Source organism: Streptomyces sp. NPDC043878, assembly GCF_056435735.1.
The window spans coordinates 49,545-106,011 of record NZ_JBWKDW010000030.1 but is presented as its reverse complement, the minus strand read 5'-3'; the positions used below and the strand labels follow the sequence as shown (position 1 = coordinate 106,011).

The 56,467-nt window shown below is 72.8% G+C and carries 52 protein-coding genes and 1 pseudogene (1 of these 53 running past the window's edge); 34 read left to right on the top strand and 19 right to left on the bottom strand.

Features of this window, described 5'->3' with window-relative positions; translation table 11 throughout:
- Nucleotides 1-88: the 5' end (the start) of an EI24 domain-containing protein gene (locus AC07AZ_RS32675; protein ID WP_478854213.1), read on the bottom strand. 728 nt of this gene lie to the left of the window's left edge; 88 of the gene's 816 nt are visible here — the first part of the coding sequence; the start codon lies at nt 86-88; the stop codon falls past the left edge of the window.
- Nucleotides 89-607: 519 nt separating this feature from the next.
- Between AC07AZ_RS32675 and AC07AZ_RS32670 the strand changes: the two genes are divergently transcribed.
- The gene (locus AC07AZ_RS32670) at nt 608-1,759 is read left to right on the top strand and encodes a serine hydrolase domain-containing protein (RefSeq protein ID WP_478854211.1); all 1,152 of its coding nucleotides are present in this window, start codon (nt 608-610) and stop codon (nt 1,757-1,759) included.
- Between the two features lie 130 nt (nt 1,760-1,889).
- Here AC07AZ_RS32670 and AC07AZ_RS32665 read toward each other — a convergent pair whose 3' ends face one another.
- The gene (locus AC07AZ_RS32665) at nt 1,890-2,912 is read right to left on the bottom strand and encodes an NADP-dependent oxidoreductase (protein WP_478854209.1); all 1,023 of its coding nucleotides are present in this window, start codon (nt 2,910-2,912) and stop codon (nt 1,890-1,892) included.
- 112 nt (nt 2,913-3,024) lie between these two features.
- On the opposite strand from AC07AZ_RS32665, the gene AC07AZ_RS32660 reads away from it, so the two are divergent.
- Nucleotides 3,025-3,462, top strand: a complete 438-nt coding sequence (locus AC07AZ_RS32660) for a MarR family winged helix-turn-helix transcriptional regulator (protein ID WP_478854207.1) — start codon at nt 3,025-3,027, stop codon at nt 3,460-3,462.
- A 554-nt stretch (nt 3,463-4,016) separates the two neighbouring features.
- Here the strand turns inward: AC07AZ_RS32660 and AC07AZ_RS32655 are convergent.
- The gene (locus tag AC07AZ_RS32655) at nt 4,017-4,796 is read right to left on the bottom strand and encodes an SCO2400 family protein (RefSeq protein ID WP_478854205.1); all 780 of its coding nucleotides are present in this window, start codon (nt 4,794-4,796) and stop codon (nt 4,017-4,019) included.
- A gap of 688 nt (nt 4,797-5,484) precedes the next feature.
- Between AC07AZ_RS32655 and AC07AZ_RS32650 the strand changes: the two genes are divergently transcribed.
- From AC07AZ_RS32650 to AC07AZ_RS32615, 8 genes are all read left to right on the top strand, one after another.
- Nucleotides 5,485-6,651, top strand: a complete 1,167-nt coding sequence (locus AC07AZ_RS32650) for a mandelate racemase/muconate lactonizing enzyme family protein (RefSeq protein WP_478854203.1) — start codon at nt 5,485-5,487, stop codon at nt 6,649-6,651.
- Nucleotides 6,648-7,652, top strand: a complete 1,005-nt coding sequence (locus tag AC07AZ_RS32645) for a zinc-dependent alcohol dehydrogenase (protein WP_478854200.1) — start codon at nt 6,648-6,650, stop codon at nt 7,650-7,652. The genes AC07AZ_RS32650 and AC07AZ_RS32645 overlap by 4 nt, the downstream gene beginning before the upstream one ends.
- A 122-nt stretch (nt 7,653-7,774) precedes the next feature.
- Nucleotides 7,775-8,743, top strand: a complete 969-nt coding sequence (locus tag AC07AZ_RS32640) for a hypothetical protein (protein WP_478854198.1) — start codon at nt 7,775-7,777, stop codon at nt 8,741-8,743.
- A 141-nt stretch (nt 8,744-8,884) separates the two neighbouring features.
- Nucleotides 8,885-9,991 carry a multiple monosaccharide ABC transporter substrate-binding protein gene (gene chvE, locus AC07AZ_RS32635; protein ID WP_478854196.1) on the top strand — a complete coding sequence of 369 codons (1,107 nt, stop codon included), beginning with the start codon at nt 8,885-8,887 and terminating at the stop codon, nt 9,989-9,991.
- A gap of 32 nt (nt 9,992-10,023) precedes the next feature.
- Nucleotides 10,024-11,574, top strand: coding sequence for a multiple monosaccharide ABC transporter ATP-binding protein (gene mmsA / locus AC07AZ_RS32630; protein ID WP_478854194.1), 1,551 nt, complete (start codon nt 10,024-10,026; stop codon nt 11,572-11,574).
- Entirely contained in the window at nt 11,571-12,815 is a 1,245-nt protein-coding gene (mmsB, locus tag AC07AZ_RS32625) for a multiple monosaccharide ABC transporter permease (RefSeq protein ID WP_478854192.1), read from the top strand. Before mmsA ends, mmsB begins: the two co-directional genes overlap by 4 nt.
- 117 nt (nt 12,816-12,932) lie before the next feature.
- The gene (locus tag AC07AZ_RS32620) at nt 12,933-14,081 is read left to right on the top strand and encodes an aldose epimerase family protein (RefSeq protein WP_478854190.1); all 1,149 of its coding nucleotides are present in this window, start codon (nt 12,933-12,935) and stop codon (nt 14,079-14,081) included.
- A 356-nt stretch (nt 14,082-14,437) separates the two neighbouring features.
- Nucleotides 14,438-16,237, top strand: a complete 1,800-nt coding sequence (locus tag AC07AZ_RS32615) for a pyridoxal phosphate-dependent aminotransferase (RefSeq protein WP_478854188.1) — start codon at nt 14,438-14,440, stop codon at nt 16,235-16,237.
- A 488-nt stretch (nt 16,238-16,725) separates the two neighbouring features.
- Here the strand turns inward: AC07AZ_RS32615 and AC07AZ_RS32610 are convergent, their stop codons facing one another.
- A complete protein-coding gene (locus tag AC07AZ_RS32610; protein WP_356039651.1) occupies nt 16,726-17,037 on the bottom strand; it encodes a hypothetical protein in 312 nt (103 codons plus the stop codon).
- A 200-nt stretch (nt 17,038-17,237) separates the two neighbouring features.
- Between AC07AZ_RS32610 and AC07AZ_RS32605 the strand changes: the two genes are divergently transcribed.
- Nucleotides 17,238-17,993: an intradiol ring-cleavage dioxygenase gene (locus tag AC07AZ_RS32605; protein ID WP_478854186.1), complete on the top strand. Its 756-nt coding sequence runs from the start codon at nt 17,238-17,240 to the stop codon at nt 17,991-17,993.
- A 54-nt stretch (nt 17,994-18,047) separates the two neighbouring features.
- Here the strand turns inward: AC07AZ_RS32605 and AC07AZ_RS32600 are convergent, their stop codons facing one another.
- Both AC07AZ_RS32600 and AC07AZ_RS32595 read right to left on the bottom strand, forming a co-directional pair.
- The gene (locus AC07AZ_RS32600) at nt 18,048-18,698 is read right to left on the bottom strand and encodes a DUF4360 domain-containing protein (RefSeq protein WP_478854184.1); all 651 of its coding nucleotides are present in this window, start codon (nt 18,696-18,698) and stop codon (nt 18,048-18,050) included.
- A 320-nt stretch (nt 18,699-19,018) separates the two neighbouring features.
- On the bottom strand, nt 19,019-19,477 hold the full coding sequence (locus tag AC07AZ_RS32595; RefSeq protein WP_478854182.1) for an RrF2 family transcriptional regulator: 459 nt from the start codon (nt 19,475-19,477) through the stop codon (nt 19,019-19,021).
- Nucleotides 19,478-19,583: 106 nt separating this feature from the next.
- On the opposite strand from AC07AZ_RS32595, the gene AC07AZ_RS32590 reads away from it, so the two are divergent.
- Nucleotides 19,584-22,577 carry a beta-galactosidase gene (locus AC07AZ_RS32590; protein WP_478854180.1) on the top strand — a complete coding sequence of 998 codons (2,994 nt, stop codon included), beginning with the start codon at nt 19,584-19,586 and terminating at the stop codon, nt 22,575-22,577.
- Nucleotides 22,578-22,595: 18 nt separating this feature from the next.
- Here the strand turns inward: AC07AZ_RS32590 and arfA are convergent, their stop codons facing one another.
- Complete coding sequence (gene arfA, locus AC07AZ_RS32585; RefSeq protein WP_478854178.1) at nt 22,596-24,110, bottom strand: arabinosylfuranosidase ArfA; 1,515 nt, start codon at nt 24,108-24,110, stop codon at nt 22,596-22,598.
- Nucleotides 24,111-24,440: 330 nt separating this feature from the next.
- On the opposite strand from arfA, the gene AC07AZ_RS32580 reads away from it, so the two are divergent.
- Genes AC07AZ_RS32580 through AC07AZ_RS32570 form a run of 3 tightly spaced genes read left to right on the top strand, consistent with a single transcriptional unit; the run spans nt 24,441 to nt 27,674 of the window.
- The gene (locus AC07AZ_RS32580) at nt 24,441-25,046 is read left to right on the top strand and encodes a toxin-antitoxin system, toxin component family protein (RefSeq protein WP_478854176.1); all 606 of its coding nucleotides are present in this window, start codon (nt 24,441-24,443) and stop codon (nt 25,044-25,046) included.
- Nucleotides 25,043-26,287, top strand: coding sequence for an MAB_1171c family putative transporter (locus tag AC07AZ_RS32575; protein ID WP_478854174.1), 1,245 nt, complete (start codon nt 25,043-25,045; stop codon nt 26,285-26,287). Before AC07AZ_RS32580 ends, AC07AZ_RS32575 begins: the two co-directional genes overlap by 4 nt.
- Nucleotides 26,280-27,674 carry an FAD-dependent monooxygenase gene (locus AC07AZ_RS32570; protein ID WP_478854172.1) on the top strand — a complete coding sequence of 465 codons (1,395 nt, stop codon included), beginning with the start codon at nt 26,280-26,282 and terminating at the stop codon, nt 27,672-27,674. The genes AC07AZ_RS32575 and AC07AZ_RS32570 overlap by 8 nt, the downstream gene beginning before the upstream one ends.
- A gap of 217 nt (nt 27,675-27,891) precedes the next feature.
- Here AC07AZ_RS32570 and AC07AZ_RS32565 read toward each other — a convergent pair whose 3' ends face one another.
- Nucleotides 27,892-28,737, bottom strand: coding sequence for an SMP-30/gluconolactonase/LRE family protein (locus tag AC07AZ_RS32565; protein WP_478854170.1), 846 nt, complete (start codon nt 28,735-28,737; stop codon nt 27,892-27,894).
- Complete coding sequence (locus AC07AZ_RS32560) at nt 28,734-29,507, bottom strand: IclR family transcriptional regulator (protein WP_478854168.1); 774 nt, start codon at nt 29,505-29,507, stop codon at nt 28,734-28,736. The genes AC07AZ_RS32565 and AC07AZ_RS32560 overlap by 4 nt, the downstream gene beginning before the upstream one ends.
- A 328-nt stretch (nt 29,508-29,835) precedes the next feature.
- On the opposite strand from AC07AZ_RS32560, the gene AC07AZ_RS32555 reads away from it, so the two are divergent.
- Nucleotides 29,836-30,447 carry a hypothetical protein gene (locus tag AC07AZ_RS32555; RefSeq protein WP_478854166.1) on the top strand — a complete coding sequence of 204 codons (612 nt, stop codon included), beginning with the start codon at nt 29,836-29,838 and terminating at the stop codon, nt 30,445-30,447.
- 51 nt (nt 30,448-30,498) lie between these two features.
- Here the strand turns inward: AC07AZ_RS32555 and AC07AZ_RS32550 are convergent, their stop codons facing one another.
- Nucleotides 30,499-31,371 carry an ATP-grasp domain-containing protein gene (locus tag AC07AZ_RS32550; protein ID WP_478854164.1) on the bottom strand — a complete coding sequence of 291 codons (873 nt, stop codon included), beginning with the start codon at nt 31,369-31,371 and terminating at the stop codon, nt 30,499-30,501.
- Nucleotides 31,372-31,531: 160 nt separating this feature from the next.
- Here AC07AZ_RS32550 and AC07AZ_RS32545 point away from each other — a divergent pair, with 160 nt between their 5' ends.
- From AC07AZ_RS32545 to AC07AZ_RS32525, 5 genes are all read left to right on the top strand, one after another.
- Nucleotides 31,532-32,599, top strand: coding sequence for a MerR family transcriptional regulator (locus tag AC07AZ_RS32545; RefSeq protein ID WP_478854162.1), 1,068 nt, complete (start codon nt 31,532-31,534; stop codon nt 32,597-32,599).
- A gap of 289 nt (nt 32,600-32,888) precedes the next feature.
- Entirely contained in the window at nt 32,889-33,506 is a 618-nt protein-coding gene (locus AC07AZ_RS32540) for an O-methyltransferase (protein ID WP_478854160.1), read from the top strand.
- Between the two features lie 143 nt (nt 33,507-33,649).
- Nucleotides 33,650-35,134: an acyl-CoA synthetase gene (locus AC07AZ_RS32535; protein ID WP_478854158.1), complete on the top strand. Its 1,485-nt coding sequence runs from the start codon at nt 33,650-33,652 to the stop codon at nt 35,132-35,134.
- Nucleotides 35,127-36,674: a carboxyl transferase domain-containing protein gene (locus AC07AZ_RS32530; protein WP_478854156.1), complete on the top strand. Its 1,548-nt coding sequence runs from the start codon at nt 35,127-35,129 to the stop codon at nt 36,672-36,674. The genes AC07AZ_RS32535 and AC07AZ_RS32530 overlap by 8 nt, the downstream gene beginning before the upstream one ends.
- Before the next feature lie 286 nt (nt 36,675-36,960).
- A complete protein-coding gene (locus AC07AZ_RS32525; RefSeq protein WP_478854154.1) occupies nt 36,961-37,998 on the top strand; it encodes a rod shape-determining protein in 1,038 nt (345 codons plus the stop codon).
- 187 nt (nt 37,999-38,185) lie between these two features.
- Here the strand turns inward: AC07AZ_RS32525 and AC07AZ_RS32520 are convergent, their stop codons facing one another.
- Both AC07AZ_RS32520 and AC07AZ_RS32515 read right to left on the bottom strand, forming a co-directional pair.
- On the bottom strand, nt 38,186-39,217 hold the full coding sequence (locus AC07AZ_RS32520; protein ID WP_478854152.1) for an anti-sigma factor RsbA family regulatory protein: 1,032 nt from the start codon (nt 39,215-39,217) through the stop codon (nt 38,186-38,188).
- On the bottom strand, nt 39,214-39,528 hold the full coding sequence (locus AC07AZ_RS32515) for an STAS domain-containing protein (protein WP_478854150.1): 315 nt from the start codon (nt 39,526-39,528) through the stop codon (nt 39,214-39,216). The genes AC07AZ_RS32520 and AC07AZ_RS32515 overlap by 4 nt, the downstream gene beginning before the upstream one ends.
- Nucleotides 39,529-39,733: 205 nt before the next feature.
- Between AC07AZ_RS32515 and AC07AZ_RS32510 the strand changes: the two genes are divergently transcribed.
- From AC07AZ_RS32510 to AC07AZ_RS32500, 3 genes are all read left to right on the top strand, one after another.
- The gene (locus AC07AZ_RS32510) at nt 39,734-40,315 is read left to right on the top strand and encodes a hypothetical protein (protein WP_478854148.1); all 582 of its coding nucleotides are present in this window, start codon (nt 39,734-39,736) and stop codon (nt 40,313-40,315) included.
- A 135-nt stretch (nt 40,316-40,450) separates the two neighbouring features.
- On the top strand, nt 40,451-41,044 hold the full coding sequence (locus AC07AZ_RS32505; protein ID WP_478854146.1) for a hypothetical protein: 594 nt from the start codon (nt 40,451-40,453) through the stop codon (nt 41,042-41,044).
- The gene (locus AC07AZ_RS32500; RefSeq protein WP_478854144.1) at nt 41,041-41,202 is read left to right on the top strand and encodes a hypothetical protein; all 162 of its coding nucleotides are present in this window, start codon (nt 41,041-41,043) and stop codon (nt 41,200-41,202) included. Before AC07AZ_RS32505 ends, AC07AZ_RS32500 begins: the two co-directional genes overlap by 4 nt.
- Before the next feature lie 242 nt (nt 41,203-41,444).
- On the opposite strand, the gene AC07AZ_RS32495 is transcribed toward AC07AZ_RS32500, so the two are convergent.
- The gene (locus tag AC07AZ_RS32495) at nt 41,445-42,101 is read right to left on the bottom strand and encodes a TetR/AcrR family transcriptional regulator (protein ID WP_478854142.1); all 657 of its coding nucleotides are present in this window, start codon (nt 42,099-42,101) and stop codon (nt 41,445-41,447) included.
- 325 nt (nt 42,102-42,426) lie between these two features.
- On the opposite strand from AC07AZ_RS32495, the gene AC07AZ_RS32490 reads away from it, so the two are divergent.
- The 7 genes from AC07AZ_RS32490 (at nt 42,427) to AC07AZ_RS32460 (ending at nt 50,691) form a co-directional block, all read left to right on the top strand.
- Entirely contained in the window at nt 42,427-42,960 is a 534-nt protein-coding gene (locus tag AC07AZ_RS32490; RefSeq protein ID WP_478854140.1) for a GNAT family N-acetyltransferase, read from the top strand.
- Nucleotides 42,961-43,096: 136 nt separating this feature from the next.
- Complete coding sequence (locus AC07AZ_RS32485; protein WP_478854225.1) at nt 43,097-43,834, top strand: response regulator transcription factor; 738 nt, start codon at nt 43,097-43,099, stop codon at nt 43,832-43,834.
- A complete protein-coding gene (locus tag AC07AZ_RS32480) occupies nt 43,821-45,911 on the top strand; it encodes a sensor histidine kinase (protein ID WP_478854138.1) in 2,091 nt (696 codons plus the stop codon). Before AC07AZ_RS32485 ends, AC07AZ_RS32480 begins: the two co-directional genes overlap by 14 nt.
- 155 nt (nt 45,912-46,066) lie before the next feature.
- Nucleotides 46,067-46,471, top strand: coding sequence for a sortase-dependent protein (locus AC07AZ_RS32475; protein ID WP_478854136.1), 405 nt, complete (start codon nt 46,067-46,069; stop codon nt 46,469-46,471).
- Between the two features lie 263 nt (nt 46,472-46,734).
- Complete coding sequence (locus tag AC07AZ_RS32470; RefSeq protein ID WP_478854134.1) at nt 46,735-47,361, top strand: class F sortase; 627 nt, start codon at nt 46,735-46,737, stop codon at nt 47,359-47,361.
- Nucleotides 47,362-47,501: 140 nt separating this feature from the next.
- Nucleotides 47,502-49,223, top strand: coding sequence for a protein kinase domain-containing protein (locus AC07AZ_RS32465; protein WP_478854132.1), 1,722 nt, complete (start codon nt 47,502-47,504; stop codon nt 49,221-49,223).
- A gap of 358 nt (nt 49,224-49,581) precedes the next feature.
- Entirely contained in the window at nt 49,582-50,691 is a 1,110-nt protein-coding gene (locus tag AC07AZ_RS32460; protein WP_478854130.1) for a helix-turn-helix domain-containing protein, read from the top strand.
- Between the two features lie 63 nt (nt 50,692-50,754).
- Here the strand turns inward: AC07AZ_RS32460 and AC07AZ_RS32455 are convergent, their stop codons facing one another.
- The 4 genes from AC07AZ_RS32455 to AC07AZ_RS32440 are packed head-to-tail and all read right to left on the bottom strand — an operon-like array spanning nt 50,755 to nt 53,759.
- Nucleotides 50,755-51,507 carry a D-Ala-D-Ala carboxypeptidase family metallohydrolase gene (locus AC07AZ_RS32455; RefSeq protein WP_478854128.1) on the bottom strand — a complete coding sequence of 251 codons (753 nt, stop codon included), beginning with the start codon at nt 51,505-51,507 and terminating at the stop codon, nt 50,755-50,757.
- Between the two features lie 35 nt (nt 51,508-51,542).
- On the bottom strand, nt 51,543-51,965 hold the full coding sequence (locus tag AC07AZ_RS32450) for a hypothetical protein (RefSeq protein ID WP_478854126.1): 423 nt from the start codon (nt 51,963-51,965) through the stop codon (nt 51,543-51,545).
- Between the two features lie 26 nt (nt 51,966-51,991).
- Nucleotides 51,992-52,387, bottom strand: coding sequence for a hypothetical protein (locus AC07AZ_RS32445; protein ID WP_478854124.1), 396 nt, complete (start codon nt 52,385-52,387; stop codon nt 51,992-51,994).
- Nucleotides 52,388-52,412: 25 nt separating this feature from the next.
- Nucleotides 52,413-53,759, bottom strand: a complete 1,347-nt coding sequence (locus tag AC07AZ_RS32440) for a GH25 family lysozyme (RefSeq protein WP_478854122.1) — start codon at nt 53,757-53,759, stop codon at nt 52,413-52,415.
- 222 nt (nt 53,760-53,981) lie between these two features.
- On the opposite strand from AC07AZ_RS32440, the gene AC07AZ_RS32435 reads away from it, so the two are divergent.
- On the top strand, nt 53,982-54,296 hold the full coding sequence (locus tag AC07AZ_RS32435; RefSeq protein WP_478854120.1) for a hypothetical protein: 315 nt from the start codon (nt 53,982-53,984) through the stop codon (nt 54,294-54,296).
- A 325-nt stretch (nt 54,297-54,621) separates the two neighbouring features.
- Here the strand turns inward: AC07AZ_RS32435 and AC07AZ_RS32430 are convergent, their stop codons facing one another.
- Nucleotides 54,622-54,978 (bottom strand): PRC-barrel domain-containing protein, encoded by a 357-nt coding sequence (locus AC07AZ_RS32430; RefSeq protein ID WP_478854118.1) that lies wholly within the window; start codon nt 54,976-54,978, stop codon nt 54,622-54,624.
- A gap of 273 nt (nt 54,979-55,251) precedes the next feature.
- On the bottom strand, nt 55,252-55,530 hold the full coding sequence (locus tag AC07AZ_RS32425) for a hypothetical protein (protein WP_478854116.1): 279 nt from the start codon (nt 55,528-55,530) through the stop codon (nt 55,252-55,254).
- 158 nt (nt 55,531-55,688) lie between these two features.
- Between AC07AZ_RS32425 and AC07AZ_RS32420 the strand changes: the two are divergent.
- Together AC07AZ_RS32420 and AC07AZ_RS32415 are read left to right on the top strand one after the other, a co-directional pair.
- Nucleotides 55,689-55,916 (top strand): annotated as a pseudogene (locus AC07AZ_RS32420) (NmrA family NAD(P)-binding protein); the annotation flags it as partial.
- A 68-nt stretch (nt 55,917-55,984) separates the two neighbouring features.
- Entirely contained in the window at nt 55,985-56,206 is a 222-nt protein-coding gene (locus tag AC07AZ_RS32415; protein ID WP_478854227.1) for a cupin domain-containing protein, read from the top strand.
- The last annotated feature ends 261 nt before the right edge of the window (nt 56,207-56,467 follow it).

The window sequence follows — 56,467 nt, the reverse complement described above, 5'->3', positions numbered from 1 at the left end:
GCAGCCCGAACCCGTACTGCCTGCCGTGCCGTGCCACCCATCGCTGGCCCTGCAGAAGGTAAGCGAAGCCCGCCCCGAGATCACGCATGGGGCAACTCTATCGGGGACGCCGCGGCCGCCGCGGAGGGGCCGTGCGAGGGGGCTCCGAAGGGTGGGCCGCGCTCCGGCGGCCGGCCACCCGGGTCGGCGTCACCGCGACCACGACCGGCGCGTCCGGCACCGGGGACACCGCCCCCGACACCCCTGCCGCCGCCTCCCCGGCCACGCGTCCGGCCCGGGATGCGCCCGCCGCCGGGTGCGGCCGGAGCCGTTCGAGGCCGGTGACGAGGGGTTCCCCGTCCGCGATCAGCAGAGGGAGGGAAGGGATCGCTCGCACTGACAGGGATGGGGGCGCCGTCGGTTCACGCCGGGTCCCGGGATGCCCCGTCCGGACCGTTCGGACTGCGCCATCCGGGTTTCCGTGACGCGAACTCTCCCCGCGTGCTGTTGAGTCGAACCGGTACGCCTCGCCGTACCGATCAAAGGACGCCGAAAGGGGAGTTCACAGCCTCGGACGGGCAGGGTCCGCAGGGGGACACGCACGGGGCGGTTCAGGTGAGGAGAGCGGATGACGCAGGAGATCCACGGCAGCGTCGCGGACGGCTTCGAGGAGGTGCGGGAGGAGTTCGCCGCGCTGGTGGCCTCGGAACGCCCCGACTACGAGGGGCAGTTGTGCGCGCACGTGCACGGGCGCAGAGTGGTCGACCTGTGGGCGGGGGACGGCACCGACGCCGGGTCGCTGTACGGCGTGTTCTCGTCGACCAAGGGTGCCGCCCACCTCGTGGTCGCCCTTCTCATGCAGGACGGCACGCTGGAGCCGGACCGCAAGGTGACGTACTACTGGCCCGAGTTCGGGGCGGAGGGCAAGGGCACGCTGACCCTGCGTGACCTGGTCGCGCACCGCGCGGGAGTGGTCGGCCTCGACAGCGGGTTCACGGCGCAGGAGCTGACCGACGACCGGGTGGTCGCCGAACGGCTCGCGGACCAGCGCCCGTTCTGGCGCCCGGGCACGGCCTTCGGCTACCACGCCCTGGTCATCGGCGCGCTGACCGGCGAGGTCGTCCGCCGCGCGACCGGCCGCACGCTCCAGGAGGTCTACGAGGAACGGGTGCGCGCCCCGTACGGGCTGGACTTCTTCCTGGGGCTGCCGGCCGCCCTGGAGCCGCGTTTCCGCAGTGCGCAGCCGATGGCGCCGACGCCGACGCAGCAGGCCCTGCTCGACCTGCTGCCGACCGGGCCGCACACACTGGCCTCCATCGCCTTCAACCGGCACGTGCCGGACACGGTCGACCTGGAGGACTACGTCAACTCCCGTGCCGTACGCGCCAAGGGACCGGCGTCGGCGGGCGGGGTGGCCGCCGCCCGCGGGCTCGCCGGGATGTACGCGGCGGCGATCAGCGAGGTGGACGGGCGGCCGCCGCTGCTGAAGCCGGACACGGTCGCCGAGGTGGGGCAGATCCACTCCGTCGGCTACGACCTGGTGGCCCGGGCGCACAAGTCGTACGGCCTCGGTTTCCAGGCCACGGCGGACACCTGGCACCCGTTCCTCGGGGCGGGTGCCTTCGGGCACAGCGGGGCGGGCGGTTCACAGGCGTTCGCCGATCCGCGCAGCGGCCTCGCGTACGGGTACACGCGGCGCCGGCTGGCGTTCCCGGGCGGGGCGGCGCCGGAGAACGAGCGGCTGGTGTCCGCCGTCCACCGGGCGGCCCTCGCGATGTGACGGACGCGCACGACCCGCCGGCGGAGGCCGCACCCCACGTCCGGGGGTGCGGCCTCCGGCGTGTCCGGGAGTGCGGCCTCCGGAATGTCCGGGAGCGCGGCCTCCGGAATGTCCGGGGCCGGGACGGATGTCAGAGCTTGACGATCATCTTCCCGGTGTTGTCGCCGCGCAGGACGCCGAGGAACGCCTCCAGGGTGTTGTCGATGCCCTCGACGACCGTCTCGCGGTACTTGAGCTCGCCGGAGCGGACCCAGGAGCCGACCTCCTCGACGAACTGCGGCTGCAGGTCGTAGTGGTCGCCGACGAGCAAGCCCTCGATACGGCCGCGGGTCTGGATCAACCGGGCGAGGTTCCTGGGGCCCGGGGCGGCCTCGGTGTTGTTGTAGACCGAGATCATGCCGCAGACCGCGATGCGGCCCTTCAGGTTGAGGGAGCCGATGGCGGCTTCCAGGTGGTCGCCGCCGACGTTGTCGAAGTAGACGTCGACGCCGTCCGGGGCGGCCTCGCGGAGCTGGCCGCCGACCGGGCCGTTCTTGTAGTTGAAGGCCGCGTCGAAGCCGTACTCCTCCACCAGGAGCTTGACCTTCTCGTCGGAGCCGGCCGAGCCGATGACCCGGGAGGCGCCCTTCAGCCTGGCGATCTGGCCGACCTGGCTGCCCACCGCGCCGGCCGCGCCGGACACGAAGACGGAGTCACCCTCCTTGAAGGAGGCGGTGCGCAGGAGACCGGCGTAGGCGGTGAGGCCGGTCATGCCGAGGACGCCGAGGTACGTCGACAGGGGCGCGGCGTCGGGGTCGACCTTGACGGCCTGCCGGGCGTCGACCGTGGCGTACTCGCGCCAGCCGCCGAAGTGCAGCACGTGGTCGCCCGGCGCGATGCCCTCGGCGTCCGAGGCGACGACCTCGCCCACGGCACCGCCCTGCATGGCCTTGCCCAGCTCGTAGGGGGCGACGTACGACTTGGCGGCGCTCATCCGGCCGCGCATGTACGGGTCGACGGAGAGGTACGCGTTGCGGACCAGGACCTCACCGGGGCCGGGTCGCCGGATCTCCGCTTCGACCAGGGAGAAGTCCTCGGGCTTGGGCCAGCCGACCGGGCGGGCGGCGAGGTGCCATTCACGGCCGGCGGCGGGGAGTGTGGGGGTGTCGGTCATGGGAGCGCCTTTCCGGGCCGGCCCCTGGGGCTCGGCCAAAATACTTCAGTACCTGAAACAACCATGCTCTTGAATATTTCAGGATGTCAAGTAAGCGGGTATCCTGGACGTCATGGCCACACCTCGGCACACCGCCCGCACCGACCCCCTGACCATGGAAGTCGTCGAACTCATCGGTGACGTCGTGGCCCGTTTCTACGAGGACTACGAGGAGGCCGCCGCAGAGCACACGCTGACCGGCGCGCAGGCGCGGCTCCTCAGTCTGCTGTCCCTGGAACCGCTGCCCATGCGCAAGCTGGCCCGGAAACTGAAGTGCGAGCCGTCGAACGTCACGGGCATCGTGGACCGGCTGGAGTCCCGCGGCCTGGTGGAACGCCGGCCGGACCCCACCGACCGGCGCGTCAAGGTGGCCGCGGCGACGGACGAGGGCCGCCGGATCGCCCGGGACCTGCGCGAGGGCCTCCGCTTCGCCCGCGAGCCCCTGGCGGGCCTGTCGGCCGACGAACGCCGGTCCCTGCGGGATCTCCTACGCCGGATGCTGGCACCGTGAGACGCGGCTTCCGTCACCGTCGGGCGGGGGCGGTGCGCCGGGGCGGGCGGGGCGGTGTACCCGGGGGCGGTCACAGCGGCACGCCCGGGGCGGTCTGAGCGGCACGCCGGGGCGGTCGTAGGGGCACGCCGGGGCGGGGTTGGAACGGCCCGGCCCGGTCGGTCGCAGTGGCACCTCCGGGGCGGTCGTAGCGGCACGCCAGGGGGGTCGTTAGCGGCACGCCGGGGGGTTGGAACGGCACGACCTGCCCAGTCGGTCGCAGCGGCCCGCCCGGGGCAGTCGCAGCGGCACGCCCGGGGCGGGGACGGCCGCCCCGTGAGGCCGACCCGAGTCGGGGCGAAGGGCACCCGGTCCCACCCGGGTCCGGCCCGGCCCCGCCTCATGGCCTGACGCAGCGGCACGACGATCCCGGTGCGACACCGTGGGTGCACGACGGGGACGACGGGGACGACGCAATGTGCGTGCACGACAACCCCGGGGACGACGCCGTGTGCGCGCACCGCGGCGTGCGTCCGCGCCGCCGGACTCCTACCCGGCGCCGCCCGGCGCGCGTGTCAGCCGCACCACCACAGGAAGCGGTCACAGGTCTCCGACGGGCTCGGGTCGGGGGTCGGGGCGGCCGTCGTCGGGGTGGGCGTCGGGGTCGGGGTGGAGGCCGGGGCGGTCGTCTCCGGGGCCGGGGCGGACGCGCCCGGGTCCGTGCCAGTCGTCGCCGACTGCGAGCCCGACGCGCCGACGACCGCGCTCGCCGAGTCCTCGGCCTTGGCGGACTTCGAGGCCGACGGGGACGCGGACGCGGACGGTGCGGCCGACTTCGACGCTCCTGCGGTGCCGCCGGACCCGTCGTCGAGCGGCCGCGCCGTCTCACCGGCCTTCGGCGACGCCCCGCCGTCCGCCGACGCGTCCCCGGCGGCCGCGGGTGTCGGTGTCGAGCCCGGCGCGTCGAGGCCCAGTTCCGCGAGGCTCAGTCCGCCGGCCGCCAGCACGAAGCCCGCGGCGACCAGCAGGGTCCGGCGCCGGCGACGCCTGTGGGCGGCCGCTTTGCGGTCGCGACGGCCCGCGCCGCCCTCGGCGCCCCCGGCGTCCCGGTCCTCGTCGTCCGTACCGCCGTCGGTGTCCGGGCCCTCCACGGCGTGCTCGGCGAGCGCGAGTTCCCCGGTGTCCCGGTGATCCCGCCCCCGGCCGCCCCGGCCGTGCGCCCGGCGGGCGGCCGCCCGACCGCCGACCGGTTCGGCCTCCGGCCCGCTCTCGTGCCGACCCGCGGCGTCGCCGGCTCCGTCCACAGCGCCGTCGTGGACGGCCTCCGGCGGCTCACCGGGTTCGCTTCCGTACACACCGTCCGGGCCACCGGACGTACCCGCGGAAGCGCCGTCTCGCGCCCCGCCGGCCATGCCGTACGCGCCAACCGCACCGCCCTGCCCACCGGGAGCGTCGTACCCGCCGACCGCATCACCCTGCCCACCCATAGCGTCGTACGCGGCGGGCTCATGGGCACCGCCGCCATACGCACCGCCGCCATAGGCGCCATATCCACCGTCACCGTACGGACCGCCGTACGCACCGGTGCCATACCCGTCCCCCGCCTCCCCGGCCGGGCCCGGTCCGCGGTGGGGGTGGTCGACGGGCGCGCCGCATCCCGGGCAGGCGAGGGCGCCGTTGAGGTGCCGTCGGCACGGGTCGCAGTAGTTCATGACGCGGGAAGACTAGGTTCCGCGCCGGTCTCGTTCCTAGGCACGGCTGTGAAAGTTGTGTGGGGAAGCGGCCGTACGGGCCGCAGAATCGGTGGTCGGGCGCCACATTTCCCCGCCAACCCACGGCATCCGGCGCCTATCGGCCGCCACCCTCCCGAGCCCGCCGAAACCGCTCCTGAAAGCGCTTTCGAAACACTTGCCGAAAGCGATATCCGTTCGACCCATTGACACCCCCCTCACACCGTCCTTACTGTCACGCCAGCATTTCGAACGTGTGACGAAATCTCGAACACACGCAAACGAGCCGACGAAGCAGCGAGGGGCGACTGGCGTGCGCATCACCGGAATCAGCACACACGTGGTCGGGACGCCGTGGCGCAACCTGACCTACGTACAGGTGCACACCGACGAGGGAATCACTGGAGTCGGCGAGACCCGGATGCTGGGTCACACCGACGCGCTGGTCGGCTACCTCCAGGAGGCGCAGACCAACCACATTCTCGGCTCCGACCCGTTCGCTGTCGAGGACCTCGTCCGGCGGATGAAGTACGGCGACTACGGGCGGGCCGGCGAGATCGTCATGTCCGGCATCGCCGTCATCGAGATGGCCTGCTGGGACATCAAGGGCAAGGCCCTCGGCGTGCCCGTGTGGCAGCTCCTCGGCGGCAAGGTGACCGACAAGGTCAAGGCGTACGCCAACGGCTGGTACACCACCGAGCGGACCCCGGAGGCCTACCACAAGGCCGCTCAGGGCGTGATGGAGCGCGGATACCGGGCGCTCAAGATCGACCCCTTCGGCACCGGCCACTTCGAGCTGGACCACGAGCAGACCCTCTACGCCGTGTCGCTGATCGAGGCGGTGCGCGACGCGATCGGCCCCGACGCCGAGCTGATGCTGGAGATGCACGGCCGCTTCTCCCCCGCCACCGCCGTCCGGCTGGCGCACGAGCTCGCGCCGTTCAAGCCGGCCTGGCTGGAGGAGCCGTGCCCGCCGGAGAACCTGAAGGCGCTGGAGAAGGTCGCCGCCAAGGTCGACATCCCGGTCGCCACCGGTGAGCGGATCCACGACCGCATCGAGTTCCGGGAGCTCTTCGAGAGCCAGGCCGTGGACATCATCCAGCCGGACGTCGGTCACATCGGCGGCATCTGGGAGACCCGCAAGCTGGCCGCCACCGCCGAGACGCACTACGTGCTGGTGGCCCCGCACAACGTCGGCGGCCCGGTTCTGACCTCGGCGTCCCTCCAGGTCGGCTTCACCAGCCCGAACTTCAAGATCCTGGAACACTTCAACGACTTCGCGGACGCGGAGATCAAGAAGGTCGTCAAGGGCGCCCCGGAGGTCAACCCGGAGGACGGCTGCTTCCACCTCTCCGACGCCCCCGGGCTCGGCGTGGAGCTCGACGTCGACGCGGCGGCCGAGTTCCCGCAGCAGCAGGCCCGGTTCGACCTGTGGGCCGAGGGCTGGGAGCAGCGCAAGCCGAAGGGCACCCAGCGGTGAGCAACGCCGTCGTCGTGGAGGCGCCCGGCGAGCACCGGCTGGCGGCGCACACGCCCCGCGAGCCGGCCGCGGGCGAGGCCCTCGTACGGGTGCACGCGGTGGGGATCTGCGGCAGCGACCGCGAGGTCTACCAGGGCAACCGGCCCGAGGGATACGTCCGTTACCCGCTCACCCCGGGCCACGAGTGGTCCGGGACCGTGACGGCCGTCGGCGCGGGGGTGCCCGACTCGCTCGTCGGGCGCAAGGTCGTCGGCGAGGGCTTCCGCAACTGCCAGGTGTGCGACCGCTGCCACGCGGGCGAGACCACCCTGTGCACGGCGGGGTACGAGGAGACCGGGTTCACCCAGCCCGGTGCCATGGCGACCACGCTCACCCTGCCGGCCCGGCTGCTGCACGTCCTGCCGGACGACGCCGACCTGACGGCGGCCGCCCTGCTGGAGCCGGCCGCCTGTATCGCGGCCGCGGCGATCAAGGCGAACGCCCGGCCCGGTGAGCGGGTCGCGGTCGTGGGCACCGGGACGCTCGGGATGTTCGCCGTGCAGTTCCTCAAGGCCGGCTCCCCCGCCGAACTGCTGGTCGTCGGCACCCGGTCCGACCGGGCGGAGCTGTCGAAGCGGTTCGGGGCCACGGACTTCCGCACCAGGGACCAGGATCTCCCCGACGACTTCGACGTCGTCATCGAGACCGCCGGATCCGCGTCCGCCGCGCGCACCGCGGCCTCCCTGCTCAGGCGCGGCGGACGCCTGGTCCTGACGGGTATCCCGGCGCCGGGAGCCGAGGGCCTCGACCCGACGGACCTGGTGGTACGGCAGCTGGAGGTGCACACCGTGTTCGGGGCACCGCCGGACGCCTGGGCGCACACGGTGCGGGTGTTCGGCGCCGGGTTGCTCGACCCGCTGCCCCTGGTCACGCACGAACTGCCGTTGGACGGGTTCCCCGAGGCCATCGAGCTGGTGGGGTCCGGCGATCCGAAGGTCGGCAAGGTGCTGCTCCGGCCGTAGGAAGCCCCCAGTCGTACGCCGGTACGGGGGCGACCTGACGGCCTCCGTGCCGGCGTACACCACGTCTTTCCATGCCCCGAGCCGCGAACTTTGTCCGAAATACCGAACCAGAAGGACAGCTTGTGACCGACGCTTCCGCCACGGCAGCCCGCCGGCCCGGTGAGCAGGCCCTCACCGCCCTCGGCCTGGGCGCGCCCGCCCTCGACCCCGCCGACGCCTCGCCGCACACCTTCCCCGGCGGCGGCCGCTGGCGCACCGAGATCCCCTCGTGCGAGGGTCCCGAAGCGCTGGCCGTGATCCTCAAGGAGTCCTCCCGCCTCGACGTGCCGATCCACCGGATCAGCCAGGGCAGCGGGGTGTGGATGCTCAGCGACGCCGAGATCACCGAGATGGTCGAGGCGACCGCCGAACGCGACATCGAGCTCTGCCTGTTCACCGGTCCGCGCGGCACGTGGGACATCGGCGGCTCGACGCGCACCGACTCACGCGGCGGGGGACTCCGGGCCCGGGGGCACGACGCCGTCGCCGGCTGCGTCGAAGACGCCCTGCGGGCGACGGAGTTGGGCGTCAAGTGCCTGCTCGTGGCCGACGAGGGCGTGCTGTGGACCCTGCACCGGGCGCGGGCCGCCGGGATCATCCCCGCCGACACGACCCTGAAGGTGTCGGCGCTGATCGGGCCGGTCAACCCGGCCGCGTACGCGGTTTACGAGCGGCTCGGCGCCGACTCCGTCAACGTGCCCAGCGACCTGACGCTGGATCACCTCACTGAGATAAGACGGCAGTCGGCCGCCCCCATGGACATGTACATCGAGGCCCCCGACGACCTCGGCGGCTACATCCGGATGTACGAGGTCGCCGAGCTGATCCGGCGCGGCGCACCGCTGTACCTGAAGTTCGGCCTGTCCAAGGCGCCCGCGATCTACCCGTACGGACACCATCTGCGGGACATCACCCTGGCCACCGCCAGGGAGCGGGTGCGGCGTGGACGGCTCGCCCTCGATCTGCTCCAACGGCACGGAGCGGACACCGAGATGGCGCCGCTCGGCTCCCGGCTGCCCGGCGAACTGAACAGGTTCGACGCCGGGTCATAACGTTCCGGAAACCTTGCTTCACAGAAGACGACACACCCGCGCACAATCCAACACACCGCTCCTCGGTCTTTCCCGGCTCACCCTCGACGGTGACCGCGCATCGCGAGACCGAGCCCTGCACACACATCAAGGATGATGATCATGCGTAACCGCAGAGCCGCCCTCGCCGCGATAGCCGGAGCAGCCTCCCTCGCCCTCACCCTGTCCGCCTGCGGCCAGAGCGGCGAAGGCGGCAGCAAGGAGGAGAAGGGCGACGCCAAGGGCGGCACGATCGGCATCGCGATGCCGACCAAGTCCTCCGAGCGCTGGATCACCGACGGCGCCAACGTCGAGAAGGACCTCAAGGCCAAGGGCTACAAGACCAAGCTGGTCTTCGGCGAGGACGACCCCGACCAGCAGGTCTCGCAGATCGAGAACCTGATCACGCAGGGCGTCAAGGCGCTGATCGTCGCCGCGATCGACAACAAGTCCCTGGGCAACGTGCTCCAGCAGGCCGCCGACGCCCACATCCCGGTCATCTCCTACGACCGTCTCATCCTCGGCACGAAGAACGTCGACTACTACGCGTCCTTCGACAACGAGAAGGTCGGCAAGCTCCAGGCCACGTACATCGTCGACAAGCTCGGCCTGAAGAGCGGCAAGGGCCCGTTCAACATCGAGCTGTTCGCCGGCTCCAACGACGACAACAACACCAAGTACTTCTTCAACGGCGCGATGAGCGTCCTGAAGCCGTACATCGACAGCAAGAAGCTGGTCGTCAAGTCCGGTCAGACCGAGCTCACCAAGGTCACCACCCTGCGCTGGGACGGCGCCACCGCCCAGAAGCGGATGGAGGACATCCTCACCTCGACGTACACGAGCGGCAGGGTCGACGCGGTCCTCTCGCCGTACGACGGCATCTCCATCGGCATCCTCGCCGCGCTGAAGTCGGACGGCTACGGCAGCAAGGCCAAGCCGCTGCCGGTCATCTCCGGCCAGGACGCGGAGCTGGCCTCGGTGAAGTCGATCATCGCCGGCGAACAGTCGATGACCGTCTACAAGGACCTCCGCAAGCTCGCCAAGGTCGCCACGGACATGGTCGACGCCTCCCTGAACGGCAAGAAGCCCGAGATCAACGACACCAAGTCGTACGACAACGGCACCAAGGTCGTCCCCGCCTACCTGCTGCAGCCCGTCAGCGTCGACAAGAGCAACTACGAGAAGGAGCTCGTCGAGGGCGGCTACTACACGGCGGACCAGCTCAAGTAAGCGTCGGCCCTTAAGGATTGGAAGGCACGACCATGGCGGGACCCGTCCTGGAAATGCGCTCGATCGTCAAGACCTTTCCCGGTGTCAAAGCGCTCTCGGACGTCACACTGACCGTCCGTCAGGGCGAGGTCCACGCCATCTGCGGCGAGAACGGCGCCGGGAAGTCCACCTTGATGAAGGTGCTCTCCGGCGTCCATCCGCACGGAAGCTACGAGGGCGACATCCTCTTCGAGGGAGAGGTCGTCCAGTTCAAGGACATCCGGGCGAGCGAGCAGCACGGCATCGTCATCATCCACCAGGAGCTGGCGCTGTCGCCGTACCTCTCCCTCGCGGAGAACATCTTCCTCGGCAACGAGCACGCCAAGGGCGGGTTCATCGACTGGAGGCAGACCCTGGGGCACGCCACGGAGCTGCTGCGCCGGGTCGGTCTGACCGACCACCCGGAGACCCGTGTCGCCGACATCGGCGTGGGCAAGCAACAGCTCGTGGAGATCGCGAAGGCCCTGTCGAAGAAGGTGAAGCTCCTCATCCTCGACGAGCCGACGGCGGCGCTGAACGACGAGGACAGCGACAAACTCCTCGATCTGATCCTGGAGCTGAAGAACCAGGGCATCACCTCGATCATCATCTCCCACAAGCTCAACGAGATCCGCAAGGTGGCGGACTCGGTGACGATCATCCGCGACGGGCACTCCATCGAGACGCTCGACGTGAAGTCGGCGGAGACGACCGAGGACCGGATCATCAGCGGCATGGTGGGCCGCGACCTCGACCACCGCTTCCCCGAGCGCACCCCGCACGAGCCGGAGAAGGGCGCGGCCCCGGCCCTGGAGATCCGCGACTGGACCGTGCACCACCCGATCGACCAGCAGCGCAAGGTCGTCGACGACGTGTCCATCCAGGTGCGGCGCGGGGAGATCGTCGGCATCGCGGGCCTGATGGGCGCCGGCCGCACCGAGCTCGCGATGAGCGTCTTCGGGCGCTCCTACGGCCGGTACGCGGGCGGCACGGTCCTCAAGGACGGCACGGAGATCCGGACGAAGACCGTCGCGGAGGCGGTCGCCCACGGCATCGCCTACGTCACGGAGGACCGCAAGCACTACGGCCTCAACCTCATCGACACGATCAACCGCAACATCTCGCTCACCGCACTGGGCAAGGTGGCCAAGCGCGGCGTCGTCGACGAGCACGAGGAGCGGCAGGTCTCCGAGGGCTTCCGCAAGTCCATGAACATCAAGGCCCCGACCGTCTTCGAGCCGGTCGGCAAGCTGTCCGGCGGCAACCAGCAGAAGGTCGTCCTCAGCAAGTGGATCTTCGCGGGTCCCGACGTGCTGATCCTGGACGAGCCGACGCGCGGCATCGACGTCGGCGCCAAGTACGAGATCTACACGGTCATCGACCAGCTGGCCGCCCAGGGCAAGGCGGTCGTCTTCATCTCCTCCGAGCTGCCCGAACTGCTCGGCATGTGCGACCGCATCTACACCATGGCCGCCGGGCGGCTCACGGGCGAGTTCCCCCGCGCCGAGGCCACGCAGGAAGTGCTGATGCGTCAGATGACGAAGGACAAAGAGGTATCGCGATGAGCACCGATGTGACCAAGAGCCCGGCCGCCGCGCCGCCCGGCAAGAGTGGTGGGTCGGCCTCCGGCGGCGGACTGCTCCAGCTGGTACTGGACGGTCTGCGCCGCAACATGCGCCAGTACGGCATGCTGATCGCCCTCGGTCTGATCGTGATCCTGTTCCAGGTGTGGACCGGCGGCGACCTGCTGCTGCCGCGCAACGTCTCCAACCTGGTGCTCCAGAACAGCTACATCCTGATCCTCGCGATCGGCATGATGCTGGTGATCATCGCGGGGCACATCGACCTGTCGGTCGGCTCCCTCACGGCGTTCACCGGGGCCTTCGCGGCCGTGCTGACGGTGCAACACGATGTGGCGTGGCCCCTCGCACTGCTGCTGTGCCTGGTCATCGGCGCGGCGGCGGGCGCGGCGCAGGGCTTCCTGATCGCCTACCTCGGCATACCCTCCTTCATCGTCACCCTCGCGGGCATGCTGATCTTCCGTGGTCTGACGGAGATGCTCCTGAAGGGCCAGACCCTCGGCCCCTTCCCGGACGGCCTGCAGAAGATGGGCAACGGCTTCCTGCCGGCGGTCGGCCCGAACACCAACTACCACAACCTCACGCTGCTGCTGGGCTTCACGCTGATCGCCTTCTCGATCGTCCAGGAGGTCCGTGACCGCAAGCGGCAGCAGGAGTTCGCCCTCGAAGTGGCGCCCAGGAACCTCTTCCTGCTCAAGCTCGTCGCCATCGTCGCCGCGATCCTCACGGTCACGATGCTGCTCGCCAGCTACAAGGGCGCGCCGATCATCCTGATCGTCCTGGCCCTGCTGGTGGTCGGCTACGGCTACGTCATGCGCAACGCCGTCTTCGGCCGTCACATCTACGCGATCGGCGGCAACCTGCCGGCGGCGAAGCTGTCCGGCGTCAAGGACAAGAAGGTCACCTTCCTCGTCTTCCTGAACATGGGCGTGCTCGCGGCCCTGGCGGGCATGGTGGTCGCCGCCCGTCTGAACGCGGCCTCACCGAAGGCGGGCCTCAGCTTCGAACTCGAGGCGATCGCCTCGTCGTTCATCGGTGGCGCGTCCATGAGCGGCGGTGTGGGTACCGTCCTCGGCGCGATCATCGGTGGTCTGGTCCTCGGTGTGCTGAACAACGGCATGAACCTCCTCAGTGTCGGCACCGACTGGCAACAGGTCATCAAGGGCCTGGCCCTGTTGGCGGCAGTCGGCTTCGACGTGTGGAACAAGCGCAAGTCCGGTTCGTAAGTCAGCTCGGGGCCCTGCCGGACGGCAGGGCCCCTCCAGTTGGGCGAGTGAGCCGCAGGGGCACGTCGGCTGGAGTGCCCCGGAGGCGAACCGACCTCAAAAAAGGGAGAGCCGCACATGGAACTGAACAGACGTACGGTCATCGCGGGTGCCGCGGCAGCGGGAGTCGCCGCGACCGCACTCGGCGGAACGGCACACGCCACGGGCGGCGGGACGCCGGTGAAGTCGCTCTTCGGCAAGCTCGCCGACGGCACGAAGGTCTACCGCTGGTCGCTGGCCAACGGCGGCACGAGGCTCAAGGTCCTGTCCTACGGCGGCATCGTCCAGTCCCTGGAGATCCCCGACCGGCACGGCAGGTACAAGAACGTGTCGCTGGGCTTCGACAACATCGAGGACTACGTCGCGAAGACCCCGTACTTCGGCGCGCTGATCGGCCGCTACGGCAACCGCATCGCGAAGGGGCAGTTCACCCTCGACGGCAAGAGCTACCAGCTCTCCGTCAACGACGGGGTGAACAGCCTGCACGGCGGCGCCAAGGGCTTCGACAAGCACGTCTGGGACGTCGAGCCGTTCACCAGGGGCTCCGACGTCGGCCTGCACCTGCACTACACGAGCGTCGACGGGGAGATGGGCTACCCGGGCACGCTCAAGGTGAGGGTGACGTACACCCTGACCCGGCACGGCGACTGGCGCATCGACTACGCGGCCACCACCGACAAGGCCACGGTCGTCAACCTGACCAGCCACGTCTACTGGAACCTGGCCGGCGAGGGCAGCGGCTCGATCTACGACCACGAGCTGAAGATCGCCGCCGCCCGCTACACGCCCGTCGACTCGGGGCTGATCCCCACCGGTGAGCTGGCGAAGGTCGCGGGCACCCCGTTCGACTTCCGGCACACCAAGGCCGTCGGCGAGGACATCCGGGTCGCCAACCAGCAGCTGCTCTACGGCAAGGGCATCGACCACAACTGGGTCCTCGACAAGGGCATCACCGGCAAGCCCGAACACGTCGCGACCCTGCGTGACCCGTCCTCCGGCCGCACCCTGAAGATCGCGACCACCGAGCCGGGACTTCAGTTCTACTCCGGCAACTTCCTCGACGGCACGCTCGTCGGCACCGGCGGCCACATCTACCGCCAGGGCGACGCCCTCTGCCTGGAGACGCAGCACTTCCCGGACTCGCCGAACCACCCGTCGTTCCCGTCGACGGTGTTGCGGCCGGGGCAGACGTACCGGACGACCACGGTGCACACGTTCGGCGCGTAACGCTCCGCCCGGGGCGTGGGGAGCGGGCCCGTTGGGGCGGTCGCGCCGTTCCCCGCGCCCCTGTTCGCATGCGCGGCCGTAGGTTCGTCGTGGCTGGTCGCGCCGGTGCCCGCGCCCCTCAGGAGCGCCCTTCGGGGCGCTCCTGAGGCGTCTTCGGGGCGTGTCTCCCGGGGGCGCCGGGAGCGGGCGGACGGTGAAGTGAAGCAGTGGGTTCCATAACTCACACCACTTTCACACGGGTTGAACGGCGCCACGGCCGCCTCCGTATCTAACAGCGGCCCGTGCTCCCCCGCACGGGCCACCCAGACGACGGGCCCGGTCGTCCCCGCCGGGCCCGCCCCCTACGGAGGCTCCAATTGGCTGACAACGTCACCTCGCTGTTTCGCAGCACAGCGGCGCACAGCCCGTCGATGGCGGCGCTGACGCGTGAAGGCGACGGGTCCGGCCCGGTGGACTTCTGCATCCCCTGCAACCCGTACTTCCCCACCCCCGCCATGTTCGACGAGATGTCGGCCAGACTGCGGGACATCATCACGTACTACCCGAGCGGCGCCGACACGATCACGGCCGAGCTGTGCAACCTGCTCCAGCTTCCCCCGCAGTGCGTGGCGATGGGCAACGGCTCCACGGAGCTGATCACCTGGATCGACCACCTGCTGGTGCGCGAGTCCCTCGCCATCCCCGTCCCCACCTTCGGCCGCTGGACCGACCAGCCGATGGAGACCGGCAAGCGGGTCGACATGTTCCCACTCCAGGAGTCCGGCGGGTTCGCGCTCGACCTCGCGCAGTACGCCGACTTCATCCGCGCGCGCGGCACCCGCGTCGCCGTCATCTGCAACCCGAACAACCCCGACGGCGGCTTTCTGCACAAGCAGGCCCTCGTGCAGTTCATGGACGCGATGGCCGACCTGGACCTGATCGTCATCGACGAGTCGTTCCTGGAGTTCGCAGACGCCGAGGTCGAACCGAGCGTCGTGCAGGAGGCGATGCTGCGGCCCAACGTCATCGTGCTGCGCAGCCTCGGCAAGAACTTCGGCCTGCACGGCATCCGGTTCGGCTACCTCGTCGCCAACCCCTCCCTCGCGGGCCGGGTCCGCTCCATGCTCCCGAAGTGGAACCTCAACTCCTTCGCGGAGTACGTGGTGTTCATGCTCAGGGAGCACGGCGCCGAGTACGCGCAGAGCCTGCAGCAGGTGCGCCGTGACCGCCTGGACATGGCGAGCCAGCTGTCCTCACTGCCCGGTCTGACGGTCTACCCGTCGCAGGGCAACTTCCTCTTCGTCCGCCTCCCCGTGGGCGCGGAGGGCACCGTGGTCCGCGACCGGCTGCTCACCGAGCACCGCATCCTGGTCCGCGAGTGCGGCAACAAGATCGGCTCGTCCAGCCGCTTCCTGAGACTCGTGGTGCGTCCCCAGGTGGACGTCCGTCGCCTGGTGTCCGGCCTGGAACAGGTGCTCTACGGGACCAGGAGGGGAGCCGCCGTGCCCGAGCCGGCTACAGGGACCAGCTACAGCTCGGGCACGGCGGCCGTCGACCGGCTCGTCAGCGCCACCAACGGGGCCGGGATGCACAACCTCGCCGCCCAGGCCGTCGGGGCGGCGCCCGGCATGCCGGGCCTGACGGCCGCGCCGGCCGCCGCGGCGCCCCTGCCGGCGGCGGCGCAGATGTCCCAGCTCGCGATGATGGCCCAGATGGCGCAGAGCCAGCCGGGCCGGATCCCGCAGCCGGGCCAGACCGGCGGGGCGGGCATACCGATGCCGGCGCCGGCCGTGATCCAGGAGGCCCCCCAGCCCGTCGGCTACCCGGCCCCCGCCCCGATGGCCGCCCCCGCGCCGATGCCGGCCCAGATGCCGCCGACCCGGATGCCCACGCCGCCGCCGACCCGGATGCCCACGCCGCCGCCGGCCCCGATGCCGACCCCGCCGCCCATGCAGATGCCGGCCCCCGCTCCCGTCGCCGCGCCGCTTCCGGCCGCAGCCGCGATGACCGGGCCGACCCCGCCCGGGGTCCCCGCGCGCGGGGGTCTCACGGCCGCCCAGGTACGCGGCACCACCGGCCCGCCCGGCTCCCCGGGCGACCTGGCCCCGGCCCCGGCGACCGGCTGGCCCAACGCCCAGAACTGGCCGAACGCGGCGGGCATGGGCCAGGCAGGCTGACCGGGCCCCCACCCCGACGCCCGACCGGACCGGTGACGGCTGACACCCGGCGGAGAACAGCGACCGGCCGACGCCGACCGGCGAACGGCTACCGGCTGGTGGCGAGCGGCTGACGCCGAGCGGTGACCGACGAAGGGCAAACGGCGGACGGCGAGCGGCTGACGCCGAGTGGCGAAGGGCGACCGGGCGACCAACTGACGCCGAGCGACGACCGGCGACCCGGCGCCCTGGCGACCCGGGGCCCAGGCGCCCTGGTGACCTGGCGACCTGCCGACCCGGCGACCCGGCGACCAACGACGCCGAGCAGCGGGCGGCGAGCGACAAACGCCGAGCGGCGACCGGCTCACCGCCGCTCACCGCTCAGGCCGGTCGCAGACCGACACCCCCGGCCGGATTCGGCCGGGTCACAAGCCGCCGTACCCCTCAACCGCCGACACGGCTCGTGCCCCGGCCGCATACGCGGCTCGTGCCCGGAGCGCGGACCCGGCTCAGGCCTCGGCCACCGTCGGCTCCGCGCCGAACTCCTTGTTCAGCCGGTCGGACCAGTCCGCGTCCGCGAGGCCCGCGCCGACGAGGACGTCCCGCCAGTCCTCCCTGGCCGACTGCACCGCGTCGAGGAGCCGGTCCACGCGGCCCCTTCCGCACAGGAGCGTGGCGGCGGCGATCCGTTCCTTGTCCTCTCTGTCCCCTCTGTCGTTCAGGTGCGTGACGAGTTGGGCGAGCAGTGCCTCGACCACCTGTCCGTCCCGTTCGGGGTAGTCCTCGGAGATCCGTCGTCTGACGCGTGCGGTCAGCCCCATCCACATCCCTCCACAGCTCTAGGGCTCGCCACGCTACCCCGCTCCCGCCGCCAGACCCGGGAACCACCGGCCGGTCGCGGCGGCGGTCGCCGCCCACGCCCGGTCGGCCGCGTGAGACTGGCTTCCGCTCGACTTGACGATCTGTCACTTTGCCCGGCTGACAGCTGACCGACAGCATCCGCCCCTAGGGTGCCGTGTTCATGACAGACACCACAGGATCGACCCCGATCGGGCGCCGCACCGTACTGATCGCCACCGGCGCCACGGCCGCCGCCCTGGCCGTCGGCGCCGCCGCGCCCGAGGCCCCCGCCGCCGACGCGGCACCCGCCGCTGCCGCCGCCGTCTGCACCCTCACGAAGGAGATGACCGAAGGCCCCTACCACCTCGACGGCCAGTACGTCCGCGCCGACGTCACCGAAGGCAAGCCGGGCGCCCCGCTCAAGCTGACCCTCACGGTCGTCGACGACGACACCTGCGTCCCCCTGAGCAACGCGCTCGTGGAGATCTGGCACTGCGACGCGCTCGGCGAGTACTCCGGCTTCGTCGGCAACAACGGCCACAACGAAGCCGACGACGGCACCTTCCTGCGCGGCGGCGTGCTGACGGACTCGGCCGGCGTCGCGAGCATCACCACGGTCTACCCCGGCTGGTACCGCGGCCGCTGCGTGCACATCCACGTCAAGGTGCACACGAACGTCACGCTGACCTCGGACGGTTCGTGGACCGGCGGCCAGGAACTGCACACCGGACAGCTCTTCTTCAACGAGACGGTCACCGCCAGGATCGCCGCGCTGTCGCCGTACTCGACCAACAGGGTCACCCGCACCACGCTCGCCCAGGACGGCATCTACGACGAGGGCGGCGCCGCCTCCGGCCTGCTCACCCTCACCGCCCTCGGCAGCTCGGCCTCGTCGGGCTACGCGGGCACGCTCACCCTGGGCGTGGAGCGGAGCTGAACAAGGTCCCGGGAGGCCGCCCGCCACGCGCGTGGTCTCCCGGGACCCCGGCCGTCAGGACTCGGGGCACTCCTTCCACGCCATGTGGTAGACGGTGCTGATGTCACCGTCGGTCGAGTCCATCGTCATGAAACTGACCTTGCCGGGCGACTGGCTGCCGGCGGTCACCCGGAGCTCGGTGTTGATGTTGAAGTTGCGCTGGACCCCACAGGGGGCCCAGACCAGCTGGGCCCAGTCCGTGGTGTCGGTGGCCTGCCAGTTGTCGTTGTAGGGGCCGTTGAAGGGGTGGGTCTTGGCCGCCGTGTTCGAGGAGCCCTGGAAGTAGTACGAGGCTCTCTGGGTGCCGTTCGCGCCAGACTGGAGCGCGGCGAAGCCGCGGTAGTCGGCACTGGCGATGGCGTAGGTGAAGCCCTGGGGGACGTGGACGATCAGGTTGAGCTGGCAGTTCTTGCGGAACGCCGTGGGGTCGGAGTTGCCGCCGGCCTGGGCGAGGTAGTCGCTGTAGGTCACGGTGAAGGCGGTGTTGTCCTCGGAGACGGCGACCGCCGCGGTGCCTTGCGGACAGCCGGAGCCGTTCACCGTGGCGACCTTGATGACGATCTTGTCCGGAGGCGGGTCCTCGAACCCGCCCGAGGGGTTGTGCGCGGGGAGCGCGGTGGTGAGCAGAGCGGCGATCGCTCCGCTCAGCAGGAGTCCACCGGTCATGGTCTCTCCTAGTGGGTTGGGGGGTGGCTGCGCCCCCGGCCTCTGGAGAACCTGTGAGGATTCTGTGAAGCGGGGGGCGATCGCAGCGTAGGGAGCCGCAGCCGGGACGGGCAGGGCGAACTCCGGCCATTCACAGACGCGGATTTCACAGCCCGCGAACTTGGTTGAAAGCAGCGGGCATTGGCGGGCGAAACTCCGGATCGTTCACAGCCGCACACCGGGCGGCCGTCAGGAGTCGGCCCGCTCGGCATCGCCGGGACGGTGGCGTCCGGCGCCGTCGCGTCTTCACCGACGCGGGCGGCGGCCCGGCGTGAGGATCGTCACGGGTTCTCCCACGCGGCCGGTTCGGCGGCCAGCCGCCGTACCGGTTCGGGCAGGGCGTCCGCCGCGATGTCCGCGACCGTGACACCCTCCAGGATCTTCCGGACGTTGGCCCGCAGGGCGACCCACAGCGGCAGCAGCGGCCGGGCGGAACCGGTGTACTCCAGCCCGGTGGGACGCTCGCCGCGCACCGAGACGATGGGCCCGTCGACGGCCCGGATCACGTCCGCCACGGTGATCGACGCCGCCTCGCGGGCCAGCCGGTAGCCCCCGCCGCCGCCCCGCCTGCTGTCGACGATCCCCCCGCGCCGCAGATCACCGAGAATACCCTCCAGGAACTTGTGCGGGATGTCCTGGGCGAGGGCCACGACCTCGGCTTTCACCGGCTCACCGCCCTGTCGCACGGCGAGCTCCAGCACCGCTCGTACCGCGTAGTCCGCCCGCGCAGAGATCCTCATATGAACATTGTGAGGCGTGCAGGTGTGCACAATGTCCCAACCCGACATCAACCCCACCCGCCCCTCGCGGCGCAGCGAACGGACCGGCACAACAGGAGGCGCTCCCTTGGAGCTCAGCAGACGTACATTCAGCGCCCTCGCCGGCACCACGGTGCTCGGGCTGGCGCTGGGCGGCAGCGGCACCGGGGCCACCAGCGCCTACGCGACGCACACCGTGCCGACCGGCCCGGCGCCGGGCGCGCCCAGCGCCGACGGCCGGGCGCACACGGTGGGCTTCGACCGGTACTCGCTGCTGGTGGACGACAAACGCCTGGTCCTGTGGTCGGGCGAGATGCATCCGTTCCGGCTGCCGAGCCCCTCCCTGTGGCGGGACGTGCTGCAGAAGATGCGCGCCCACGGCTACAACGCGGTCAGTGTCCACGTGGCCTGGAACTACCACTCCCCCGCGCCCGGCGTGTACGACTTCACCGGTGTCCGCGACCTCGACCTGTTCCTGCGCACGGCCGCGGAGACCGGTCTGTACGTGGTGCTGCGGCCGGGCCCGTACATCGGCGCGGAGGTCGACGGCGGCGGCTTCCCGGGCTGGCTGACGGCCACCGCGGGCCGGGCCCGGTCGACGGACCCGGCGTACCTGCGGCACGCGGACGAGTGGCTGACGAAGGTCGACGCCATCGCCGTCCGGCACCTGTTCACCGCGGGCCGGGGCACGGTCCTGCTCTACCAGATCGAGAACGAGTACGACGCCGCCGGCGCGGGGGCGGCCGGACGCGACTACATGGCCCACCTGTACCGCAAGGTGCGGGCCGACGGCATCGACGTACCGCTGTTCCACAACAACGCGAGCCGCGACGGTTCCTGGGCACCCGGTTCCCTGGACACCGGCGGTGAGCAGGGGCGTTGGCTGGACGCCTTCGACGCCCACCCCTCGCCGGCCCAGGTGCCGTCCGACTGGGGGCACTTCGGGACCCGTGGGGCGGGTACCCGTGCGAAGACACCCGGTTTCCTCGCGGAGTTCGGCGACGGAGCCGTCGACGGCTGGGGCGGGGCCGGGTTGCAGGGCAAGGGGTACGCGGAGGCGCGGCGGACCCGGGACGCGGCGTACGAGCGGCGCTCCCACTTCACCGACCTCGCCGGCGGCATCACGCTGCACAACGTGTACATGGCCTTCGGAGGCACCTCGTGGGGCTGGCTGCCCGCGCCGGTCGCCTACACCTCCTACGACTACGGGGCGGCCTTCGACGAGGGCCGCAACCAGACGCCGAAGCTCGCCGCCCTGCACCAGCTCGGGCATCTGCTCCAGCGGGTGCCGGACTTCGCGAAGCTGGACCGGGCGGCGCGGGTCCGGGCCGCGGACCCGCGGCTCGCCGTCCACCACCTGGTCAACCCCGACACGGACGCCCATGTCTACGTCGTGCGCAACGACTCGGCCGAGCCGGTGTCCTCGGCGCTGCCGGAGGCGGGGATCGAGGTGCCGGTCACCGTCCCGGCCCGGGACGCCCGGCTGCTCACCACGCATCTGTCGTTCGGGGAGCGGACGTTCCGGTACGCCACCGTCGAGCCGATGATGTTCCTGCGCGCCGGGCGGCAGGACATCGCCGTGTTCACCGGGCGGCACGGTGAGATGGCGCAGATCGTGCTGGAGTGCCCGGAGGAGCCGACGCCCGCCCGGCTCGACGCGGAGGTCGCCTGGGTGTACGACCGGGGCCTGCTGCGCATCACCGCGCCGCTCGGTGTCGGCGGGCTGAGCCGCATCCTGGTCGACGGCGGCGGCTCCGGCCGGCAGTTGCTGATCCTGCTCGCCGACGACGCCACCGCGGTGCGCCTGTGGCCCTGCGACACCCCGTCGGGCTCGGTGCTGGTGTACGGCCCCTCGCTGGTGCGCGAGGTGGCGCTGGAGGACTCCACGGTCCACCTCACCGGCGACGCCACCGCGCCGACCGGCATCGAGGTCTGGGGGCCGCGCGGGATCGACCGGGTCACCTGGAACAAGCGCGTGCTGGGCACCCGGATCAGCGCCTCCAGCAGCCTGCTGAGCCTGCAACTGCTGCCCGGTGTCGCGCCGGTGAGCCTGCCGCCGCTGGACGGCGGCTGGCGGCGGCGGACGGAGAACCCGGAGTCGGCACCCGGCTTCGACGACTCGGGGTGGAAGGCGGCCGACCGGACGGTGTCGTACAGCACGACTCCCGTGCCGAAGGGGCAGCCCGTCCTGTTCGCGGACGACTACGGCTTCCACTACGGCGACGTCTGGTACCGGGGACGTCTGACCGCCGGCACGGCGGGCCTGGAGTCGGTGTCCCTCGCCTACAGCACGGGCACGCAGGGCCTGCTGATGGCGTGGCTGGACGGGGAGCCGCTGGGCACCCACCGCATGCCGGTTCCGGACCACAGGACGCTGCGGCAGGGCACGTGGACGGCGAAGGCCACCTTCGCCGTACCGGAGCGGGTCCGGGAGAAGCTGAACGGGCGGGCGGCGGACGGACCGGGCGACCCGCACGTCCTGTCCGTGCTCGTGCGCCGGATGCAGCACGACCAGGACGGCGAGGCGCTCGACACCCACAAGGCGGCCCGCGGGCTGACCGCTGTCACCTTCAAGGGGGCCTCACCGAAGGTGAGTTGGCGCCTCCAGGGTGAGGCGGCCACCGACCCCGTGCGCGGACCGCAGAACAACGGCGGGCTGTACGGGGAGCGGGAGGGCTGGCACCTGCCGGGGTACGGCGACAGCGACTGGGAGACCGTCGGGCTCCCGCGGTCCGGGCGCCGGCAGGGCGTGACCTGGTACCGGACGACGTTCCGGCCGGCCGTGGACGCGAGCATCGACGCCTCGGTCGGGCTCACCCTCACCGACGACCCGGACCGCGCCTACCGGGCGCAGATCTTCCTGAACGGCTGGAACATGGGCCAGTACATCAACGACGTGGGGCCCCAGCACACCTTCGTCCTGCCGAACGGGATTCTGCGCACACGGGGCGTCAACACACTGGCGCTGGCGGTCCTGTCCGACGGGACCACCGGGTCGGGCCCCGGGCAGGTACAGCTCACCCTGCTCGGCCACGCGGCCGGCGGAACGCCGGTGACACCGGTGGCCTCACCCGGGCGGTGAGGCCACCGGGGCGTCCTGTCACGCCAGCCGGATCACGTTCCAGGACAGCGGTGCCAAAACGGTGGTGAGGACGCCGTCCGTCAGGCTCGTCCCCTCGACCGGGTGCGGGGTGACCCGCCCCGGCTCGGCGAGGGTGTTGCGGGCCTCCGGGTCGGCGTCGGCCAGCACGCTGTGCTCGACCACGGAGGACAGGCCGAGGGCGGGCAGGGCGACTTCGAGCGGCAGCGCGTCGGTGCGGGAGCGGTTGACGGCGAACACGGTGACCGTGCCGTCCTCGGCGCGGACCGCGGTGGCGTGCAGCAGGTCCGTCTCGCCGTACCTGCGCGTCTCGTACGTCGGTGAGTCGACGCGGACGTCGAGGACTCGGCCGCGGCCGTACCGGGAGGTCTGGGCGAACGGGTAGAACGTCGTCTGCCGCCAGGCCGGGCCGCCCGGTTCGGTCATGATCGGGGCGATGACGTTGACGAGCTGGGCGAGGCAGGCGATCTTCACCCGGTCGGCGTGCCGGAGCAGGGCGATCAGCAGCGAGCCGAGGACGACCGCGTCCAGGACGCTGTAGTTGTCCTCCAGGAGCCGGGGGGCCTCGGGCCAGTCGGCCGGGTCGGCGGCCCTGGCCTGCTCCTCCCAGCGGGACATGTACCAGACGTTCCACTCGTCGAAGGACAGGTTGATCCGCTTCGCCGACTTCAGCCGCGCGCCCACATGGTCGCAGGTGGCCACCACGTTCTCGATGAAGGACTCCATGTCGACGGCGGAGGCGAGGAAGGAGTCCAGGTCGCCGTCGGCCGGCTCGTAGTAGGCGTGCAGGGAGATGTGGTCGACGAGGTCGTAGGTCTCCCGCAGGACCGTCGACTCCCAGGCGGCGAAGGTGGGCATGGCCTGGTTGGAGGAGCCGCAGGCGACCAGTTCGACGCCGGGGTCGAGCTGGCGCATGGCGCGGGCGGTCTCGGCGGCGAGGCGGCCGTACTCCTCGGCGGTCTTGTGGCCGGTCTGCCAGGGGCCGTCCATCTCGTTGCCGAGGCACCAGAGCCTGATGCCGAAGGGCTCCTTGTCGCCGTGCGTGACACGCAGTTCGGACAGGGCCGTGCCGCCGGGGTGGTTGGCGTACTCCTGGAGTTCCAGGGCCTCGGTGACGCCGCGGGTGCCGAGGTTGACCGCCATCATCGGCTCGGCCCGCGGACCGATCTTCTTCAGGAAGCCGATGTACTCCGAGAGGCCGAACCGGTTGGTCTCCGTGGAGCGCCAGGCGAGGTCCAGGCGGCGGGGGCGGTCCTCGGCGGGGCCGACGGAGTCCTCCCACCTGTAGCCGGAGACGAAGTTGCCGCCGGGGTAGCGGACGGTGGTGACGCCGAGCTCGCGGACCAGCTCCAGCACGTCCGTGCGCAGGCCGGCTTCGTCGGCGGTGGGGTGGTCCGGCTCGAAGACGCCGGTGTAGACGCAGCGGCCGAGGTGTTCGACGAAGGAGCCGAAGAGTCGCGGGTCGACCTCGCCGACGGTGAACGCGGGGTCGAGGGTGAAGCGGGCGGTGCGCATCTTTTCCTTTCGGGGGTCGGTTCGTCCGTAAGTCCTGCCTGGCCGGAACTGTTCGAGATTTCGGGTCTCGCCCGTAGGGTCGAACGGACGGTAGGGTGGCGGGGCGCGCACGTCAATGGGGCGGGCGGAAGTCGAGCCGCCCGGAGGTGCCCCGACCGGCCGGTGACAGATGACCGATTACCGTCCCCGCGGTGATCGGTCAGCGGTCGTTCCTCGTTGAACAACGGTCGCCGGATCACATGACGCGAACACATCCGGACGCGTACTCTCGAACGACCCGCCGGGCGGCGACGACCGGCCGGGCAGCGGTGGACGTGAACGGGGGACACGATGGACATCGCGGGCGCGCGGGGGACGGCGGCCCGGATCGCCACTGCGCTGCGGCGCTCACAGGGCGCCCCCGCGATGCGCGGTCTCGCCGCCGACCTCGCCGCCGTGCTGCGGGCCAGACCCCGACCGCCGTCCGACGTACGGGAGTTGTGCCGGGCGCTGTGCGAGGAGATGAGCGCCCGACGCGGCGGACGACCCGTCGAGCTGCGCTTCGAGCGGTTCCCGGACGAGATCGAAGTGACCGGCCTGTGGGTGGAGTTCCAGGACTTCGACCTGATCATCGTCGAGGAACGGGCTGAAGCTGTGCAGCAAGTGGTCATCCTCGGACACGAGTTGTGGCACATGCACGCCGGCCACGGCCACCACCACCGGGCCGGTACGGCGGCCGCACACGCGCTCGCCGACCAGCCGGGCTGGAAGGGCGTCGCGCTCACCGTGGCCGCCCGGGACGGCTCCCGCCAGCGGGACGAGGCCGAGGCCGACGACTTCGGCCACCGCCTGGCCAGCGTCTGCCGGGCCCTGGTGTCCGGTGAAGCCGCGGACCCGCCCGTGGACCCGCTCCAACGGGCCCTCGGCTACCGCGGACGTGGAAGGACGACACGGTGACACCCGCCCCCGGACCCACCGGCCTGGCACTCAGCCCCGCCGGTGTCCTCGACGAGTTCTACATCTCCTTCTGGATCCCGGCCGCGATCCTCACCTCGGCCCTGGTGATCAAGCTGCCCACCATCATCCGGCTGTGGAAGGACCCGCTGCTGCGCGCGGTCGGCGGACTGCTGCTGCTGGCCTGCTTCGTGTTCGTGTTCGCGGCGCCGTCCACGATCGCCTGGACCAACCGGGTCACCGGTGTGCCGAACATCGCGGCCCCCCTGGTGTACTCCCTGCTCACCGCGTTCTGCGGGTCCTGTCTGCTGCTGATCATCGCCTGGCGCAACGGCCTGGCCGACCGCACGGCGGCCACCCGCCGGGCCATGCGCCGGGTCGTCACGCTGTACTCGGGCGTGATCGTCGCGCTGTGGGCGCTGTTCGCCGCCGCGGACGCGCCCGTGGAACGGGTCCGGGACCTGGACACCTACTACGCCTCGACGCCCTTCATGCGCGAGGAGATCCTGCTCTACCTGCTCGCGCACACGGTGGCCGTCCTCATCACCTCCCGGCTGATCTGGAACTGGGTGCGCACCGACGGGCTCGACGCCTGGCTGCGCTGGGGCCTGAAGCTGCTGGGCATCGGCTACGCGATGAACCTGGTCTTCGACGCGGCCAAGCTCACCGCCGTCGTGGCCCGCTGGACCGGCCACGCCCCGGACTGGCTGAGCACCGACCTGGCCCCGCCGGTCGCCTGTCTGTCCGCCATCCTGATCGCGGTGGGCTTCATCCTTCCGCACGCCGGCCAGTACCTGCACGACCGGTGGCGGGTCCGGCTCGCCCACCACGAACTGCGGCCGCTGTACGTGCTGATGCGGACCGCCAACGGCGGCGGCGTGCCCCTCGTCCTGCACGCCACGCCCGAACTGCGCCTGATCCGCCGGGAGACGTTCATCCGCGACGTGCTGCTGCCGCTGGCCCGGCACCTCGACGAGGACCGGCGCCGGCGGTCGTACGCCGCGGCGCTCGCCCTCGGTTTCACGCCGGACCGGGCGAAGGCGCTGGCGGCCGCCGTGGCCGTCCAGGACGCGGTGGAGGCCGGGCGGCGCGTGCCGGACAGCGAGGGCTGCGGCGACCCCGACACGACGGACCTGCTCCAGGAGATCGCGGCCGTGTCCCGAGCCCTCCGCCACCCCGACGAGATCGCGGCGGTCCGCACCCGTGCGGCCGCCCCCGCAGAGAGCGTGCCCGTACATGAGTGACCGCCCCGCCACCGCCGTCGTCCTCGGCGGCTCCCTCGCCGGCATGCTCGCCGCCCGTGCCCTGGCCTCGGTCGCCGAGCGGGTCGTCGTGGTCGAGCGTGACGCGCTGCCGGCCGGCCCGGAGCCGCGCAGGGGGCTGCCGCAGGCGCGGCACGTCCACCAGCTGTGGTCCGGCGGGGCGCGGGCCCTGGAGGACCTGCTGCCGGGTGTCACCGAACGCCTGCGGGAGGCGGGCGCGCACCGGCTGCCCGTCACCACGGACATGGTGGCGCTGTCGCCGAAGGGCTGGTACCGGCGCTGGGACGAGTCGCACTTCATGCTGCTGTGCGGGCGGGACCTGCTGGACGCGACCGTGCGGGCGCAGGTCCTCGCGCACGACCGGGTGGAACTGGCCGACCGGACGGAGGTGCTCGGCGTCGAGGGGACGGACGCCGGTGTCACCGGGGTCCGGATCCGGGCGCACGACGGCACCGAACGCGTCCTCGACGCGGGTCTGGTCGTCGACGCCACCGGGCGTGCCTCGCGGGCCGCGCGCTGGTTGACGGACCTCGGGCTGCCCGAGCCCGGGCGGCGGGAGGTCGACTCGGGTCTGGCCTACGCGAGCCGCCTGTACCGTGCGCCGGAGGCAGCCAGGGACGGCTTCCCGGTGGTCACCGTGATGGCCGATCCGCGGGCGGGCGGGCCGGGGCGCGGTGGTGTGCTGATGCCCGTCGAGGACGGGCAGTGGCTGGTCACCCTGCTCGGCACGCGCGGCGGCGAACCGTCCGCGGACACCGCCGACTTCGACCGGTGGGCGCGCGAGGAGCTGCGGCACCCGATCCTGTCCGAGCTGACCGCCCGGGCGGAGCCGCTGTCCGAGGTGACGTTCACCCGCTCGACCGCCAACCGGCGCTGGCTCTACGAGCGGATGCCGGTGTGGCCGGAGAACTTCGCCGTCGTCGGCGACGCGCTGGCCGCCTTCAACCCGGCCTACGGTCACGGCATGTCGGTGGCGGCCCAGGAGGCGGTGGCCCTGCGGGACGTCGTACGGCGGCACGGCTGGGGTTCGCCGGGGCTGTCCCGGCGGCTGCAGAAGGCGGTCGCCCGGCCGGCCGGGGCGGCGTGGGACCTCGCCGTCGGACAGGACGTGTTCTTCCCCGGCGCGACGGAGGCCGGGCCCACCCGGTGGGAGCGGCTACTGGCGGCCTACGTCGACCGGCTGACCCTGACGGCCACCGGCAACGGACGGGTCGCCCGCAAGGTGACGGACGTGATGTCCCTGGAGCGCGGCCCGGAGGTCCTGCTCGCCCCCCGCATCCTGCTGGCCGCCGCGACCGGCCCCCTCAGACCACCCCTGACGGAACCCCCTCTGACCCCGGCCGAACGCAAGGCGGCGGGCCTGCCGTGACCCGGCGGGGGCCGGCGAGACGACCGGCACCCGCGGGCCGCCGCAGCCATCCGCCCCCCACCGGAGGGGCACCGGTCGGCGAACGACAAGCCCACGCCCCGGCGCCGACGGCGTTCGACACGCGGCGCCGCGGCCGGCCGCCCCCACACCGGCGGGGCACCGGTCGGGGATCGGCGCGCCCGTGCCCCGGGGCCCGGTGTCCGCCTCCCCCGGCCCCTCAGCCCGCGAACGGCCGTTGGGACAGGCCCTTGCCCGCGTTCGGGACGACCAGGAGTGAGCCTGCCATCGGGTGCGGTGCCGTGAGGCCCGCGCGGGCGGTGGTGATGTACAGGTCGGTCAGGTCGGCGCCGCCGAACGCGCACGCGGTGACACGCGGGACCGGCAGTTCGATCACCCGGTCCAGTGCGCCGGCCGGGGTGTAGCGGCGCACCGCACCGCCGTCCCACAACGCCACCCACACGCATCCGTCGGCGTCGACGGTGAGTCCGTCGGGGAAGCCGGCGCCGTCCTCGATCCGCGCGAACGGGCGCCGGCCGACGGGCCGTCCGTCCACGAAGTCGAAGACGTCGACGCGGCGGGTCGGCGAGTCGGCGTAGTACATCAGCCGGCCGTCGGGGCTCCACCCCGTGCCGTTGCTGACGGTCACGTCGTCGAGGACCACCTCGACCGTGCCGTCACCGGTGACCCGGGAGAGGGTGCCGCCGCCCGGCGCCTCGTCGTAGCGCATGGTGCCGGTCCACAGCGAACCGTCGGGCGCGACGGCGGCGTCGTTGGCACGGCGGCCGGGGACGGGCTCGCGGTGCAGCCACCGGAAGCCCTCGCCGTCGGCGTCGAGCAGGCCCACCCCGTCGCGGAGGTTGAGGACGAGTCCGCCGCCCGCGCGCGGCTTGGCAGCGCCCACGTGCTGGCCGGTCACCCGGACCGTGCGCCGGCCGGACGCCGGGTCGTAGGTGTGCACCCGGGAGGCGAGGATGTCGATCCAGACGAGCCGCCCGGCGTCCGCGTCCCAGGTCGGGCCCTCGCCGAGGGCCGCCTCGGCCCGTACCGCCACTTCGATGGTCATCCCACGCTCCGGTGGCCGAGGCGCTCGGATAGTTCGACCGCGCCCTTCGCGGCGAGCTGTTCCAGCTCGCCGCGGCGCTCGTCGCTCCAGCGGATCATGGGCACGGAGATGGACAGCGCGGCGACGACCCGGCCGGTGCGGTCGTGCACGGGGGCGGCGACGCAGGAGACGTCCGGGTTGGACTCGCGGCTCTCCACCGCGATGCCCCGCTGCCTGATCTCCGTCAGGGCCTCGCGCAGCGCGCCGGGTTCCGTGATGCTGTTCGGGGTCATCGCGATGAGCGCGCTGTCGTCGGGGATGCGCGCGGCCAGTTCGGGAGCCGGGAGGGAGGCGAGCAGCATCTTGCCGACGGAGGTGCAGTGGGCGGGCAGCCGCCGGCCGGCCGCTGACACCATGCGCACCGCGTGGGTGGAGTCGACCTTGGCGATGTAGATGACGTCGGTGCCCTCGAGTATCGCCACGTGTACGGTCTCGTCGCAGGTCTCGGCGACCGAGCGGGCGACCTGCTGGCCCTCGGCGGCGAGGTCGAGCTGCTCGGCGTAGCGGCTGCCGAGCTGGTACGGGCGTACTCCGAGCCGGTAACGTCCGGGCTGGCCGGGCACCTGGACGATGTACGACCGGGCGGCGAGTGTGGTGACCAGCTCGTGCACGGTGGTGCGCGGGAGCTGCAGCCGCCGCACGATGTCGGGGGCGGAGAGCGTCCCGTCCCCGTCGAGAAAGAGCTCGAGAATGTCGAGAGCCCGGGTCACGGCAGGTACCAAGCGTCCCACGACCGGCCCCCTCCCTTGGGATTAAGCGCCTGTGTTCGAAATTTCAACAGACGATCGGCATGACGAACACAGGCTAGTCATCGCGGTATGTCCGGGCAATGGGCGCGCGTGCACCACCTGTGACTACGGGTGATTCGTCAACCGCTTTGTACCGTTTCGCCTGGCCTCAACCCCAGGTGCCGCCCAGTCGCCCGCGCAGCCGCTGCGCCCTGAACACGTGTTCCCGCTCGAACCGGCGGTCGGGTTCGTCGATCAGCTCCTGGGGCGCGGGCGCAGGCCCGGAGACATAGGAGGGCGCGGGCCCGGGGACGGAGGTCGATGCGCGACGATGGCTCGCATGCCGTCCTCCGCGAAACGCTCCTCGGGACCCTCCGGGCCCTTCACCGTCCCCGACTTCCAGCTCGTCCTGCTGCGCCGCATGGCCGACCACAACCCGGACCTGGTGGAGGACGCCCGCCGGAGCCTCGGCGCCTCGCTCGCGGACATGCGGGAGGCGAACAAGCGGTGGCAGGCGATGCTGCGCTCCCCGCGTGCGCGGGCGGCCGCCTCGCGGTACCGCTCGGTCCTCGGCGCGCCCGAGTCGGTGACCGCCCGCACGGTCGGCGACCTGGACTGCGAGGCGTGGCAGTGGCCGCTCCCCCTCTGGCCGGACCTGAGGTTCGAGGTGCTGCTCGCGCCGAACGGGGCGGTCTGGAACGAGTGGCTGGTCCGTGCGCCCGGCTCGCCCGCCCCCGACCTGCGCACCCTGGACGACCTGACCCCGTGGTCCTGCGTGGTCGACGAGGCCGCCCGCGCCTTCGCCCCCGCCCGCCCCCTGGAGGGCACGGCCCCGACCCGCTGGGGACTGGCGTTCACGGCACCGGACGGGGAGGGCGTCCGGCGGAAGGTGGCCGCCGAGTTCACCTGGGGGCTGCTCCAGCGGACGGCGGTCGGCGAGTAGCGAGCGCCGGGTGCCGAGCGGCGGCCGGTGAGCGGCGGCCGGTGAGCCGGGTCAGCGAGCGGCGGCTGTCAGGATCGCCCCGGTCACGACCGGCACCGACTCGGGGTGCAGGAACAGGAAGAGGTTCGGCTCGACCAGTTCCAGCTCCATCACCCGGGGCGCGCCGTCCTCGCCGTCCACCAGGTCGACGCGGGCGTACAGCAGCTCCGGCGCGTCCGGTACGGCGGCCAGGGCGTCCCGCGCCACGGCCAGTTCGGCCGGGGTCGGCGTCCAGCGCTCCAGGCCGGGGTGGGCGACCTTGTCCGCGTCGAAGGCGGTGCCCGGGGACAGCACGGCCCGCTTGCGGCTGGCGTGCAGCAGCTCGCCGCCGAAGAACTGCAGGGCCCGCTCCCCGCCGGTGTCGATGCTCCTCATGTACGGCTGGATCATCGCCGTCAGCCCCTCCGCGTGCATCCGCGCGAGGTGTCGTACGGCCGTGTCGTGCTGGTCGGGCGTGTAGCGGGCGGCGTAGCGGGCGCCCGCGCCGGAGGTCGGCTTGATGACGTACTCGTGGTCTACGGGGAGGTCGGCCGTCTCGCCGGGAGCGAGGAAGCTGGTCGCGACGACGGGGATCCCGGCCGCCGCGAGGTCACCGACGTACCGCTTGTCGGTGTTCCAGCGCACCACCCCGGGCGGGTTCGCGAGCCGTGTCAGCTTGCCGCAGCGTTCCGTCCACGCCGTGAACTCGGCCGCGCGCCAGCTGTAGTCCCAGGTCGAGCGGATGACGGCGAGGTCGTAGGCGGCCCAGTCCGCGCCGGCGTCGTCCCAGCACACCGCGTCCGCCTCGGCGCCGGCCTCCCGCAGGGCCCGCACCAGCACGGGCAGGTCCGCGTCCCGGCTGGGTTCCGGACGCGGGTCGTAGGTGACGAGGGCGACGCGGGGCACGGCGGCTCCATTCTCGGTCGGTCGTACGGTCGGCTGCCCCGGCAGGCTAACCGCCACCCCCGCAACCACGACAACCCGTTTGACCTTCCCCTTCGGTGAAGCCCGAGCATCGGTGGCGAGGAACGAAGGCCGGGGAAACGCGGGAGGGGACGGAGCACCCATGGAGTGGCTGACGATCGGCGCCTTCGCGAGAGCGTCCCGCCTGTCGCCCAAGGCGCTGCGGCTGTACGACGAGTTGGAGCTGCTGCGTCCGGCACGGGTCGACCCCGACAACGGATACCGGTACTACGCGGTCGAGCAGTTGGAGCGGGCCCGTCTGGTGGCGTGGCTGCGGCGCATCGGCATGCCACTGGCCCGCATCCGTGACGTCTGCGCCCTGCCTCCGGCGGCCGCCGCCCGCGAGGTCCGCGCCTACTGGGCGCGGGTCGAGGCGGAGACGGCCGCCCGGCGGGATCTCGCCGCGTTCCTCGTCCACCAGCTGACGGCAGCACCGAGGAAGGACACCAGCATGCTGGAACTGCGTTACTCCGCCCACTCGGACCCGGGTCTGGTCCGCCCCGCCAACCAGGACACGGCGTACGCGGGAAGGCGACTGCTCGCCGTCGCCGACGGCTTCGGGCCCGACGGCGGGCCCGCGAGCAGCGCCGCCGTGGAGGCCCTCCGCTTCCTCGACGCGCGGGACCTGCCGGCCGGGGACGTCCTCGACGTGCTCCAGGACGCGGTGCACGGCGCGACCGAGGCGGTACGCGTCGCGGCCCGGGGCACCGCCGAGGCGGGCACCACCCTGACCGCCCTGCTGTGGACGGGCTCCGGTCTCGCGCTGGTCCACATCGGCGACTCGCGCGCCTATCTCCTGCGGGACGGCGGCCTGTTCCGCATCACCCACGACCACACCGTGCTCCAGTCGATGATCGACGAGGGCCGGCTGACGGCGGAGGAGGCCGTGACCCACCCCCGCCCCGCCCTCCTCCTGAAGGCCCTGACCGGCGACGGCACCTCCGTGCCGCCGGACCTCCGTCTGCACGACGCCCACCCCGGCGACCGCTACCTCCTGTGCTCGGACGGCCTGTCGAACGTCGTCCCCGACGACCGCATCCGCCACGTCCTGTCCACCACCCGGGCCCCCGCCGAAACGGTCCACGCCCTGACCACCGCCGCCACGGAGGCCGGCGCCCCGGACAACGTGAGCTGTGTGGTGGCGGACGTGGTGGAGAGGGGGGCGGCCTGACGACACCTCTGCCACGGGCGGCGGGCGAGGGGGAGCGAACCCCGTCCGGTCGGGCGCGGGCGACCCGGCAAGTCCGGAACCGGCCCGTCCGGCAGGGCGCGGGCGACCCGGCAAGTCCGGAACCAGCCCGTCCGGCAGGGCGCGGGCGACCCGGCAAGTCCGGAACCGACCCGCGACGGGACGCGGGCGACCCGGCAAGTCCGGAACCGGCCCGTCCGACGGGACGCGGGCGATTCGGCGACTCCGGAACCGGCCCGTCCGGCAGGGCGCGGGCGGCAGGATCGGTCGCGTGGCGATCTCCGGAACCGACGCGTACGACGGCGTGACCGACCTGCCCCCGCTCGTCGAGCGGGCGCTCGCCGCCGCCCGCGCCCACTGCTTCCCCCACTCCTGCCGTCCCGAACAGGGCCGCCTGCTGCACGCCCTGGCCGGTGGCGCCCGGCGACACGTCGGGGAGACGGGTACGGGCTTCGGCGTCGGGCTGGCCTGGCTCGCCTCGGGCGCCGGCGCGGGCGTACGGCTGGTCGGCGTCGAGCGGGACGCGGAGCGGGCCCGCGTCGCGGCCGGCGTGTTCGCGGACCGGCCCGACGTCGAGGTGCTCACCGGCGACTGGGAACGGATCGGGGAGCGCGGGCCGTACGACCTGCTCGTACTGGACGGCGGTGGGCAGGGCAAGACCGACGGTGACCGCGCGGCCCCCGTCGAGCGGTTGCTCGCCCCGGGCGGCACGGTCGTCGTCGACGACTTCACACCGGCGACGACCTGGCCCCCGCTGTACGAGGGCCGCCCCGACCGGGCGCGCCGGTTCTGGTTGGAGCACCCGGCGCTCCGGGCCACGGAGCTGCGGCTCGCTCCCGACCTGAGCACGCTGGTCGGCACCCGGTACGCGGTGCCGGGCGGCTGTTGAGGGGGTGCCGCGGCCGTGCTGCCGGGACGGTGGACGGGGGGACGTGACGAGCGTCAAGTCGGCGGGGCGTTGGATGACGCTTCCGCTGGTGTAGGAACTGGGTGTTGTTCCAGGCCCGACCCCGACATCGAGGAGTGCGCCGCGTGACCTCCCTCTTTCCGGCCCTGACGGGCGATCCGGGTGACGTGGTCGCCCTGCGGTTCGGCGACCGGTCGCTGACCTACGCGCGGCTCGCGGCGGCGGCCGGTGCCGTCGGCGGACGGATCGGGGGTGTCACGGGTGTCCCCCCGCTCGGGCGCGGTCGAGACGGGGGGAGCGTCGCCGTCTGGGCGACCCCCTCGCTGGAGACGGCCGTCGGGGTCGTCGGCGCGCTGCTCGCCGGGGTGGCCGTCGTGCCGCTGAACCCGAGGTCGGGCGAGAAGGAACTCGGGCACATCCTGTCCGACAGCGCCCCGACGGCGGTCCTGGCCGCACCCGGCGACGAACTCCCCGCCGCCCTGCGGCACTTCGAACGGATCGACGTGGACGTGCGGGCCACCGGTCCCGTCCCCGACGACCGGGCGGCCGACGACACCGACCCCGCCCTGGTCGTCTACACCTCCGGCACCACCGGCCCGCCCAAGGGCGCCGTCCTGCCCCGGCGGGCCGTCGCCACCACCCTGGACGCGCTCGCCGACGCCTGGCAGTGGACCGGCGACGACGTGCTCGTGCACGCGCTGCCGCTGTTCCATGTGCACGGACTGGTGCTGGGCGTCCTCGGCCCGCTGCGGCGCGGCGGTTCGGTGCGTCACCTGGGCCGGTTCGACACCGAGGGCGTGGCGCGCGAGCTCGGCGCGGGCGCGACCATGCTGTTCGGGGTGCCGACGATGTACCACCGGATCGCCCAGGCCCTGCCCGCCGAACCGGAGTTGGCGAGGGCGCTGGCCGGCGCGCGCCTGCTCGTCTCCGGCTCGGCCGCCCTGCCCGTGCACGACCACGAACGCATCACGGCGGCCACCGGACGGCGGGTGATCGAGCGGTACGGCATGACGGAGACGCTCATGAACACCAGTGTCCGCGCGGACGGCGAGCCCCGCGCCGGCACCGTCGGCGTGCCGCTGCCCGGCGTGGAGCTGCGGCTGGTGGAGGAGGACGGGGCGCCCATCACGTCGTACGACGGCGAGACGGTGGGCGAGATCCAGGTGCGCGGGCCCCACCTGTTCAGCGGCTACCTCAACCGGCCCGAGGCGACCGCGGCCGCGTTCACCACCGACGGCTGGTTCCGCACCGGGGACATGGCGGTGCGCGATCCCGACGGCTACGTCCGGATCGTCGGCCGCAAGGCCACCGACCTGATCAAGAGCGGCGGTTACAAGATCGGCGCCGGTGAGATCGAGAACGCGCTGCTGGAACATCCCGGGGTGCGGGAGGCCGCCGTCACCGGCGAGCCGGACGCCGACCTCGGCGAGCGGGTCGTCGCCTGGATCGTCCCCGAGAACCCCGGGGAAGCGCCTGCGGCAGGGGAGTTGGCCGACCATGTGGCGGCCCGTCTCGCCCCGCACAAACGCCCCCGGGTGGTCCACTTCCTCGACGCCCTCCCCCGCAACGACATGGGCAAGATCATGAAGCGGGCGCTGAGCCATGACTGACCGCCGCTCCGCCCGCGAGACGATCGCCCTGGTCGCCGACGCCTCGACCTTCACCGAACTGCCCTACCCCGCGCGGGAGTCCGCGCCCGACGGACCGCTGTCCTGGCCGGGTTACGACGCCTCACGCGCCCGAGCCGCCGACCGCACCGGCGAGACGGAGTCCGTCGTCTGCGGCACCGCGAGCGTCGAGGGCACCCGGGCCGTCCTGATCGCCTTCGAGTTCGGCTTCCTCGGCGGCTCCCTCGGCCAACGCACCGGCGACCGGCTGGAGGCGGCGTACACCCACTCCCGCGAACACCGGCTGCCCGTCGTCCCGTTGGTCGCCACCGGCGGCAGCCGGATGCAGGAGGGCATGCTCGCCCTCACCCAACTCCAGCGGGTGGCACGGCAGTCGGCGCTCACCCGGGAGGCCGGCCTGCCGCAGATCGCGGTGCTGCGGGACCCGACGACGGGCGGCGGCTGGGCCACCCTCGGCGCGGGGGCCGACATCGTCCTCGCCCTGCCCGGGGTCCAGGTCGGCTTCGCCGGCTCCCGGGTCCGCCCACCGGACGCGGACCCGGCCGCGTACACGGCCGAGGCGCAGGTGGCGGCGGGCGCGGCCGACGCGGTCGTCCCCCCGGAGCACCTCCGCCCCACCCTGGGCCGCTGGCTGCGACTCCTGACGTCCTTGTCCCAGACCCCGGCCCCCGCCCCCGCGGCCCTTGCGCCGCAGGCCACGGCGGCGGGGAACGCCGGGTCGGCGGCTCCCGGCACCGGGCCGGTTGGCACGCCCGACGGCACCGGCCCGGGTGGCACGCCCGACGGCACCGGGGAGCCGGACGGCACCCCGGAGACGGGTACCGCCGAAGCCGATGCCGAAGCCCGTGCCGCTGCCGAAGCGGGTGCCGGTGCCGGTGCCGACAGGCTCCCCCGCACCGGGTGGGAGGCCGTGCTGCGCGCCCGTTCGGCCGGGCGGCCACGGGCCGAGCGGTACCTGGACGCCTACTTCACACACCGGGCCGCGATCGGCGGCGACCGGTGCGGCGGCACCGACGCGGGGATGCTCTGCGGCTTCGGCGAGCACGAGGGGCGGACGGTCGCGTTCGCCGCGCAGACCGGGACCGCCACCCGCCCCGCCGGGTACCGCACCGCCGCCCGGCTGATCCGTCTCGCGGACCGGCTCGGCATTCCGGTGCTGACCCTGGTGGACACCCCGGGCGCCGCCAACGACGCGGAGGCGGAACGGCAGGGCGCGGGTGCCGCGATCGCGGACCTGTTCGGCGCGGTGGCGGCCGCGCGCACGCCGGTCACCACGCTGGTGATCGGCGAGGGCGGCTCGGGCGGCGCGCTGGCCCTGGCGGCGCCGGGCAACACCTGGGCAACGCCGGACAGTTACTTCTCCGTCATCGCCCCCGAGTCGGCCGCCGCGATCCTCAAGCGCCCACCGCAGGAGGTGGAGGCGACCGCCGACCACCTGCGCGTCCGCCCGCAGGACCTGGTGGAGCTGGGCGTGATCCGGGGCGTCAGGGGCGGAGAGGCCGACGGCGGGGACACCGGGTGAGAGACCGGGCGGACCAGGCGGGGCGCAAGGCTTTCCCGCTTCCCGCCTCCCGCGTGCCCGCCGCCCACGCGCTCGCCTTCCACACCCGGCCTCCCACCTGCCCGCCTTCCGTGAACCGGCGGTCCCTTGTCCGAAACCCAGAAAGCACATGCTTGACGGAAGCCCCCGTTCAGCGGCCCCCCGCCCGGCCCCTCCCAGCGCGCGCCCCTCTCCCCGTCGCCGCACGATTCCCAAGAGGCCCGCCGCTCGGCGGCCCCCACGGTCTGCGCACTCGGGAGGACCTGCCATGACCGCCAGTCTGGAGCAGCTGCGCCGCTGCCATTTCGCCGTAGACCTGGGAGCGGCGAGGACGCGGGTGTACGTCAAGGGCGCCGGACTCGTCGTCGACCAGCCGTCGGCCGCCGCCGTGAACACCCGTACCGGCGCGCTGATCGCGGTGGGCGAGTTCGCGGAGAAGATGACGGGGCGTACCCCCCACTACATCCGCGTGGTCCGGCCCGTCTCCGGCGGCACGGTCGTCGACATCGAGATGGCGCAGCGCATGCTGCGGCACCTGCTCGGCGACAAGATCCGCCGCTCCCTGCGCCGCAAGCCCCGGCTGCGGGCCGCCGCCTGCACCCCGCACGACGCCGACCCGCTGGCCCAGCGCGCCGCGATCGAGACGCTCGTGGGCCTCGGCGCCCGTCGGGTCGAACTCGTGGACACGCTGATCGCCGCCGCCGTCGGGTGCGGACTGCCCGTCGAGCGCCCCGAAGCGACCATGATCATGGTGTGCGGGGCCGCCGCGACCCAGGTGGCGGTGCTGTCCCTCGGTTCCATCGTGACCGCCGAACGCATCCCCGTCGGCGGCGAGGCCGTGGACCACGCGATCGTGCAGCATCTGCGCCACGAACACGAACTGATGCTGCCCAGCCAGTCCGTACGGCCGCTCCAGCTCGCCCTCGCCGGCAACGGCCTCACCCCGCTGGGTCCCGCCTCCACGGAGATCCACGGGCGGGATGTGGCCACCGGCCTGGCCCGTTCCGTGCGGGTCGACACCGCCGCCGTCCGCGACGCGATCGAGACCCCGCTGACCGCCGTGCTCGACGGCATCGGCAGGGTGCTGCGGGACTGCCCGCCCGACCTGGTGGCCGACCTCGCCGACCGCGGGATCATGATGGTCGGCGGCAGCGCCCTGCTCCCCGGCCTGGACCAGATGCTGCGGCACGCCACCGGCATGCCGGTGCACATCGCCGAACGGCCCGACGTGTGCGCCGTACAGGGGCTGGGCGCCATGCTGGAGGGCCGGATCGGACCCCTCGTACTGGCCCCGCTGGCCACCTGACCCACCGGCCTCCCGGCTCTCCCGCACACCGTCGCGGCCCGCCGCCGTCGCTCTGCCGTGCCGTGCCGTCACAGGGCGAACGTGCACCGCGCGATGGTGCCGTCGGAGCCGAACCAGCAGCGCACGCTGGTGCCGTCACCGGCCCGACCGGCACCGCAGACCCAACGGCCACCCCACGATGGCGCCGTCAGAGGCCGAACCAGCAGCGCACGGTGAGGCCGTCCGCGTCCGAGTGCACCCGCACCAGGTCGGAGACGAGGTTGACCAGGAGCAGTCCGCGCCCGCCGCGCTGCTCGCGGGCCGGTGGCCGGCGCCCGGCGAGCGGATCGGTGAGCCGCCCCTTGTCGCGCACCTCGCACAGCACGTACCCGTCCTCGGACCACAGTCGTACCGTGCCCGAACCGCCGCCGTGCACCACGCTGTTGGTGGTCAGCTCGGCGATGACGAGCGTCAGGTCCTGGAGCCGGGTACCCGCGAGCCCGAGCCGGCCGCCCTCGTCGGCGGCGAGGTGGCGGGCCTGCGTGAGCGAGTCCGCGTCGTACGACACGGACAGGCCGTCCGGCACGGGCGGCAGCGGCTCGTTGTAGCGGGCGATGACGTCCGCGGGGTCGTAGGCGGCGCTGTCCTGTCGTTCCCCGGAACCGGAGAGGACCAGGGTGGGGTGGGTCGCGCGGGCGTCGGCGAGCACGCGGGCGTCGAGGCGGCGGGTGTCGTAGGGACACAGGATGCTCATCGCCCGGCCCCGGAAGGCCGCGTTGATCAGCGCCTCGTGCTGGGCGCAGGCCGGGTACTCGGTCTCCGAACGGCCGGCCCAGATGGGCTCGCCGATGATCCGCACCCGGCGGCCGGCCGGCTGGGCGTCGGCGAAGGCGAGCAGCACGCCGGGGATGATCCGGCCGGGGTTGCGCCCGGCCTCCCGCATGTCGAGGAACCGCACGCCGTCGCCGGCGTCGCCCAGTTCGTCCTGGATGAGCCGGAGGTTCTCCCCGGGAACGGCCACCGCGACGGGCTCACCGGCGGCGAGTCCGGCCCGCACGAAGGAGGCGGTGGCGGTGACGTACTCGTGCTCGTCCCCGTAGAACAGGGCGGGATGGTAGAAGGGGTCGGCGGTGTCGTCCGAGTCGGCGGAGCCGCCGGGGAGGGCGGAGCCGTCCGGACCGCCGGCACCGCTCGGGGCACCGGACTCGAAGGCGTCGAAGGGGCGGGCCGTGGCACTCATGACATCGACACCTCGATCGCCGGCAGTTCGGGCCAGAAGATCTCCAGGACCCTTCGCAGGGTGGCCGGTGGCCGGTTCAGCACGATACGCCGACCGTCCGGGAGCCGCTGGGCGGCGGCCGCGAGCGCACCGGCGCCTGCGACATCGACGAAAGTCACGGCAGACAACTCCAAGTGGTACACGTCTTCGTCCTCGCGCACGGCGCGCTCCAACGCGCTTTCCCAGATCGGCTGCGTCGCGAGGCCGACCTCTCCGGCCACCCGCAGGCCGCTCCGCCCGGTGAGCGGTGACACGCTCAGCGCCGGGTTCACCCCGACGACTCCGGACAGGACCTGATACCGGTCGCCCACTCCGTCTCCCACTCCCCTGCCCGCGTCCGGCGGGGTTCGCACACGCGATCACGGCTTTTCCTCGTTCCCCGGACCCATGTCTACTACGCAGGAGGGCGGGCAGGCGAACCGTACAGTGGTGCGGATCGTCACGAACGACCAGGGTGGGGACCGACGAGGGGGACAAATGACCCCAAGCGTGTCTCTCGCGGCACGGCTCGACACCTTGGTCATCGACCGGTACGCGGAGGACGAGTACGGCGCGGCGGAGGCCGGCCGGGTCGTGCCGGCGCCCCGGGGGGAGTTCGTGCACGGTTGCGCGGGCACCCTGGCGAGGACGCCGGCGACGCTGCCGCCTGACGTCCGCCGGAGCGATCTGGACATGTCCGGCATGCGCTTCGTGGGCGCGGGCGGCCTCCAGTTCCCGGAGCTTCCCGACGGCCACCGCGACCGGAGCCGTACGGCCGTGTCGGCCACCCGCTGGAACGCCCGGCCGCGCCGGATCCTGGAGCTGACCGGGCCGGACACCACCGGCCCCCTGTCCGAAGCGGCCGACCGGAGTGCCCTTTCCGCCCGGCCGTCCGCCGCTTCGCGGTCCGCCCGGACGGTGCCGCGCTCTCCGACACCAACCCTCACACGGTCGCCCGGGCGGTCACGGCGAGCGCCGAGGGGCGACGGCCCCCGCCACCGGAAACGCGTCCGCGTGGCCCTGCGCACGGCGATCACCCACCGAAGCGGGTGGCGGCGGCAGGCCGGCGGGACGGGGTGAGGTGTGGCGGGGCCGAGAAGGGTGACTCGGTCGGTGCCGACAAGCCGGCGGGCGACGCCGCCGGGCCACCGCCGGGAGTCGACGGCCGCCGGTCGGTACCGACACCGGCCGCCCGTCATCACGAGGGGACCTTCGATGCAGGACCGCACGGAAGACCAGCCGGACGCCCAGGACGGCCACGAGGGCGAGGAAGGCCACGACGGCCGCGAGGGTCGTACCGGACTGCTGGGCATCTACCTCAACGACCACCTCGCCGGTGCCACCGCCGGCGTCGAACGGGTCCGGTACCTGGCCGGCGCCGAGCAGGACGCGGCGCTCGCGGCGGTCGTGGGGCGGCTCGCCGAGGAGATCGCCGAGGACCGGGCGAGTCTCCTGGAGATCATGCGCCGGCTCGGCGTGCCCGTCCGCCGGTACAAGGTGGTCGCCGGCTCCCTGGCCGAGAAGGCGGGTCGGCTGAAGACCAACGGCCGCCTGGTGCGCCGCTCCCCGCTCACCCCGCTGGTGGAGCTGGAGGTCCTGCGCACCGGCGTGAGCGGCAAGGCGGCCTGCTGGGAGACCCTGCGCCACCTGACCGGCCACGACGAACGCCTGGACGCCGGCCGGCTGGACGCCCTGCTCGAACGGGCCCACGACCAGCTGCGCCGGCTGGAGGAACTGCACCGGTACCAGATCACGAAGACGTTCGGGCCGGCCGCCGGTCCGCTCCTCGGGGAGGAGGCAGCACGATGAGCGAGCACACCCCGCCCCAGGCCGAGGGCGAGCCAGACGAGCCGGACACCCTCAACCGCACCGGCCACCCGTCCCCGCCGCACCCCACCCCCTCCCAGGCGGAAGGCGACCGCGACGACACACAGGACGACGGCACGGACGCCGACGGGCAGAGGTAGCGGACGAGGCGGGAGGCCGACGGGTCCCGGTTAGGCGCCGGGGGGTTCCGGGCGGCCGCCGAGCGTGGCCCGGTCAAGGGCGCCAGGCGGGTGCCAGGCACGTCCCGGGCGGGCGTCAAGCAGGTCCCGGGTGGGCGTCGAGTGGTTCCCGGGCCGGCGCGCCGGGCACGTCCCGGCCAAGGGCCGGGCGGCCCCGATCGGGCGCCGGGCAGGTCCCGCCCAGCCTCCAGGCAGAGGCCCCCTCAGGCGTCGGCGGCCGTCTCCGTCTCCGCCGACGCGGCGGCGGAGACGTCCTCGACCACGGCGCCCGCCCGCTTCTCCGGCACACCGGCGGCGATCAGCGTGGCGATCGCGACCCGGGTTCCGTCGTCCTTGAACGCCCCGGTGTTGACCTCCTCCAGGAGGGCGACCGTCATGGCCTCGATGCCGGCGCTCAGTACCGCGGGCGGCAGGTGCCGCTGGAAGACACCGTCGCGCTGGCCTCGTTCCAGGATGGCTGTGGCCTGCTCGCGGGCGGGCGCCAGCACCTCCGCCACGCGTTCGGCGCCGAGATCGCGCCGGGCCAGTGCCAGGAGCATGCGGTAGCGGTCGCCCACCGGCCACAGCGAGAAGAAGAAGTGGGCGAGCGCCCGCTCGGGCGGCTCCGTCGCCCTTCTCGCCCCGGCCGCGACCGTGCCCCGGATGGTCTCCGCGGCCTCCTCGGCGAGCGCCTCCAACAGCGCCGCACGCCCGGGGAAGTGGCCGAACAGCGTCCGTCGTACGACACCGGCGGCCTGCGCCAGCTCCTCCAGCGTGACGTCGGGGTTCCGCCCCAGCTCCCGGCGGGCCGTGGCCAGGATGCGCGCCCGGTTGGACCGCGAATTGCGTCGCATCGGCTCGCGGGCCATGGGCTTGGTCACGGAAACCTCGATGGGTCGGTCGGGTCGGTGGATCGGCGGCGGGGGCACGTCCATCTTGACACGCGGCCCCGACCCCCCGGCCGGGGCCGCCGCCCACCCCCGGGCCTCGCGGCCCCTCACCTCCTCCGCCCCCGTCCGGCCGGCCGACCCGCGAACCGCCCGCCCGAAGCACCCCCGTACCGCCGGCCGACCCGCGAACCGCCCGCCCTAAGCACCCCCGTACCGCCGGCCGACCCGCGATCCGCCCGCCCGGCGCACCCCCCGTCCCGCCGGCCGACCCGCGTCGATTACCGGTGTGGCCCCCGCCTTGGGCAGGATGGGCGCCATGACCGAGATCCACACCCCTCGCCTCCTGCTCCGCCGCTGGGACGACGACGACCTCGTGCCCCTGGCGGAGATCACCGCGGACCCGTACGTCATGCGCTGGGTCGGCGACGGCTCGGTGCTCGACCTGGAGCAGACCGCCGAGGCCGTGGAGCGGTGGGAGGAGGAGTGGGACGAGGAGGGCTTCGGCCTCTTCGCCGTCGAGCTGCTGGGCTCCGGGGAACTGGCCGGCGTCACGGGTCTGTCGGTCCCCGGGTTCCTGCCGGAGGTACTGCCCGCCGTGGCGATCAGCTGGCAGTTCGGCGCACAGTTCTGGGGCCAGGGATACGCGTCCGAAGCCGCCCAGGCCACCTTGGAGTTCGCGCTCCAGGACCGTGGCCTCGATCGCGTCATCAGCATCACCCGGCCGGGCGACGACGCCTCCGAGAACGTCATCCGCAAGCTCGGCATGACGGAGGACCGCGAGACGGCCCACCCGGTGCACGGCTTCCCGCTGCGCGTCCACCACATCGACCTGACCGAGTTCCAGGCCTGAACCGGCGAGGCGCCGGACGGCCGCCCCAGCACCGTACGCCCTCCGCCCGCCTCAGCGAACTCCCGCCGCGGTGAGGCCAGTTACCGCTGCCCTCGAACGCGCGCTCGTTACGATCCTCGGTGTGGACGCAAACATCATGGTCGCCGAAGACGACGCGAAGCAGGCCGAACTGGTGCGCCGCTACCTGGAGCACGAGGGGCACAGCGTGACGGTCGTCGCGGACGGACGCGCCGCGCTGGAGGAGGTGCGGCGAAGAGCACCCGACCTGCTCGTCCTCGATGTGATGATGCCCCGCGCGGACGGCCTCGACGTGGTGCGGATACTGCGCGCCGAGGGCCGGGAGATGCCGGTGCTGATGCTGACGGCCCGCAGCACCGAGGACGATCTGCTGCTGGGGCTGGATCTCGGTGCGGACGACTACATGACCAAGCCGTTCAGCCCGCGCGAGCTGGTGGCCCGGGTACGGACCCTGCTGCGCCGCCACCGGCACGCCGCCGGCCCCGCCCCCACCGCGGGCCCCGCGGCCGTCGCAGCCGCCGAGGACGACGTGCTGACCGTCGGCACGCTCCGGGTGGACCCGGCCCGGCACGAGGTGTGGGTGGAGTCGGCTGCGGTGGTGTGCACGCCCGGTGAGTTCCGCATCCTCGCCGCGATGGCGGCGGAACCCGACCGCGTGTTCACCCGGCAGCGGCTGCTGGAGGAGCTGCACGGCTTCGACAAGTACATCAGCCGCCGCACCGTGGACGTGCACGTCATGCATCTCCGCAAGAAGATCGAACGCGCCCCGCGGCGCCCGGACCGGCTGCTCACCGTCTTCGGCGTCGGGTACAAGCTGACGGACCCGGCGAGGAACGTACGTCATGCGTCGTCGTGACCGGGGGACGCGGCTGCCGCTGCGAAGGAGCCTGCTGGGCCGGCTGCTGACCGTGTCGGCGCTGGTCGCCTCCTGCTCGGTGGCCGCCACCGCCTGGCTCGCCGTGCAGACGACGTCCGGCGCGATCCGCCAGGAGCAGGGGCAGAACCTCAGCGCCGACGCCACGATCTACAACACCCTGCTGGGGTACGCGGCCACCCATCCCGGCTGGGAGGGCGTCGACGCCACCGTGCGCGAACTGGCCCGGCAGTCCCAGCGGCGGATCGTGCTGACCACCCAGGACCGGCGGCCGCTCTCCGACTCCTCGGGCGCCGCCTCCCCGGACACCTCGTCCGCAGCGCCGCTGCCGCCCCAGGCGTCCGCGGTCGTCGACCCGCTCTCCGTCGACAGCGTGCTGGTGCCCGACACCGCCGCCGCCGGCACGGACCGGGTCGATCCGCGCGCCGTGGGACCGTTCCTGCTGCCGGCCAGGGAGCGGGCCCCGCTGCGGCGGTCCACCACGGAGAGCATCACCTGTCTGAACCGGGCCGGTATCGCTGCGGACATCGTCCAGAGCCCGAGCGGACGTCCACGCATCCAGTTCGTGAGCAACGACAACGACCGCATGATGGAGGAGAAGTGCCTGGCCGTCGGGGCGGCCGCCCCGACCCCGACCGAGCGGAAGGCCCTGCACGCCCTCAACCAGCTGGCCGACGCCTGCCTGAAACGTCAGGGCCGCAGGGGCGTACACCTGAACCTGGACCTGTCCTGGGACCGCGGCTACGGACAGGAAGCCCCGCGCGACCCGGGTTACGACTCGGCGCTGGATGTCGGGACCAAGCTGACCGCGGAGGAGGCGGCCCGGGTGAAGGCGGGCCTCGCGAAGCCGGGCGAGGAACGGGCGCTCGCGCAGAAGATGGCCGCGGACCGGGCGGCCGCCGCCGCCCACAGCAGCACCTACGACCGGGCCGTCGCCTCCTGCGTCGGCAGCGCCCGCCGCGAGCAGCTCACCGCCTATGTCGCCGCGCCCGCCCTGCTGTTCATCGACGATCCCGGTGCCGTCAGCGTGCCCGGTTTCGACCTCTCCCCCGGGAACACCGCGCGCATCGCCGGAGTCACGGCTCTCGTCCTGGCCCTGACCGTCGGCGCGTCGGTGATCGCCGGTGCCCGCCTCGTGCGCCCGCTGCACGCGCTCACGGGTGCCGCCCAGCGGATGCGGGACGGGCTGGGACCGGCGCCCGTACCGGTCGGCCCGGACAACGAGATCGGCCGGCTGACGGCCGCCTTCAACGACATGGCCGAGCACCGCGCCCGGCTGGAGGAGCAGCGCAAGGTGATGGTCAGCGACGTCGCCCACGAACTGCGGACCCCGCTGAGCAACATCCGGGGCTGGCTGGAGGCGGCACAGGACGGTCTGGCCGATCCGGACCCGGTGTTCGTCTCCTCGCTCCTGGAGGAGGCCGTGCAGCTCCAGCACATCATCGACGACCTCCAGGACCTGGGGGCGGCCGACGCGGGGGCCCTGCGCCTGCACCGGGAGCCCGTCCGCGTCGGCGACCTGCTCGGGCAGGTCGCCGCGGCACACCAGGCGCTGGCGGAGAGCGCGGGCGTCACCCTGTCGGTCGCCGCGGCACCCGCGGGTTCGCCCGCGCCGCCCCTGCTGGACGCCGACCCGGTGCGACTGCGCCAGGCCGTCAGCAACCTGGTCTCCAACGCCGTACGGCACACACCTCCCGGCGGCCGGGTGACCCTGCGCTCGTACGTCACGGACGCCACGGGCGCCGGGGCCTCCAGTGGCCCCACGGACCTCAAGGACCCTGCGGACCCCGCGAGTTCCGGACAGGTGGCCGTGGAGGTGGCCGACACCGGCAGCGGTATCCCGGCGGACGACCTGCCCCATGTGTTCGACCGCTTCTGGCGGGCGGAGAAGTCCCGTAACCGCAGCACCGGCGGCAGCGGCCTGGGCCTGGCGATCGTCCTCAAGCTCGCCGAGGCCCACGGCGGGACGGCGACGGTCACCAGCGTCGAGGGCCGGGGCTCCGTCTTCACCCTGCGCCTCCCGGCCCCACCGGCCGGCGAACCGGGCCCTGCCGCGTGAGGCCCCTCCGCTCCGGAACCGTGACGCCATGACGCCGCGGCCATGGCTTTCTGACAGCTTCTTCACAAGCGGTCTCCAGTGTGGGGCCAAGCCCGGAACCTGGTGCGGCTAGGCATCCAGGTACCACCAAGGCCGGGCTGGAACTGGAGCGATACATGTCCCGCCATCTCACCCTCCGTCTCGCCGTGCTGACCGCCGTCGCGGCCGGCGCGCTGGTCGTGCCGGCCTCCGCGGCCTTCGCCGACGACCCGAGCGCGGCGCCGTCCGCGTCCGCGAGCCGGCAGCAGACCGCCGCGCAGAAGGCAGCCGCCGACAAGCGGAAGGCCGAGGCCGCCAAGCGGGCCACGGACTCCAAGACCCTGTCGCCCGAGGAGCGCAAGAAGCAGGAGGCCGCCAAGGCGGGCGCCGGCGCCCCGCGCGGCGGCGTCGCCGCGGGTGAGGCGCCCGCGGACGACAGCAACGTCGTCCCGCTGGCCGGTTCGGCGGCCGGCGCCCTGCTGCTGGCCGGCGCCGGAACCCTCGTCCTGCGCCGTCGCTCGGCAGGGCACCGCAACGGCTGAGCCGGCCCGTCGAGCCGGGGGGGGGGGGGGGGGGGGGGGGGGGGGGGGGGGGGGGGGGGGGGGGGGGGGGGGGGGGGGCGGTGGGGGGGGGGGGGGGGGGCGGGGGGTGGTTGGCGCACCTCAACGAGGGTGGGCTCCCTTGGGGGTGGGGGACCCCCCCCCCCCCCCCCCCCCCCCCCTCTCCTCCCCCCCTCTCCCCCCCCCCCCCCCCCCCCCCCCCCCCCCCCACCGCTTCTTCACCCGGTCCTGCCCTGGAGCCCGTCTTGTCCCCTGCACCCCGTCCCGTACGGCGTCGTGGCACCCCGCCGGTGTCCGCCCGCCTCGCGCTCGTCGTCCCCGTGGTCCTCGCCGTACTCTCCGGCTGCTCGTCCGCCGCGCCCGCACCCGCCGCCGCTCCCGCCGCCGCCCTCGCCACCCCCTCCCCCGGCACCGCGCGGGCCGCGCGGGTGGCGGCGCCCGCCAAGGTCGCCATCCCCTCGATCGGGGTGAGCAGTTCGCTGCTGAGGCTCGGCCTCAACGCGGACAGAACCGTCGAGGTGCCGCCGTCCGACAAGGGGATGACGGCCGGCTGGTACACCGGGAGCGCGGTGCCCGGTCAGGCCGGTGCCGCCGTCATCATCGGCCACAACGACACCCGCTTCGGCAGGGCCGTGTTCCACGACCTCAGGAAGATCACCAAAGGCGCGGACATCACCGTCACCGACGAGCGGGGGAAGGCTTCGCACTTCACCGTCACGTCCACCGAGAGCGTCAGCAAGACCGCCTTCCCCACCCAGCGGGTCTACGGCTCCACCACCGACCACGCCCTCCGGCTGATCACCTGCGACGGCGACTTCGACGCCCAGGGCCACCCGGTGAACAACCTCATCGTGTACGCGACGCTGGAGTGACCCGCCGCCCCGCACGGAGGCCGGCGTGGAAGTGGGCGGCCGGAAGCGGCGGGAACCCGGGAACTCACGGCAGCGCTGGGTTAGCCTCGTCTCCTCTGCGTGACGAACTGGCGTACGACGTGTAGCACTTCGGGGGATTCGTGGCGGAACAGCGGCCGGTGCCACCGGAAGCGGCGGCGGGCGGGACCGCCGCACTGCGCCAGGCCGGCGCGTCTCCCCTGCACCCCGGTGACCCGGCCCAGGTCGGACCCTACGTGCCGCTGGCACTGCTCGGCAGCGGCGGTATGGGGCGGGTCTATCTGGCGCGTCCGGTGGACGACAGCCCCGGGCTGGTCGCGGTGAAGGTGATCAGGCCGGAGTACGCGGAGGACGCCAGGTTCCGGCACCGGTTCGAGCGTGAGGCGTCGGTGCACGCCCGGTTGCGCACCCCCCACACCCCCGGACTGTGCGGCACCGGGTTCCGGGACGCGCTGCTGTGGATGGCCACCGAGTACGTCCCGGGGATCGACCTCGCGGAGGCCGTACGCGAGGACGGCGCCCTGGACACGGCCACGGTCTGGCGGCTGACGGCGGAACTGGGGCGTGCGCTGGCCGGTCTCGCCGCGGCGGAGATCGTGCACCGGGACCTGAAGCCGTCCAACGTCCTGCTGTCCGTCCGGGGCGCCCATGTGATCGACTTCGGCATCTCGAAGGCGGTGGACGCGAGTTCGATCACCGGCACGGGCAACCGGGTCGGCACCCCGGCCTACATGTCTCCGGAGCACCTGCGCACGGGCCGGTCCGACACGGCGTCGGACGTGTTCTCGCTGGCCGGGACACTGGTCTACGCGGCGGCGGGACGCGCCCCCTTCGGCGACGGCACGGGGGTGGACGTGATGCACCGGGTGGCGTTCGAGGAACCCGATCCGGAGCTGCTCGGCCGGATCGCGGCGGCGGACCCGGCGCTGGGTTCGCTGCTGTCCGCCTGCCTGGCCAAGGATCCCGCGAGCCGGCCCGCTCCGCGGGACCTCGTCGAGGCGGCCGTGGCCCGGTCCGGGACGGCTGCCGGGACCGCCGGGTGGGCGGAGCCGCTGGGCGCCAGGGTGCTGGCCCGGCAGCGGGCGTACGAGGTGCTGTACCGCCTCCCCGTCGAGCGGAGGGCCCGTTCCCGCCCCGCGGACGCCCGGCCGGAGCCGGCCGCGCCGGAGCCGTTACCCGAGGTGGAGACCCCCGCCCGGACCCGGACCCGGCGGAGGAAGGCGGCTCTGGCCGTGGGCGCGGGCCTCGCCGCGTGTGCCGTGGCAGCCGGGGTGTTCACGCTCACCCGTCCGGACACCTCCGCCACCGCCCACCCCCCGGCGGCCGGCCGAAGGTCCCCGGCCGCCGTCGTGCCCGGCGACGCCGGCTCCCCGGCCGCGTCCGGCACCCCGCGGGACGCGTTCGTCGAGGGCACGTCCGGCAGAAACGTCCGCACCGGGACCGCCACCGATCACGCCCCGGCGCACCCCGGGGTCTCGAAGTCCGCACCCGGCGGCGCGGACGCCACCTCCCCCGCTCCCGGCACCCGCGCCACCGGTTCCCCCGACAGCGCCCCGCCGCCGAGCACCGCGGCCTCGGAGCCCGCCGCCACCCCGCCCTGGATCTCCGACTGCACCTACTACAAGGGCAAGGGACGCACACGCGAGGGGGACAGCGGCAAGCACGTGCTTCAGGCGCAGTGCATGCTGACCAAGCGCGGCTACAGCGTGGGCGGTTCCGGCGTGGACGGCGACTTCGGCCCCGGGACGACGTCCGCGGTCCGCGCCTTCCAGAGCGACAAGGGGCTGGACGCCGACGGCGTCGTGGGCCATGACACCTGGGACGCGCTGCGCGGTACGACCTGAACCTCCCGGGCTGGGCGGTGGGCGGTCGCCGGGACCGAGGCGTTCCGGGCCCGCGTCCGCACCGACCTCACGCAGGTCTTCGGCCTGCCGCGCGACGGCGCCCTCACCGCGCGGATCGCCGCCCGCTTCCCGCTGGCCGAGGCGGCCGCGCCACTGGAACCGGAACTGGCCGAGTCCTCCGCACGCACCACCCCGGCAAGATCATCCCGACACCCGACCCGGCGGATCGACGGACAGTCAAACACGGTCGTACAGCGAGGCGTTGATGACCAGGTTCCGGAAGTGAAAGGACACACACAAGTTCTTCTCAGCGGTGTAGCTTCTACCCGTCAGTAGAGGCTTGAGCAAGGGTGGATGCGTGGTTGCGTCTCCGCAAACCGAGAAGTTCGCCGCCTGTCTTCGGATGCTGAAGGACCGCAGTGGCCGGGGCTACGACCGCCTGGGCAAGGACGCGGGCGTCAGTGGTTCCAGTCTGCACCGGTACTGCTCCGGCCTCAGCGTCCCGGCGGACTACCGGGTGGTGCACGCCTTCGCGAAGGTGTGCGGCGCCAGTCCGGAGGAGCTCCGCGAACTGCACCGGCTGTGGGCACTGGCCGACACCGACCGGGACGTACCGGCCGCGACCGCCAAGCTGACCCCGGAACCGGAACCGGAACCGGCCCCGGACGTGGCCGCCGGCACGCGTGCGCACCCGGAGGAGCCTTCCGCACCCCTGCCGGCGGACCATGGACAGGCGGACGACGTCACCCCGCCGGAGACCGCCTCCGGCGAGACCGGCGAGCCCCGGCGGTCCCGGGTGTCCGCGAAGCTGTCCTCCCCCTTCGCGGTGCTGGCCGCCGTGGTCGCGGTGGTGCTGGTGGCCGGCTTCGTGTGGCTGCCGAGCGGGCGCACCCCCGCTGCCGCGCCGGCATCCCGCGAGGGACTGCTGTACTCCCCGGCGTGCAGAACGGTGAGCATGGGGCAGAACGACGAGTGCGTGCGCGAGGTCCAGAGGTTGCTGGTGCTGGCGAAGGGCAGGCTCGCCGTCGACGGGGACTTCGGGCCGGAGACCCTGCGCAGACTGACCGCGTTCCAGGTGCTGGCGGGTGTGACGGCCAGAAGCGTGGTCGACGACGCCACCAAGAAGGCGCTCTACGCGCGGAAGGTGAGTATGGCGACCTGGTCGCCGGACAGGGTGGCGCGGCGGATCCGTGAGGTGTTCACCGAAGACCCCCGCACCGCCGTGGCCGTCGCGCGCTGCGCGTCGTTCCTCGACCCGCTCTGGGTGCTGCCCAACACCAACGGCAGCCGCAACTGGGGCGTGTTCCAGATCTCCGACGCCCGTCTGCGGGAACTCGGCGGCACACCCCGGCGGGCGTTCGACCCGGACTGGAACATCCGGGCGGCCCACCGGCTGTGGAGCGCCCGCCGCGACTTCCACGACTGGCCCTCCTGCGAGGCGGCGCTGAAGGACGGCCCGAAGAGCTGACGCCCGGAGGTCCCGGGTACCGCCGCCGCGGCACCCGGGACCGGCTCCTGATCACCGAAGCCGTCAGACGGTGCCGTTCTCCCACCACCAGTCGCGGCCCAGGTCGGCCCGGCTGTCGACGTGCTGGTGGTCGACGGTGTACGTCTCAAGGCCGGAGAACCCGCAGGTCTCCGCCTTCTGGTAGACGGTCTTGTTGGCCACGCCGGGCACGTCGAGGTCGGCGGCGGTGCCGTACAGGTGCATGCTGTCGCTGGCTCCGCCGATGTCGGCGTTGTGCGCGATGCTGCGGAAGCCGGAGTTGACCGTGATCGGCTTGTCGCCCAGCTTCTTGCGCAGCGCCTCCAGCTTGTACATGCAGCGGCGGGCGTTCTCCTTCGCCGCCGCCGCGCTCACCTTGCCGCCGTTGAAGGTGCCGCTCGACTGGTCCACGAACTCGCTCCAGTTGAAGTGGACCGTGGAACCGTCCGACTGCTCCAGCGCGTTGAGCTTCGCCTGCGTGTTGGGTCCGACACTGCCGTCGGCCGTCAGACCGTACGCCGCCTGGAACCGGCGTACGGCAGCCGCCGTACCGGCGCCGAAGTCGCCGTCGATGCCGACCCGGCTGTGACCGGCGCTGTCCGCCGCCCAGCCGGCCACCCGGATCTGCAGCTCGGTCACGTCGGCGCCGGTGTCGCCCTGTCCCAGGGTGCGCGACCACGAGTAGGCCTGCGCGACACCGGAGAAGAGCAGCTGGCCGAAGGCGACACCGACGCCGGCGGCGAGCGTGCCACGCAGCATGGCGCGGCGGTTGACGGGAGCACGGAAGGAGGAGGTCATCGTCGTCCTTTCAGGAACGGTGGTGCGGGAGGAGGTCAGTAGGCGAGCTGGAACGTCACGTTCTGCGCGTCGATGTCATAGGCGTGCACGCGCAGGACGAAGTGCGTGCCGTCCTTGACGTCGGTGGCGACGGTTCCCCACTCGGTGCCGTGCGTGGTGTACGCGTCGCCGTTGTTGCACTTGGTGGTGTGGTCGGTGAACACCACACAGGCGTCCAGGTAGACCCCCGGGATGTCCGTGATGAGCCGCATGTTGATGTCGCCGCACCGCGAGGACGTGGTGTAGGTGCCGTACTCCTTGGCGGCTGCCTGGTAGTGGTACGTCAGCGTCTTGGCGCCGCCGTAGCAGCTGGTGGCGGCGGCCGGGGAGTGCGCGGAGGCGGAGGCGGGCGCGATGCCGGCGCCCAGCAGCGCGGCCGCGGCGAACAGGGCCGAGACGAACGTCCTGCTCCGGATCATGGTGGTCTCCGTTCGGGTGAGGGGGGTCAGAAGGCGATCTGCAGGGTGGCGGAGCTGCCCTCCAGGTCCACCCCGTTGGGCACCGTGAACCTGGTGCCGTCCAGGACGTCGGTGGCGATGGTCGTCCAGCTCCGGCCGACCCTGGTCCAGTGGTTGCAGACGCCGGTCTTCTCGAACTTCACGCAGGCGACGACGTACTCCGCGTCTCCGCCGGTCATGCGCATGTTGATGTCGGTGCAGCGGCTCGTGGTCCGGTACGGGCCGAAGTCGAGCACGTCCCCGTAGTGCACCGTCACCGCCCCGCCGTAGCAGCTCGTGGCGGCTGTGGCGGCCGAGGCGGGCACCGGAACGGTGAAGCCCAGCGCGACGAGCAGGGCGACGAGGGACGCGCGTGCCCATCGGGTGGTCAGGGGGGTGGTCATGGGGTCCTCCTCGGTCCGGCGGGGATCAGCGGTTGGCCAGACGGTCCAGATCGGCCTGGGTGCCGTTGAACACGTCGCCGGTCGCGGGTGCCTTGATGCCCGGGAACAGCGCGGAGTCGGTGTACTGCCACATCGCCCAGGTCGTCGACCCGGTCGGCACGGGCGGCTGGGTGATCGACTGGCGGTAGTCCGCGAGTTGCAGCGGATACCGGGCGAAGGCGGTGGTCGCGCCCAGGCAGTCGTCCAGGAAGGACTTCTGGGTGTAGATCATCGGCGTACGGCCGAACGCCGCCTCGACCCGGTCGAGCCAGACCTTGGCGTCGGCCACCGTGCCGTAGGTGGGGCAGCGGCCGCTGCCGTCGTCCATGCGCTCCAGGTCGAAGATCGGCGGCAGGTCGCCCGCCCGCTGCCCGGTGTAACCGGTCGCCCGCACCGCGGCGATGAACCGGTCGGCCTGCGCGGCACCCGTGTCGGCCGCCGTGCCCGTGTAGAAGTGGTACGGCGCGACGGCCAGGCCCGCCGCCCTGGCGCCCTGGAGGTCGCTGGTGAGGTATTCGTCGGTGACGTTCAGCCCCCGGGTGGCCTTGACCGTCGCGAACTCGACCCCCGAGGCCCGTACGGCCTTCCAGTCGATCGGCGCTCCGCCGGGGTGCTGGTACTTGGCCGTGTCCAGGCCGTCGATCGGGTAGCCGGCGGGACGCGGCGGCGTGCAGTACGTGTTCCGGCTGGACCAGTCCACCAGCTTCGCCCAGGTGTTGGGTCCCACGACGCCGTCGGCGCTGAGGTTGGCGCAGTTCTGCAGCTCGGCGACCCGGGCCTCGGTCCCGCCCCCGAAGTCGCCGTCGATCGTCAGCGGCGGATAGTGGAACGGCTCCATGGCGAGGTTCAGACGGCACTGCACCTCCTCGACCTCACTGCCCGTCGCACCCCGTTTCAGCGTCGGGCGCGTCCCGGTGTGGCCGCACACGGTCGCCTGCGCCGCGCTCGACGTGCCCTGGCTCGCGCAGGTGTGGGGTTGCGCGGCCCAGGTGTTCAGCGCCGCCCAGGTCTGCGGGCCGAGCACCCCGTCCACGCCCAGCCCGGCACACCGCTGGAACTCCTTGACCCGCGTCTCCGTCCCCGGCCCGAACGAGCCGTCCGCCGCGATCGGCGTGTAACGGCTCGGCTTCGTCGCCAGGTTGAGCTCGCACTGCGCCTCGACCGCCGGGTCACCCGTCGATCCCAGCTGCAGCGTGGGCTGTGCGCTGGTGTGCCCGCAGACCGCGACCGCGGTGGCAGCGGTCTCCGCCGCCTGCACCGCCGCGGGCCCGCACAGGGGCAGGACCGCTGCCACGGCGAGGGTCAGACCCCGCAGAAGCGTCCGTCGTCCCATCTGTGTTCCCCCTCATGTGAGTAGCCGGGAGCCCCGGCGCCGCTCATGCTGGCACCGCCCGCCCCGCGGCGGATCTCTCCGCCTCCGCTCTGGGACGCCGGGACAGTCCCACGCGTGTGACCTGCGGGGATGGACGACCGCTGAGATGGGGATGGGACGGGGAGGGGGAGGGGGAGCCGGGCCGAGCGGCTGAGGCTGCTCACACTCCGGTGGCGGACGGCGGTGGCGGAAGGCGTGGCGTGCCTGGTGGTCGTGTCGCTTCTCGAACAGGGGCACCTGAGTGCTCGGGCAGCGGACGTCGGGTGGGTATGGGCAGGGTCATTCGCCGAGCACCGGCCGCACCCTGCCCAGCAGCTCGTCGACTTCGACGAGGAGCACAGCCAGGAGTTCTCCCGCCTCACCGCCGGACTCCTCGACCGCCACGCCGACCGCTTCCCGGCTCTGACCCGGGCCATCGCCGACGGTTTCTACGCCCCCACCCGGATCGACCCGCTCGACTTGCCGTCGACCGCGTCCTCGACGGGGTCCAGTTGCTGATCGACCGGGCCGGGGACGCCCCCGGCCCGATGGACACCGGCACCATCCGGTGAGCGCCTGCCCCGAACGCGGGATCGCCCCGGACAGCCCACCGGACGGGTGCGCCTCCTGAACGGCCGCCAACTCGGCCCGGTGCGGGGCGCGATCCGCCTCCGGCAGCAGGGTCGACAGCCGTGAAGGGCGCGGGCACGGAGACGGAACACCTCGGACGCCTCGAAAGCCTGGTCCGTCGAGGCCCGCCCGAGCTTCGCCAGGATGCCCATGGCCTGTTCGACCGGGCAGGTCGAGCAGCGCCGTCCAGAAGCGTCATCCTGCCCAGGAGCGGTCAGCGGCGCGCCAGTTGCCGTTCGCCGGCCGTACCGGGCTGGTAGGCGAGTCCGTAGTGCTTGAAGATCGCTTCCTCCTGCTCGGCGGGCAGCACGTCGTCGGTGCCGATCGAGGGAGCCTGCCTCACCAGTGCTTTGGCGTAACACACCCTGAGATAGTCCGGCCCGGCGGTCGCGTCCGCCAAGGGGACGAAGACCAGCCGACGCCGCGTGGGCAGCCCGGCGCGAACCGTGGCCATGGCCGGCTCGTCCGTGGTGGTGTCCACGTACACCGCCTCCAGGACTCCGATCTTGTGCGACTGCGCATCCACGACGTCGCGGTCACGCCACTCTCGGACATCGGCTGTGTGAATCATGGCCCTTCCCTTCCGGACGGCTCGTCCGCCGGTGGTGAGTCGTACCCTCGGTCTTCCGCGCGGAGCCGCCGCAGGCCCCGCCGCGTCAAGGGGCGGCCCCACGACATCCTGACCCGCCGGGTCCCCCTCCACCGAGGTCTCGGCCCCCACCCCCCACCAGTCCTCCGGAAGCGTGGTGGTGCGCTGCACGGCATCCGCCCCTCCACGTTCGTCGCGCGCCCGGCGTGACGGGATGCCGCCCCGGAACCCTTGGACGCCAGGCCGGTTCGCCGGTCATTCACGGCGTTCATGGTCGCGACGGTCCTCGCGCCTCCAGCGCGCCCGGTTCTGGCGGCTGTAGCGGCGGTCCCAGCGGTCCTGACGGTCCCGGCGCTCCTGGTAGTCCCGGTAGCCCCCGAGATCGGAACCGTCGCCGCGGATCCAGCCTCCGCCGCGATCGCGGCCGTAGCGGGTGGCACCGAAGATCAAAACGGCGGCGGCCACCCACCAGAGGGGATGGAGAAAGCCGAGGCCTAACAGGACCACGATCGGGATGAGAAGCAGAACGAACACGGCGGGCCTCCCCGGAGCGGAACAACGCATCAGTGCCGGGGGCCGGGGCCTGTTCAAGGAGTCTAGCCCTACCCGGAGATTACGGACAGCGACATACGTCCACGACTTACGACGGAACCGGCCGAAGCGGATGACCACTTGGCATCGTCAAAGCCCTGGTGCGCGACTCCGATTCACCCCCCGCCAGGGCGCTGGGTGCGGCGGGAGCCGGCCTTGTCGTGGGCGACCTGGACGATCCGCCGTCGCTTCGCAGGGCGATGAGGGGCGTGCATGGCGTGTTCCTGGTGCCGACCATGATGGTCGGCCCCCGGATCAGTCCCGAAGGCGTGGTGGCCGAGGAGCGGCGGGGAAAGGCAGTGGCGGACCCTGCCGGGGAGTTGGGCAGCGGGCACCTGGTCTACAGCTCGCTCAACGGCGCGGACGCGCACTCCGGAATCCCGGACCCGGGAGCTTCATGTTCGTGCCCGTCGGATGCCCGCACGCATTCTCCAACCCCGGCGCCGAACCCGCCCGGATGCTGTTCCTCGTGTCCCCGGCCGGGCACGAGACCTACCTCCAGGAGCTCACCGACCTTCTGAGCGCCTCGGGGCCGCCGGATCAGGCCGGGATCGCGGCCCTACGGCTCCGCCACGACATCCACCAACTCACCCCGCTCGCCTCCCCGGCCGCAGACTGAGGCCGCATGGCTCACCGAACGTCAGCGCGGTGACCCGGGGCCGCGGCTTGCTCCCTTGGCCGGCGGTGGTCCTCGGTGAGAGGCCGGGCGAGCCGGAAGCGGGCGTGGCAACGATCAGGATGCGACTCCAGCGGTTGCGGCTCAGCCGCGTGGTCCCGCGCCGTGCGGTTGCGGCTCAGCCGCGTGGTCCCGCGCCGTGCGGTTGCGGCTCAGCCGCGTGGTCCCGCGCCGTGCGGTTGCGGCTCAGCCGCGTGGTCCCGT

Excerpts from the sequence above, each read along its gene's own strand:
- AC07AZ_RS32670 (WP_478854211.1), top strand. The coding sequence starts at position 608 with ATGACGCAGGAGATCCACGGCAGCGTCGCGGACGGCTTCGAGGAGGTG.
- AC07AZ_RS32665 (WP_478854209.1), bottom strand. The coding sequence starts at position 2,912 with ATGACCGACACCCCCACACTCCCCGCCGCCGGCCGTGAATGGCACCTC.
- AC07AZ_RS32660 (WP_478854207.1), top strand. The coding sequence starts at position 3,025 with ATGGCCACACCTCGGCACACCGCCCGCACCGACCCCCTGACCATGGAA.
- chvE (WP_478854196.1), top strand. The coding sequence starts at position 8,885 with ATGCGTAACCGCAGAGCCGCCCTCGCCGCGATAGCCGGAGCAGCCTCC.
- mmsA (WP_478854194.1), top strand. The coding sequence starts at position 10,024 with ATGGCGGGACCCGTCCTGGAAATGCGCTCGATCGTCAAGACCTTTCCC.
- mmsB (WP_478854192.1), top strand. The coding sequence starts at position 11,571 with ATGAGCACCGATGTGACCAAGAGCCCGGCCGCCGCGCCGCCCGGCAAG.
- AC07AZ_RS32620 (WP_478854190.1), top strand. The coding sequence starts at position 12,933 with ATGGAACTGAACAGACGTACGGTCATCGCGGGTGCCGCGGCAGCGGGA.
- AC07AZ_RS32610 (WP_356039651.1), bottom strand. The coding sequence starts at position 17,037 with ATGGGGCTGACCGCACGCGTCAGACGACGGATCTCCGAGGACTACCCC.
- AC07AZ_RS32605 (WP_478854186.1), top strand. The coding sequence starts at position 17,238 with ATGACAGACACCACAGGATCGACCCCGATCGGGCGCCGCACCGTACTG.
- AC07AZ_RS32600 (WP_478854184.1), bottom strand. The coding sequence starts at position 18,698 with ATGACCGGTGGACTCCTGCTGAGCGGAGCGATCGCCGCTCTGCTCACC.
- AC07AZ_RS32595 (WP_478854182.1), bottom strand. The coding sequence starts at position 19,477 with ATGAGGATCTCTGCGCGGGCGGACTACGCGGTACGAGCGGTGCTGGAG.
- arfA (WP_478854178.1), bottom strand. The coding sequence starts at position 24,110 with ATGCGCACCGCCCGCTTCACCCTCGACCCCGCGTTCACCGTCGGCGAG.
- AC07AZ_RS32580 (WP_478854176.1), top strand. The coding sequence starts at position 24,441 with ATGGACATCGCGGGCGCGCGGGGGACGGCGGCCCGGATCGCCACTGCG.
- AC07AZ_RS32570 (WP_478854172.1), top strand. The coding sequence starts at position 26,280 with ATGAGTGACCGCCCCGCCACCGCCGTCGTCCTCGGCGGCTCCCTCGCC.
- AC07AZ_RS32565 (WP_478854170.1), bottom strand. The coding sequence starts at position 28,737 with ATGACCATCGAAGTGGCGGTACGGGCCGAGGCGGCCCTCGGCGAGGGC.
- AC07AZ_RS32555 (WP_478854166.1), top strand. The coding sequence starts at position 29,836 with ATGGCTCGCATGCCGTCCTCCGCGAAACGCTCCTCGGGACCCTCCGGG.
- AC07AZ_RS32545 (WP_478854162.1), top strand. The coding sequence starts at position 31,532 with ATGGAGTGGCTGACGATCGGCGCCTTCGCGAGAGCGTCCCGCCTGTCG.
- AC07AZ_RS32530 (WP_478854156.1), top strand. The coding sequence starts at position 35,127 with ATGACTGACCGCCGCTCCGCCCGCGAGACGATCGCCCTGGTCGCCGAC.
- AC07AZ_RS32525 (WP_478854154.1), top strand. The coding sequence starts at position 36,961 with ATGACCGCCAGTCTGGAGCAGCTGCGCCGCTGCCATTTCGCCGTAGAC.
- AC07AZ_RS32520 (WP_478854152.1), bottom strand. The coding sequence starts at position 39,217 with ATGAGTGCCACGGCCCGCCCCTTCGACGCCTTCGAGTCCGGTGCCCCG.
- AC07AZ_RS32510 (WP_478854148.1), top strand. The coding sequence starts at position 39,734 with ATGACCCCAAGCGTGTCTCTCGCGGCACGGCTCGACACCTTGGTCATC.
- AC07AZ_RS32505 (WP_478854146.1), top strand. The coding sequence starts at position 40,451 with ATGCAGGACCGCACGGAAGACCAGCCGGACGCCCAGGACGGCCACGAG.
- AC07AZ_RS32500 (WP_478854144.1), top strand. The coding sequence starts at position 41,041 with ATGAGCGAGCACACCCCGCCCCAGGCCGAGGGCGAGCCAGACGAGCCG.
- AC07AZ_RS32490 (WP_478854140.1), top strand. The coding sequence starts at position 42,427 with ATGACCGAGATCCACACCCCTCGCCTCCTGCTCCGCCGCTGGGACGAC.
- AC07AZ_RS32485 (WP_478854225.1), top strand. The coding sequence starts at position 43,097 with ATGGTCGCCGAAGACGACGCGAAGCAGGCCGAACTGGTGCGCCGCTAC.
- AC07AZ_RS32480 (WP_478854138.1), top strand. The coding sequence starts at position 43,821 with ATGCGTCGTCGTGACCGGGGGACGCGGCTGCCGCTGCGAAGGAGCCTG.
- AC07AZ_RS32475 (WP_478854136.1), top strand. The coding sequence starts at position 46,067 with ATGTCCCGCCATCTCACCCTCCGTCTCGCCGTGCTGACCGCCGTCGCG.
- AC07AZ_RS32455 (WP_478854128.1), bottom strand. The coding sequence starts at position 51,507 with ATGACCTCCTCCTTCCGTGCTCCCGTCAACCGCCGCGCCATGCTGCGT.
- AC07AZ_RS32450 (WP_478854126.1), bottom strand. The coding sequence starts at position 51,965 with ATGATCCGGAGCAGGACGTTCGTCTCGGCCCTGTTCGCCGCGGCCGCG.
- AC07AZ_RS32445 (WP_478854124.1), bottom strand. The coding sequence starts at position 52,387 with ATGACCACCCCCCTGACCACCCGATGGGCACGCGCGTCCCTCGTCGCC.
- AC07AZ_RS32440 (WP_478854122.1), bottom strand. The coding sequence starts at position 53,759 with ATGGGACGACGGACGCTTCTGCGGGGTCTGACCCTCGCCGTGGCAGCG.
- AC07AZ_RS32430 (WP_478854118.1), bottom strand. The coding sequence starts at position 54,978 with ATGATTCACACAGCCGATGTCCGAGAGTGGCGTGACCGCGACGTCGTG.
- AC07AZ_RS32415 (WP_478854227.1), top strand. The coding sequence starts at position 55,985 with ATGTTCGTGCCCGTCGGATGCCCGCACGCATTCTCCAACCCCGGCGCC.